Annotated in this window: 54 protein-coding genes and 1 riboswitch (2 of these 55 only partly in view); of the genes, 15 read left to right on the top strand and 39 right to left on the bottom strand. The window is 48.2% G+C overall.

Features of this window, described 5'->3' with window-relative positions:
- Positions 1-602: the 5' portion of an AraC family transcriptional regulator gene (locus EQP46_RS01365; protein ID WP_129491933.1), read on the bottom strand. Its footprint begins 268 nt before the window's first position; only the first 602 of its 870 coding nucleotides appear in the window; the start codon lies at positions 600-602; its stop codon lies off the left edge, out of view.
- Between the two features lie 110 nt (positions 603-712).
- On the opposite strand from EQP46_RS01365, the gene EQP46_RS01370 reads away from it, so the two are divergent.
- Entirely contained in the window at positions 713-1,867 is a 1,155-nt protein-coding gene (locus EQP46_RS01370) for an aminotransferase-like domain-containing protein (protein ID WP_129491934.1), read from the top strand.
- Positions 1,868-1,957: 90 nt separating this feature from the next.
- Here EQP46_RS01370 and EQP46_RS01375 read toward each other — a convergent pair whose 3' ends face one another.
- From EQP46_RS01375 to EQP46_RS01385, 3 genes are all read right to left on the bottom strand, one after another.
- Positions 1,958-2,371: a GFA family protein gene (locus EQP46_RS01375; RefSeq protein ID WP_129491935.1), complete on the bottom strand. Its 414-nt coding sequence runs from the start codon at positions 2,369-2,371 to the stop codon at positions 1,958-1,960.
- A gap of 196 nt (positions 2,372-2,567) precedes the next feature.
- Entirely contained in the window at positions 2,568-3,113 is a 546-nt protein-coding gene (locus EQP46_RS01380; RefSeq protein WP_129491936.1) for an outer membrane protein, read from the bottom strand.
- 213 nt (positions 3,114-3,326) lie between these two features.
- Complete coding sequence (locus tag EQP46_RS01385; RefSeq protein WP_129491937.1) at positions 3,327-3,752, bottom strand: DUF4156 domain-containing protein; 426 nt, start codon at positions 3,750-3,752, stop codon at positions 3,327-3,329.
- A 265-nt stretch (positions 3,753-4,017) separates the two neighbouring features.
- Between EQP46_RS01385 and opgC the strand changes: the two genes are divergently transcribed.
- On the top strand, positions 4,018-5,589 hold the full coding sequence (gene opgC, locus EQP46_RS01390; RefSeq protein ID WP_129491938.1) for an OpgC domain-containing protein: 1,572 nt from the start codon (positions 4,018-4,020) through the stop codon (positions 5,587-5,589).
- A 191-nt stretch (positions 5,590-5,780) separates the two neighbouring features.
- On the opposite strand, the gene gcvA is transcribed toward opgC, so the two are convergent.
- A complete protein-coding gene (gene gcvA / locus EQP46_RS01395; protein WP_129491939.1) occupies positions 5,781-6,704 on the bottom strand; it encodes a transcriptional regulator GcvA in 924 nt (307 codons plus the stop codon).
- Positions 6,705-6,819: 115 nt separating this feature from the next.
- Here gcvA and EQP46_RS01400 point away from each other — a divergent pair, with 115 nt between their 5' ends.
- On the top strand, positions 6,820-7,107 hold the full coding sequence (locus EQP46_RS01400; protein ID WP_129491940.1) for a hypothetical protein: 288 nt from the start codon (positions 6,820-6,822) through the stop codon (positions 7,105-7,107).
- A 281-nt stretch (positions 7,108-7,388) separates the two neighbouring features.
- Here the strand turns inward: EQP46_RS01400 and EQP46_RS01405 are convergent, their stop codons facing one another.
- From EQP46_RS01405 to EQP46_RS01470, 14 genes are all read right to left on the bottom strand, one after another.
- Positions 7,389-8,351 carry a P-loop NTPase family protein gene (locus EQP46_RS01405; protein ID WP_129491941.1) on the bottom strand — a complete coding sequence of 321 codons (963 nt, stop codon included), beginning with the start codon at positions 8,349-8,351 and terminating at the stop codon, positions 7,389-7,391.
- A gap of 331 nt (positions 8,352-8,682) precedes the next feature.
- Positions 8,683-10,056, bottom strand: a complete 1,374-nt coding sequence (locus EQP46_RS24380) for a helix-turn-helix domain-containing protein (protein ID WP_240671587.1) — start codon at positions 10,054-10,056, stop codon at positions 8,683-8,685.
- Between the two features lie 220 nt (positions 10,057-10,276).
- A complete protein-coding gene (gene guaD / locus EQP46_RS01415; RefSeq protein WP_167482741.1) occupies positions 10,277-11,644 on the bottom strand; it encodes a guanine deaminase in 1,368 nt (455 codons plus the stop codon).
- Positions 11,645-11,786: 142 nt separating this feature from the next.
- Positions 11,787-13,106, bottom strand: coding sequence for a solute carrier family 23 protein (locus EQP46_RS01420; protein ID WP_129491943.1), 1,320 nt, complete (start codon positions 13,104-13,106; stop codon positions 11,787-11,789).
- 260 nt (positions 13,107-13,366) lie between these two features.
- The gene (gene atzF / locus EQP46_RS01425; protein ID WP_129491944.1) at positions 13,367-15,115 is read right to left on the bottom strand and encodes an allophanate hydrolase; all 1,749 of its coding nucleotides are present in this window, start codon (positions 15,113-15,115) and stop codon (positions 13,367-13,369) included.
- The gene (gene uca / locus EQP46_RS01430) at positions 15,115-18,759 is read right to left on the bottom strand and encodes an urea carboxylase (RefSeq protein ID WP_129491945.1); all 3,645 of its coding nucleotides are present in this window, start codon (positions 18,757-18,759) and stop codon (positions 15,115-15,117) included. The genes atzF and uca overlap by 1 nt, the downstream gene beginning before the upstream one ends.
- Before the next feature lie 144 nt (positions 18,760-18,903).
- The gene (locus EQP46_RS01435) at positions 18,904-19,548 is read right to left on the bottom strand and encodes an urea amidolyase associated protein UAAP2 (RefSeq protein ID WP_129491946.1); all 645 of its coding nucleotides are present in this window, start codon (positions 19,546-19,548) and stop codon (positions 18,904-18,906) included.
- An 11-nt stretch (positions 19,549-19,559) separates the two neighbouring features.
- Positions 19,560-20,330: an urea amidolyase associated protein UAAP1 gene (locus EQP46_RS01440; protein WP_129491947.1), complete on the bottom strand. Its 771-nt coding sequence runs from the start codon at positions 20,328-20,330 to the stop codon at positions 19,560-19,562.
- On the bottom strand, positions 20,317-21,162 hold the full coding sequence (locus EQP46_RS01445) for an ABC transporter ATP-binding protein (protein WP_129491948.1): 846 nt from the start codon (positions 21,160-21,162) through the stop codon (positions 20,317-20,319). The genes EQP46_RS01440 and EQP46_RS01445 overlap by 14 nt, the downstream gene beginning before the upstream one ends.
- Positions 21,159-21,986, bottom strand: coding sequence for an ABC transporter permease (locus tag EQP46_RS01450; RefSeq protein ID WP_129491949.1), 828 nt, complete (start codon positions 21,984-21,986; stop codon positions 21,159-21,161). The genes EQP46_RS01445 and EQP46_RS01450 overlap by 4 nt, the downstream gene beginning before the upstream one ends.
- A gap of 9 nt (positions 21,987-21,995) precedes the next feature.
- On the bottom strand, positions 21,996-23,078 hold the full coding sequence (locus EQP46_RS01455; protein ID WP_129491950.1) for a putative urea ABC transporter substrate-binding protein: 1,083 nt from the start codon (positions 23,076-23,078) through the stop codon (positions 21,996-21,998).
- 93 nt (positions 23,079-23,171) lie between these two features.
- Positions 23,172-23,308, bottom strand: a riboswitch (guanidine-I (ykkC/yxkD leader).
- 261 nt (positions 23,309-23,569) lie between these two features.
- On the bottom strand, positions 23,570-24,859 hold the full coding sequence (locus tag EQP46_RS01460) for a TRAP transporter large permease (RefSeq protein ID WP_129491951.1): 1,290 nt from the start codon (positions 24,857-24,859) through the stop codon (positions 23,570-23,572).
- A gap of 9 nt (positions 24,860-24,868) precedes the next feature.
- The gene (locus EQP46_RS01465; protein WP_129491952.1) at positions 24,869-25,396 is read right to left on the bottom strand and encodes a TRAP transporter small permease; all 528 of its coding nucleotides are present in this window, start codon (positions 25,394-25,396) and stop codon (positions 24,869-24,871) included.
- A 90-nt stretch (positions 25,397-25,486) separates the two neighbouring features.
- Positions 25,487-26,650 carry a TRAP transporter substrate-binding protein DctP gene (locus EQP46_RS01470; protein WP_129492172.1) on the bottom strand — a complete coding sequence of 388 codons (1,164 nt, stop codon included), beginning with the start codon at positions 26,648-26,650 and terminating at the stop codon, positions 25,487-25,489.
- Positions 26,651-27,080: 430 nt separating this feature from the next.
- Between EQP46_RS01470 and EQP46_RS01475 the strand changes: the two genes are divergently transcribed.
- Positions 27,081-28,688 carry a GMC family oxidoreductase gene (locus EQP46_RS01475; protein WP_129491953.1) on the top strand — a complete coding sequence of 536 codons (1,608 nt, stop codon included), beginning with the start codon at positions 27,081-27,083 and terminating at the stop codon, positions 28,686-28,688.
- Between the two features lie 100 nt (positions 28,689-28,788).
- Here EQP46_RS01475 and EQP46_RS01480 read toward each other — a convergent pair whose 3' ends face one another.
- The 5 genes from EQP46_RS01480 to EQP46_RS01500 all read right to left on the bottom strand — a co-directional run bounded on the left by EQP46_RS01480 (position 28,789) and on the right by EQP46_RS01500 (position 35,314).
- Entirely contained in the window at positions 28,789-29,556 is a 768-nt protein-coding gene (locus tag EQP46_RS01480) for an IclR family transcriptional regulator (RefSeq protein ID WP_129491954.1), read from the bottom strand.
- A 160-nt stretch (positions 29,557-29,716) separates the two neighbouring features.
- The gene (locus EQP46_RS01485; RefSeq protein ID WP_129491955.1) at positions 29,717-31,123 is read right to left on the bottom strand and encodes an MATE family efflux transporter; all 1,407 of its coding nucleotides are present in this window, start codon (positions 31,121-31,123) and stop codon (positions 29,717-29,719) included.
- Between the two features lie 195 nt (positions 31,124-31,318).
- Positions 31,319-31,603: a hypothetical protein gene (locus EQP46_RS01490; RefSeq protein ID WP_129491956.1), complete on the bottom strand. Its 285-nt coding sequence runs from the start codon at positions 31,601-31,603 to the stop codon at positions 31,319-31,321.
- 241 nt (positions 31,604-31,844) lie between these two features.
- Positions 31,845-34,703 (bottom strand): DUF2339 domain-containing protein, encoded by a 2,859-nt coding sequence (locus tag EQP46_RS01495; protein WP_129491957.1) that lies wholly within the window; start codon positions 34,701-34,703, stop codon positions 31,845-31,847.
- A gap of 176 nt (positions 34,704-34,879) precedes the next feature.
- On the bottom strand, positions 34,880-35,314 hold the full coding sequence (locus tag EQP46_RS01500) for a GNAT family N-acetyltransferase (RefSeq protein ID WP_129491958.1): 435 nt from the start codon (positions 35,312-35,314) through the stop codon (positions 34,880-34,882).
- A 291-nt stretch (positions 35,315-35,605) separates the two neighbouring features.
- Here EQP46_RS01500 and EQP46_RS01505 point away from each other — a divergent pair, with 291 nt between their 5' ends.
- Complete coding sequence (locus tag EQP46_RS01505; RefSeq protein WP_129491959.1) at positions 35,606-36,022, top strand: GNAT family N-acetyltransferase; 417 nt, start codon at positions 35,606-35,608, stop codon at positions 36,020-36,022.
- 53 nt (positions 36,023-36,075) lie between these two features.
- Here EQP46_RS01505 and EQP46_RS01510 read toward each other — a convergent pair whose 3' ends face one another.
- Both EQP46_RS01510 and EQP46_RS01515 read right to left on the bottom strand, forming a co-directional pair.
- A complete protein-coding gene (locus tag EQP46_RS01510) occupies positions 36,076-36,267 on the bottom strand; it encodes a hypothetical protein (RefSeq protein ID WP_129491960.1) in 192 nt (63 codons plus the stop codon).
- Between the two features lie 211 nt (positions 36,268-36,478).
- The gene (locus EQP46_RS01515) at positions 36,479-37,741 is read right to left on the bottom strand and encodes a mechanosensitive ion channel family protein (protein ID WP_129491961.1); all 1,263 of its coding nucleotides are present in this window, start codon (positions 37,739-37,741) and stop codon (positions 36,479-36,481) included.
- Positions 37,742-37,932: 191 nt separating this feature from the next.
- On the opposite strand from EQP46_RS01515, the gene EQP46_RS01520 reads away from it, so the two are divergent.
- The 4 genes from EQP46_RS01520 (at position 37,933) to EQP46_RS01535 (ending at position 41,497) form a co-directional block, all read left to right on the top strand.
- A complete protein-coding gene (locus EQP46_RS01520; protein ID WP_129491962.1) occupies positions 37,933-39,318 on the top strand; it encodes a multicopper oxidase family protein in 1,386 nt (461 codons plus the stop codon).
- 39 nt (positions 39,319-39,357) lie between these two features.
- Positions 39,358-39,846 carry an alpha/beta hydrolase family protein gene (locus EQP46_RS01525; protein ID WP_129491963.1) on the top strand — a complete coding sequence of 163 codons (489 nt, stop codon included), beginning with the start codon at positions 39,358-39,360 and terminating at the stop codon, positions 39,844-39,846.
- Entirely contained in the window at positions 39,843-40,151 is a 309-nt protein-coding gene (locus EQP46_RS01530; protein WP_129491964.1) for a DUF6506 family protein, read from the top strand. The genes EQP46_RS01525 and EQP46_RS01530 overlap by 4 nt, the downstream gene beginning before the upstream one ends.
- A gap of 176 nt (positions 40,152-40,327) precedes the next feature.
- Positions 40,328-41,497 (top strand): DUF5666 domain-containing protein, encoded by a 1,170-nt coding sequence (locus EQP46_RS01535; protein WP_129491965.1) that lies wholly within the window; start codon positions 40,328-40,330, stop codon positions 41,495-41,497.
- A gap of 63 nt (positions 41,498-41,560) precedes the next feature.
- On the opposite strand, the gene EQP46_RS01540 is transcribed toward EQP46_RS01535, so the two are convergent.
- The 6 genes from EQP46_RS01540 to EQP46_RS01565 form a co-directional block, all read right to left on the bottom strand.
- Positions 41,561-42,133, bottom strand: coding sequence for a hypothetical protein (locus EQP46_RS01540; protein WP_129491966.1), 573 nt, complete (start codon positions 42,131-42,133; stop codon positions 41,561-41,563).
- A gap of 11 nt (positions 42,134-42,144) precedes the next feature.
- On the bottom strand, positions 42,145-42,738 hold the full coding sequence (locus tag EQP46_RS01545) for a hypothetical protein (protein ID WP_129491967.1): 594 nt from the start codon (positions 42,736-42,738) through the stop codon (positions 42,145-42,147).
- A 467-nt stretch (positions 42,739-43,205) separates the two neighbouring features.
- Positions 43,206-43,562, bottom strand: coding sequence for a TfoX/Sxy family protein (locus tag EQP46_RS01550; RefSeq protein ID WP_129491968.1), 357 nt, complete (start codon positions 43,560-43,562; stop codon positions 43,206-43,208).
- 35 nt (positions 43,563-43,597) lie between these two features.
- Positions 43,598-44,371 (bottom strand): nuclear transport factor 2 family protein, encoded by a 774-nt coding sequence (locus EQP46_RS01555; RefSeq protein ID WP_129491969.1) that lies wholly within the window; start codon positions 44,369-44,371, stop codon positions 43,598-43,600.
- Positions 44,372-44,456: 85 nt separating this feature from the next.
- Positions 44,457-44,855, bottom strand: a complete 399-nt coding sequence (locus EQP46_RS01560; protein ID WP_129491970.1) for a VOC family protein — start codon at positions 44,853-44,855, stop codon at positions 44,457-44,459.
- A 184-nt stretch (positions 44,856-45,039) separates the two neighbouring features.
- Positions 45,040-45,648, bottom strand: a complete 609-nt coding sequence (locus EQP46_RS01565) for a TetR/AcrR family transcriptional regulator (RefSeq protein ID WP_240671591.1) — start codon at positions 45,646-45,648, stop codon at positions 45,040-45,042.
- A 97-nt stretch (positions 45,649-45,745) separates the two neighbouring features.
- On the opposite strand from EQP46_RS01565, the gene EQP46_RS01570 reads away from it, so the two are divergent.
- Together EQP46_RS01570 and EQP46_RS01575 are read left to right on the top strand one after the other, a co-directional pair.
- Positions 45,746-46,774 (top strand): SDR family oxidoreductase, encoded by a 1,029-nt coding sequence (locus EQP46_RS01570; protein ID WP_129491971.1) that lies wholly within the window; start codon positions 45,746-45,748, stop codon positions 46,772-46,774.
- Between the two features lie 409 nt (positions 46,775-47,183).
- The gene (locus EQP46_RS01575) at positions 47,184-47,888 is read left to right on the top strand and encodes a calcium-binding protein (protein WP_129491972.1); all 705 of its coding nucleotides are present in this window, start codon (positions 47,184-47,186) and stop codon (positions 47,886-47,888) included.
- Positions 47,889-47,998: 110 nt separating this feature from the next.
- Here the strand turns inward: EQP46_RS01575 and EQP46_RS01580 are convergent, their stop codons facing one another.
- The 7 genes from EQP46_RS01580 to EQP46_RS01610 all read right to left on the bottom strand — a co-directional run bounded on the left by EQP46_RS01580 (position 47,999) and on the right by EQP46_RS01610 (position 54,414).
- The gene (locus EQP46_RS01580; RefSeq protein ID WP_129491973.1) at positions 47,999-48,706 is read right to left on the bottom strand and encodes a class I SAM-dependent methyltransferase; all 708 of its coding nucleotides are present in this window, start codon (positions 48,704-48,706) and stop codon (positions 47,999-48,001) included.
- A gap of 201 nt (positions 48,707-48,907) precedes the next feature.
- Positions 48,908-49,783 carry an AraC family transcriptional regulator gene (locus tag EQP46_RS01585; protein WP_129491974.1) on the bottom strand — a complete coding sequence of 292 codons (876 nt, stop codon included), beginning with the start codon at positions 49,781-49,783 and terminating at the stop codon, positions 48,908-48,910.
- A gap of 115 nt (positions 49,784-49,898) precedes the next feature.
- Positions 49,899-50,117, bottom strand: coding sequence for a hypothetical protein (locus EQP46_RS01590; RefSeq protein WP_129491975.1), 219 nt, complete (start codon positions 50,115-50,117; stop codon positions 49,899-49,901).
- Complete coding sequence (locus EQP46_RS01595) at positions 50,114-51,370, bottom strand: FMN-binding protein (protein WP_129491976.1); 1,257 nt, start codon at positions 51,368-51,370, stop codon at positions 50,114-50,116. The genes EQP46_RS01590 and EQP46_RS01595 overlap by 4 nt, the downstream gene beginning before the upstream one ends.
- A gap of 94 nt (positions 51,371-51,464) precedes the next feature.
- Positions 51,465-51,776, bottom strand: a complete 312-nt coding sequence (locus EQP46_RS01600; protein WP_129491977.1) for a hypothetical protein — start codon at positions 51,774-51,776, stop codon at positions 51,465-51,467.
- On the bottom strand, positions 51,776-53,290 hold the full coding sequence (locus EQP46_RS01605; RefSeq protein ID WP_129491978.1) for a 4Fe-4S dicluster domain-containing protein: 1,515 nt from the start codon (positions 53,288-53,290) through the stop codon (positions 51,776-51,778). Before EQP46_RS01605 ends, EQP46_RS01600 begins: the two co-directional genes overlap by 1 nt.
- A gap of 14 nt (positions 53,291-53,304) precedes the next feature.
- Positions 53,305-54,414 (bottom strand): tetratricopeptide repeat protein, encoded by a 1,110-nt coding sequence (locus EQP46_RS01610; RefSeq protein WP_129491979.1) that lies wholly within the window; start codon positions 54,412-54,414, stop codon positions 53,305-53,307.
- Between the two features lie 475 nt (positions 54,415-54,889).
- On the opposite strand from EQP46_RS01610, the gene EQP46_RS24520 reads away from it, so the two are divergent.
- The 4 genes from EQP46_RS24520 to EQP46_RS01630 all read left to right on the top strand — a co-directional run.
- Complete coding sequence (locus EQP46_RS24520; protein WP_017015440.1) at positions 54,890-55,018, top strand: hypothetical protein; 129 nt, start codon at positions 54,890-54,892, stop codon at positions 55,016-55,018.
- Positions 55,019-55,113: 95 nt separating this feature from the next.
- A complete protein-coding gene (locus EQP46_RS01620) occupies positions 55,114-55,884 on the top strand; it encodes a hypothetical protein (RefSeq protein WP_129491980.1) in 771 nt (256 codons plus the stop codon).
- Positions 55,874-57,226, top strand: coding sequence for a JmjC domain-containing protein (locus EQP46_RS24590; protein WP_129491981.1), 1,353 nt, complete (start codon positions 55,874-55,876; stop codon positions 57,224-57,226). The genes EQP46_RS01620 and EQP46_RS24590 overlap by 11 nt, the downstream gene beginning before the upstream one ends.
- 8 nt (positions 57,227-57,234) lie before the next feature.
- Positions 57,235-57,671, top strand: partial view of a LysE family translocator gene (locus EQP46_RS01630; protein WP_129491982.1) — the 5' portion only. It continues 244 nt past the right edge of the window; 437 of the gene's 681 nt are visible here — the first part of the coding sequence; the start codon lies at positions 57,235-57,237; the stop codon falls past the right edge of the window.

Genomic DNA, 57,671 nt, shown 5'->3' on the forward strand with positions numbered 1-57,671 from the left:
ACGTAGCGACATTTGTCCAACTCGACCCACGCAGGGTTTGAGTGATGCAACCCGAATTGCGTTTCAAACGGACGCCCTTCTGCATTTGCCCATGCTTTTAAAATCAGCCACGCGTTAGAGATTGAACGGCTGTAACCCACGTGGCGCACATACGCTGCTAAACGTTCAGGCACCTCAACCACCTTAGGGTCTGGAATGCCGCGAGAAGCAACGCGCCTGTAGCCTTCAGCCACTTCAGGATCTTTAAGATACGGCTTCTCCGCCACTAGCAAATCATGCTTACGCCACTCCCCAGGGCTGCTGTGAAACGTCGCTTTAAACGCACGACTAAAAGATGACACAGAGCTGAATCCACAAGAGTTTGCGATGTCCAATACCGAGGCACGCGTATCAAACATCAATTGATTGGCCGCATATTCCATTCTTGTTCGTCGGATATATTGGTGAATAGATTCGCCCACCACGCTTTTAAAAATACGGTGGAAATGCTGCTCTGAGTAAGCTGCTACCTTGGCTAACTCCTTGGCAGACAGCTCTTTACTGATGTCCTTGTGAATGTGAAACAAAACATCATTGATACGGGAAATGTGTTGTTGGCTCATTGTTTAAAAAGCATAAATGGACATATTCAACAGCATAAATGGACATTCCAAATTCGGCAATCCCATGTATTATTTTTTGATTACGTTTATTTGGTTGTTTAGGTAGTGCCATGGAAATCGCTAAGTCGCTTCAACAGATCCCGTCGTCATACATTCGTGAAATACTCGCTGCGGCCTCTGACAAGAATGTCATCTCCTTGGCTGGCGGACTTCCAGACGAAAAAACCTTCCCGATTGACTTAATGAAACCCATGCTTGAAAGCCTCTCGGATATGACGGAAGTCTTTCAATATGGCGCAACGGCAGGTTACGGCCCGCTGCTCGAATTCCTCGGCGAATACTACCAATTGCCAGAAAGCCACATAGCGATGATTTGTACGGGCTCGCAACAAGGCCTAGACCTGATCGCACGCGCCTACATTGACCCGAGCGACACGGTGGTGATGGAAGCGCCAAGTTACTTAGGAGCGATGCAAGTGTTTGGCTTGGTTCAAGCGAACATCGTCACCGTGCCTCAAACAGAATGTGGCCCAGATCTCGACGCCCTTGAAGTGGTCTTCTTCGAGCAATCGCCAAAGATGTTTTATGCCGTGCCCGATTTTCACAACCCGACAGGCGTATGTTGGTCACTGGAAACACGTCAACGCGTGGCAGAACTGTGTATCAAATACAACGTGGCATTGATTGAAGACGCACCTTACCGCGAACTGCGCTTTTCAGGAGATGCGATTCCACTGGCATCGGATTTCTGCCCAGAACACTCCATCGTACTGCGTTCGTTCTCCAAGATTGCATCCCCAGGGCTTCGCATGGGTGCAGTAACGGGTAAACGCGCTTACCTTGAGCCATTGATCAAAGTGAAGCAAGGCGCAGATTTGCATTCCAGCGTGCCAATGCAAGCACTGCTGTTGGGCTTGTTACAACACGACAACTTCGAACTGCACATTGATAAGATTCGCGCTCTCTACAAAACACGTTACCAAAAACTGTTTGCAGAGTTACAACGCCAATTGCCAGAGACCTGTGAATTGAAAGCGGTTGACGGTGGTATGTTTGTTTGGCTGTCTTTGCCAGAGTGCGACACCTTTGCGCTGGCGAAAACCTTGCTCGCTAACGGTGTCGCGGTCGTGCCTAGCCCTGTGTTCTACCCTGCACATGACAAAGCGAAGGCCGCATTGAGACTTAACTTCACCAACGCCACGCCAGACGAACTTGAAGAAGCCGTTAAGCGTCTCGCCAAGGTGCTTCAAGAACAGGTTGGTTAATCCGCAGCTACTTGTTGCCAAATAGATAAAGAAAATGCCGCTTGCTCTAATGAGCAAAGCGGCATTTTTTATGCGATTAGATTGTTGACGCTAAGGCTGTTTATCAAACACCTTCACGTCATCAGGCACCGCAAACCATTTCTGCTTTTCTGATACCCAAATATGCGCCGTTGGGGTCAGAATGGTTTCATCTTCCACATTCACGGGCTTGAGCTTCAATTTCACGACGGACAAGTCTTCAGGGTTGAAGTGGTAAATACGATTACCGCAGCCTGTGCAAAATTTCGCGGCACTGCGATTCCCACTGTCAGCAGGACGGCTCCACTCTTTCATCTCACCGCTAAATTCAATCGCCTCAGCATCCACCATCGCCGTCACGCTATATGGCGCCGTGGAAAGCTTTTGGCATTCAGTGCAATGACAAGCAATCACCATGTTCGGTGCTGCATGAAGCTTGTATGTTACCTGACCGCATTGGCATGCGCCTTCAATCGGAAATTCCATAATGACCTCATAACAATTTGATTACATTCAGACCATATCAACATAATTCTATGCATCTTGATACCGTAAGTTCTCAATGCCATTCCAATTAATCACTGTCATGAGGGGAACATTTCGTCAGCGAATACGCGCGTTTTCTAAAAGGGTGTCGTGCAAAAAGGCAACAATACGAAAACGACAAGGCGCATGGGACCGCTTAAAATCTTGCACCGAACATCAGATCAATCGATGCCGATTCGTTTCTATGACGTTGAACATTACCAATGCGGTTGATACCCAATCGGCTTACCAGCTTTTCACCCGACTCAAGGTTATAAAAATGCTGAACACCCGCGCCATAAGTATAAGAAAGGCTGTTTCCCGTGCCGCGCAGTTGCTCACCCGCGTAGGTATAACGATCCGTTTCCCATTTTTGTCCCAAGCCTGTTCGCGCAAATAAACGGAAGTTGTGGTCAAAATTGCGGTAAGCCGTTGGCGCTAGGTGAACGTGCGTTGAGTTGGAACTGACTAAGTTATTTCCCACAGGGTATCGACCAGACACATGAGACAACTCACCTTCAACTGCCAACCACTTAACGCTGGTCTCATAGCCGTAAATGATCTTTCCCCCATCGTAATGATGGTGAAGATCGCCAAATCCCGCATCATGTGAGACTTGCGTGTATCCCGCCGCCGCATAGTGCTGCGCATTCACGGCAAGAGGTAAGACAGTCAAGGCTGTTGCTAGAACGTATTTATGCATAGTGCAATTACTCTAAATTAAGAATGTAGTGCCACTTTCGGGCGAGAGAATGCTATGCACGTTGGAAGTAAGATGAAACGATTCAAATGTAACAAAACAATAAAACATTGTTTTATTGAGGCAGTGAATACGTTGAAAACCAGTATTTAAGTACAAAAAAAGCACAACCTCAAACAGTGCAGAGATTGTGCTTTTTCATTTAAACATGACGATTTATTGTGCGATTGTTTCTGCTTTCTCTTCAGACACAACAGCCGCTTCCATCGACACGTCTACGGTGTCTTCCACCACGTCAACGTCAGGTTGAGCGGGCTGGCACGCGTAGGCGTTTGCAAACATGGTCACTGACGAGTTGAAATCAAAAGGTTGGTACAAATACAAGGTATCGCCACCCAGTGCCGCCGCTTTCTTACGCATTTGGTTGAGTGTGCCCCAAACCATGTCTTTATCTGCGTGTAGCCAGTAATCATAGAAGTGGCCTTCAGAGCCGATAACCGTACCTTTGTGCTCACAGCCTTTCAGCGCATCCACGTCATCCCAAATCACTTTAACTTGCTCAGACTCGGCCGTTGGGAACGTCACACAGCCTGTTAGAAGTGTTGCGATAGAGACCGCTACACCAATCATTAACGCTTTCATCAATGATGATTCTCGAAGTAAATAAGGCCGCGAAGTTTATCCTCAGTCGATGTAAAGACAAACACTTTTCGTGCACTTCCCTGCCTATTTTTTACCATTGATACGCCTTTCATTTTTTGTCTTATTCACGCGATGCATCAGACGTCATTTGTCCTTTGGGTAAATCACGAATATTCAATGCACTGCGCCTAAAAAAGCACAAACAGTCAGATCTGCGTTGTGAACATCTCGCACAATGATTCAAAGACTTTTAAGGGAGAAAGTGATGAAACGGATACCCGCGTTAGACAGCATACGAGGGCTATTGCTCTTGTTGATGACAATCAACCATTTGTTTTGGATCAGTGGCGGTCGTTCGCCCGTTCAATACTTCACATCAGAACCTCTGGGGCCTTTTGGCCCAGCGGAAGGGTTTGTGTTTATTTCCGCCCTATTAGCAGGCGCGATTTATAGTCGAGATGCCTTGTCGAATGCTGACGTGCGCGCTAAAGCATTCCATCGCGCATTCACGCTCTATCGCTATCATATTGTGTGTTTAATTGCCGTTTTTACTTGGTTTCTCGTCAGTCAATACGCCTTCCCTGAGCACCAAAACCTTTTGGCACAAAACTTCCCGAATTTGCTCACTGCCCCGCTGGAAACGCTGCTGTTCAGTGCAGCTTTAATCAACAAACCCCACTACTTTGACATATTGCCGCTATATATCGTTTTCATGTTGCTACTGCCGCTGCTCATTGCCATGTATCGAAAAGGGCTATTCTGGCTCGTACTCGGTGTCAGTCTGCTGCTTTGGTCTACGAGTGGCGCGATCTCTGAAAGCCAACTTAACGCGGTTATGGGTAGCGGCGTATTCGACGGCTTCACCTTGCACGCAGGGTACTTTGACCCGTTTGCGTGGCAACTGTTGTTTGTTGTTGGCTCCGCCATCGGGTTCCAGCTTCAGCACGGCAACCTGATTCGTTGGCACCATCCTATGCTTACCTTTTTATGCATTGCGGGTATCGGCATCCTGTTTGCCGCTCACCATGGTGCGTTTTTAAGCATGGGCATCCACCGTGGCATTATCTACGGCCTTGCTGATAAATCTGAATTAGGCTGGTTGCGTTTACTAACGCTGTCCATGTGGGTTTATCTGATTGCGCTGCTCATCAGTAAATTCCCCAACGCGCTCACGTTCCGTCCTCTGAGCTACATTGGCCGCCATTCTTTGCATGTTTTTGCTTGGCAAACTGCGATGATTTACTTTGCCGCGCCACTGCTCGCAGAGATCCGTTTCGAGCCTTTCTATCTGGCGGTAATGCTCGGCTTTGTAACCAGCCTTTGGGTGCCTGCTTGGATCCGTGAGTTCACCAAAGGCCGCTCTTCTACCCAATATTGGGGAGCAGCCATCACCGCCGGTATTGGCGGGCTTCTCGCACTGAATGTCTCTATGGCTAACACTGCGGATAATGATACGTTGATGGTCGGGAACGAAAAATTCCCCCTCACCATCAAATTGAAAGACGTTCGTGAACCTCAAGACCCGGTAGTTTTAATGGTGTACAGCGAATTCGATGACCTTACCGCTGTACCGTCTGTTCATTGGCAGAAGTACACGCCAGAAGAAGCGAATGAAGGGATAACGCTCGATGAGTTAGCAGCGGGCAAGTATGTGGTGTTTGCCTTCCAAGACCGGAATAAAGATGGACTTATCACCTTGGCAGACAATCAAATTCCGATTGAAGGATTTGGTTATTCCAATAACCCATCACTACAAGGGCCCCCATCCAAAGAGCAAGTGACTTTCACCCACAACAAAGCAGCGATGCTGACCATCCATTTCAACAATTGGTATTAATGTGAGAGAAGAATCGAGCTACGAATGCGTGTCAAAGCACAATACGTGGCGTAGCTCGATGTTGAATGGAAGCGGCTCATAACCAGCGCTCGAACCCAAAAGACTCACGCATTAAACGGGTAATATATTGGTTTTATTAACGTGCCTGTCCCCGCTTTTCAAAATCACTAGATAAAACCTAGCAAGGCAGCTTATTCGCTGCCTTGTTGCTCTTTCAGTTCACTTTCAATCCATCGTTTAAATGCTTGGACTTTCTTCAACCGAAGATGAGACTCAGGACAAACCAAGTAGTAGCTGAACGCTGCTCTTTGGCTGGCTGACTCGCCAAACGGACAAACTAAGCGTCCCGCCTCAATGTCTTTGTTAACCATCGCCTTGATTGTCAGCGCGATCCCTTGCCCTTCTATGGCCGCTTGGATCGCAAGAAACTCCGTCGAAAATTGATAACCCGCATCAGGGTCAATGTCTGTAATGCCAGCAGCCCTGAGCCACATTCCCCAGCATGGCGCACTGGCATGCCCCGTTTGCCACACTGACCGCAACAACATGTGATGCCTTAAGTCGTCGGCAGTTTGAAGCGGCTTTCCTCCCACTAAAAGTGAGGGGCTGCAAACTGGAATCACCTCTTCTGGGATCATTTCTTGCGAAAAAACTCCGGTATAGTTGCCTGCTCCGTAACGCAAAGCCACATCGACCCCCTCGGTTCTAAAATTCACCAAAGATTCACAGGCATCCACGCGCAATCGGTATTGAGGATACGCCTGATAAAAACTGCCTAAGCGAGGTAATAACCACTTGGCGGCAAACGTGGGCGACGCACTCACTACCAGTTCATTGCTTTGCTGTCGCCGGCGCAGTTGCCGAATACCTTCTTCCAGCTTAGAAAAGCCTTCTTCCATAAACGGGTAGAGTTGCTCTCCCGCTTCCGTGAGTGCTAGCGAACGCACTTTGCGTTCAAAAAGCTGAACGTCCAAATAACTCTCTAAAGATTTGATTTGCTGACTTACGGCCGCAGGCGTGACATGAAGCTCTTCTGCGGCTTCTTTAATGCTCGTAAGTCTGGCAACACTTTCAAATGCCCTCAGCGCATTCAGAGGAGGTAACTGTTCTTCCATGATTAAGTTTTTCTAACTCTGATTAAGGATTACTCGTTTGTAGTCATTGTTAGGTTAAACCATCATCAACTTCAAGGTAAGGAAATCTTATTCATGGTAATTGGAGGGTTTAACAATGAAACTGCCAAACGAAAAACACTCGCTCTTGGTTCAGCCGTTTGATCGAAGTGCATCAGCTTCACTCGCAATCAGCGACATCATGCTTCGCTTCGTTAACGCGGTGTCTGAGAAAATACGTGCCTACCGTATTCGTCAGGCACGAAACCGTTTCTATAGAGACATCTCAGATTACCCTGCATATATACTTGAAGATATTGGATTAAACCCAGAAGAAGTCGCTATCGCGAAAGCGCACCAAGAGAAACTTGGGGTTGATACCGTCGCAGAGATAGAGAGGAGATAGTGGAATGTCAGGCGATTGTTCACGTTGCACGATTTTGGCACGATCTTGGCGATCTTGGGACAAGGGGCGATCTTGGGACAATCTTGGGACAGGCATATATACAACTCATCCCACGCGAACAACAATTAGAAAGCATTCACACAGCCAAACTCGTTGTTAGTCAGTGCGAATCCATCGCATTTCTGTATAGGAATAGTAAATGACGGAATTTTAGTGAATTACGCGCAGCAAAAATCTCAAGCTAGCGCCTGAGTCATCGTTTGTTATAAGTGAGGCTTGTTTTATTGGCTCGGTATCCGGAAGCCGGAGAGTCGTTTCCGATGCAAGTGAGGTAGTGCAGCTTTTATTGCGGTATCAGTGCCGACAATGCCGCCTTGTTCAATCCGTGTGCATGTTTCCAGCCAACTCTTAGCGTCAAATCCAAGTCTTTCTAGCAGTGATGGTAAGGCATTAGCAATATGACCATGCTTATCATCTCGTACTTGTCTTCCTGTCCAATCAACCAATGCAAGATAATCCATCAATCGAAAAGGAATACCATCTGGCATGCTCTCGCGCGGGTTTCCAGCAAAGGGAAACAGCCCTGCTGGAGATGTTTGATTACTTTCTATCGCATCAATGCGCGCTTTCACGCTCGTATAATCCGACGTTTCTGGCGCTTCGGCAATGGCTGCACGTACTGGGTTCAAATCGACATAAGCCATGGCTGCAGCGACGGCTTTCTCATCCAGTAATGCTTGGCTTTTAAAGCGCCCTTCCCAGAAATGTCCGGTACAGTTGTCCTCACGATTGGCTTCTGAGGCAATGTGCTGATTAATTAATCGCATAAACCAACTGATTGAAACAAGACGTTTTCGCCACTCTTCAATCATCTCATAACACCGATCAGTTTCAGCCTCTGACAGTTCATCTCCCTGCATAAATCGCTGAACCAACGCGGGTCCATGATGAAAAGCGAGCCAGCGCTCAACCACTTCAATATCTGACAGCGTTTTTGCCTTTTCAGCATTGATATGCAAAACCACATGATAATGATTACTCATAATGGCGTATGCACATACATCGATACAAAACGCGCCTGCTAACGCGAGCAGGCGCTTTTCAATCCAAGATCGACGATGTTCGTAACTTTGTTGGGCTTGATCATCGTAGCCACAGAGAAATGACCGACGAACACAGCGAGAAACGCAGTGGTAATAAGGTGTGGCTTCAATGCTGATAAGTGATGAGCGGGCTTTTGTCATTGAGATTCAAAATGGATAGCAACTGAACAATATAAAAAGCATATCGTTATGAGACCATCCATTCATCTTTGTCTCACACCTTTGAGTCCAAAAGCACTAACGCATGAAACTGATAAGATTATGGTTTTCTTAAAGTGCCTTCTTAAAGTGCCTGTCCCCGCTTTTGCCAAAAATTTTCTTACGCTACCGCCCTTCGCATATCAGCACACAACACGCCATTACTGTCTAAGTTATTCGGCGGAAATGTACCACGAAGTGCATAAAGCAATACTTGATTTTGATCTCATGAGAGACCAAGTGATTAATGTTCAGGCAGTTAGTCGTGAAGGCTCTACCGCTGCCGCGATCGAATGGGCGTTAACAATTCAAAAGACACGGAGTGAACATCACCTGTGTCCGTCACCTTTACATCTCGGATGATTTCTGGCCCGGCGGAATAATAGAATTCGGAATGGCGATTTAAGTAGTGATAAAAACGTTCAATGTCGCTGTCGATATCTGAGAAGTTTTCCCCTTTCCAAGTAGAGGTAAGGTAGCAACCTTCAATGCTCATTGAATGGCACTCGGGTTGAAGTTCTGCCTGTTGGAGGCTTTTCTCTAAACCCGCAAAGAACACATCAAATTGTGCGTCGTAATGCGCCGAAGGGTCGCCAAACACCATCATGCCCTCTTCGTTATTTGCGATGAGGTGTGTCCATGACGGGAATGCGTCGAACACTGACGCGATGCGCCGCGTGCCTGCATGCTTTTCTTTTGGTAGCGAATGCCGCGAGACGGGAATGTCGATCAGGTTTAATGAGATGACGCTGACGGGAAAGGCATCAACATGCGTGAGCGTCTGTTTGGAGGCATCAAAGGGCTCGACGGCAAAGCTAAATGTTAATCCTGTGTCACTTGTTCCCCAGCAATAGGGCAAAGGGCCAAAGCGTAAGTGATGCTCTTCTTTTAATCGGATACCGAGATGAAAATACACCGCTTCGATGTATTCCGTTGAAGGTACGTCAATGGAGCCAATGTGACGTTCTGGCACAATCGCTTCAAACAAGGTGTCAGGAATAACAAAGTCGTCATCCACCTGAAAACCTATCGCCAAAGGAAACAACCCGCTGGCATATTGGTTGTGTTCTGAGAACTCGAGTATTCGGCATCGCGTGAAATCTAACGCTCCTTGGTTCGCATCCAGGTTCACCTGCTGCCGTAAGTGGGTAAAACCCGCTTCAACCCGCTCATCAATCACGGTCGCATCTCGGTCAATCGAATCGATGCGAATGGCGGAACACGCCCAACGGGAAGCAGGCTGGGTGTCGAATCGAATGTCGGACTGATTCAGCAGGCTTAATCGTTCTAGCGCCGTTTTATCCATCTCTGCCAGTGACAATCGCTTTGCCCATACGGGTTGCTGTCGGATGTTTTTTGGGGCAACCATCGCAAACCGTTTGAATGCACGGGCAAAGGCTTCTTGAGATTCAAAACCAAACTCAATGGCGATGTCGAGAATGCGATGGTCTGTGGTCGCAATTTTTTCGGCGGCGAGACTGAGCAAACGGTGGCGTTGATATTGACTAAGGCTCATCCCGGTTGCGCGCTTGAATTGACGTTGTAAGTGCCAGCGTGAATAGCCGCTGCGCGCTGCAATCTGCTCGACACGCAAAGTCTCTGGCAGCGAATCCTCAATCAGAGCGATCACCGATAAAATCGTGTTCATGTTGCGTCCATCATCCATTGCGATGCAGCAAATCTACCCCAAGTCATTATATTTAATGCGGTTATCCGCGTTCGACATACGTTTTCTGCGAAAAGGTTCTCGTGAATGGCTCTTGTGAATTGCTCTTGTAAACGTAGGGCTTGCTGCACAAAACTCGACTTATAAAAAAGCCCGCTGAATAAGCGGGCTGTCTTTCCATATCAATGCGGTGACAAAAGCCTTAGCGCACTTGTTTGCCTTGCACCCAAACTTTGCTGATGTTGTCTGTTTGAGAGAGTGAAATGATCTTCTCAAGGATATCCCGCGGCGAATCCATATCAGGCCAAACGCGCAGGTTACCGCGTTCACTGTCTGGCGAAACCACAATGGCGTCGAAGTGATACTCTGGCGCAAACACACCAACTTTCTCATTCAATACCTGACCACCGCCATTGGTTGCCATCCAGAAAGATTCCAAGTAGCTGATACGTGAGCCTGATACGCCACGTTTGTCAGCGGGTAGATGACAATCCACACCGTCTTCACGCACACGAGAATGCGTTACCGCATCAAAACACGCGCGGAAGATTGATGGAGACGGAGCGCCCGCGATGTCACTGCCTAAACCCACACGTACATTTGCGTCTAGTAGTTCGCGGGTTTGCATGGCGGCGTTGGCAAAATACATGTTCGACAACGGACAGTGACCTATACCTGCGCCGAACTGGTTCAACATCGCGATGTCTTTTTCGTCGATAAAGATCGAATGTGCTAACACCGATTTGTTGTTCAACAACCCTGCTTCTGCATAAATCGCAATGTCGCTCATGCCATAACGTTCAATGCTGTAATCACGCGCCCAGTCGCTCTCTGAACAGTGGGTTTGCATGTGCAGGTCATATTTCTGAACCAATTTGCCCAAGCCTTTGAGCATAGGATCAGTGCAACTCGGTACAAAACGTGGCGTAATCACCGGCTTCACCAGCCCGCCTTCATTGCCCGCCAAGCCGCGCACGTTATTCACGAACAGTTCTGTTTCGAAAAGCGCTTGTTCAACACTGCTTTCGCGGTAGAAATCAGGACACTGTTCTTGGTTGTCCATATTGACCTTGCCGACGAACGCGCGCTGACCCAATTCCAAACACGATTGGGCGAGCACTTCCGTGGATTCACGGTGAATCGAGGCGAAGTAAACCGCACTGGTTGTGCCGTTTGCCAACAAAGTGCGGCTCACGTCTTGGTAAATGTTTGTAGCGAAGGCGTTGTCGGCATAACGGTTTTCAAGTGGGAACGTGTAATTCTGAAGCCAATCGAACAGTGGCAGATCCAGCCCCTTTCCTGCTTGCGGCCATTGCGGTGCATGACAATGCAAATCCACCAACCCTGGCATCAAGTATTGGCCTTTTGGTAGCACCTCTAATTTACCCGACTCACGCAGTGCCACCACCATGTCTGCATGGCGTGGATCATCCGCTTTCGCTGTGTCGGCGATATCACCTTGGTGATTCACCAAGATCAGAAAATCGACATTGAATTCAAAGTCGCCTTTAACAGGACAATGGAAAGTATCAGCCAACAAGGCAAAGCGCAGCGTAGTGAAATCAATCATCATTCTTTCTTCAATAAAGTGTGTTAATGAATGCGCTATCCAAGGAGAACCTCGCTCACTTGAATAGCCAAGGGCTCACCGAAGCAAGCCCTAAAATTAGGTGTGTATTACAAGCAGATTCAAACCAATAAGTTATAGTGCGCTACTTTCCTGCTTCTTCAGCGTTTTCCAATTCGGATGGGTTGCTCGGTAAAACGAAGTTCAAGATCACTGCAGCGAGCGCGCCAATGGCAATGCCCGAGTTCACCATGTAGCCCGCCATTTCTGGTAAGGCATACACCAACTCACGTGGCATCAATACCGCGCCCAATGACAACATGATCGGCAACCCTACGACCAGCATGTTGCGCTCGTTCAATTGAATGTGTTGGATAACGCGGAAACCGTTCATCGCAATCACCACACAAATAACAGAGAAGATGCCAGAAATCACGGCATGAGGGACAGACGCAATTAAGCTGGTCAGCTTCGGCACCAAGCCGAGGATAAGAAGGATCACACCACCAGCAATAATGGCACGACGCGAAGAGACACCTGTGACGGCAATAATGCCCGCGTTGGTTGAGTAGCCTGTGACTGGGCTACCACCAAGCAATGAACACACAAAGTTACCCGCGGCTTCGCCCGTTGCCCCACGGTTCAGGCGTTCGTCGTCGAGTTCAACGCCTGTCACTGCACTGATTGCACACCATGTCCCTGTGGTTTCTACCAACACAATCATGGCGATGAATAGCATGGTCAGGATAGCCATTGGCTCGAATGTCAATTCACCAAACGGCAGCAACGATGGCAGTTGTAACCATGATGATGCGCCGACGGCAGAGAAATCTGCCATGCCATAAAATGCAGCGACTAAGGTGCCGATCACAATCGCGCCAATCACCGATGCTAAGCGCAGCCAGTGAAGTGATTTAAAGAAGCACCCTAGCAGGATAAACGATGACAACGACACCATGCTGGTTAACGCGATCACGATGTTTTCAGTTGGGCGCTCACCAGAGTAGATCCCATTGAATGCCACTGGCAACAGGGAAATTCCGACCACGATGATGACCGTTCCGCCCACAATCGGTGGGACAAAACGTTTCACCAATTTGCTGAACAGGTTGGCAGGCTTGCCCAGCAGCGCAACGAATATTGCCACCGGGATCATCGCGCCATACACCGCGCCCATGCCCATGGTTTTGCCAATCGCCGCGATTGCGCCGATGGGAATGTAGGAAGGCCCCTGCATCACGGGCATTTTCAGTAGTAAGCCAGACTGAATAATGGTCGCGATACCCGCCACAATGAAGGTCATTTGAATCAAAGAGGAGGTGTCTGAAACGGAAAGAGATAAAAGACCGGCGAGAATAATAGGCACGATGTAGAGATCCATCGCCAGCACATGTTGTGCCCCAAGGGAAAAAGAGGTCGGAATGGAGATCTTTTCGTCGATATGCGCAAGCGTTGTATTTTTCATGATTCGCTAGAAAGAAATGGACAGAAGATGATGACAACCGGACGATATTCATCCGCACATGCTCTGATGAATAAGGCGTCATACACCCACACTACTCATCCTGAGCCTGCCAGTAATTCCAACTACGAAACCGCTTTATAACAAGATGTTAACCGCGCACCAGCTGAAAAGTGCGCGCATAATACAGTAAATAAGTAGCAAGGCAAACGTTTGCGTAAAAATCACGTTACCCTTCTACCCTTACCGACTGTTTAGCCTACTTATTGCGCTGACAAGTACCCTCTCCAGCCCCCAAATTCGGAGATGTCTTTTGCACCCTCAGCACCTGCTTGTTCGCAGATAAAGCCAGTAACCCAGGAGCCATCATCCAGCTCGACCTTTCCTAGGCCAAGCGGATTGGGAATACCCAAAAGAAAATCACCGATGCGCTGAGTGGGCACTTCCCACAGTTCCATTTCGATACTTTCTCCCTCGCCGCTCTGACGCACCATGCCCGGACGCTTTGGCCCCTCACCTGCCAATGCATAGAATCGATAGGCTTTCGCACTTTTTCGTTGACTCACGAGCGTTGCACCTCGTTCGAGCAGTTGGTGATTAAGAGGAAGCCCTTCCATGTGCGCCCCACACACGGCGAGCGTGATGGTGTTTGGCGCCGTATCCGGCACAATGAATGGCGATTGTTCCACGTAAGCGCTGGCAAGCCCCATCAATTTGTGTTCTGTGCCTTTGTCAGAAAACAACGTAACACCGAACGGAAGCCGCGCGACGCCGCTGTCGGCAGGAAAAGCAATGGCTGCGTAGTCCAATAAGTTCATAAAGTTGGTGTAGTAACCCAAGTTCGTGTTGAGAGCGATGGGATCTGATTTCATTTCCTCAATGGTATACGTTGTTCCCACTGTCGGTGTAAGAATGGCATCCACCGAGCAAATGATGGCGTCACATTTCTTTTTCAGGGCGCGAAGCTCATATTGCGCAGTAAACGCATCGACTGCCGTTAAGTGTCTCGCACCACCCAGAATTGCCTGAATTTCAGGGACGCAGGATGTTTCATGGTCATCAAAGAAGGATTGAATCGCGGCATATCGCTCTGCAACCCAAGGGCCGTGATACAAGAGTTTGGCGGCTTCAAGAAACGGCGCGAAATCCACTTCAATTAATTCCGCCCCCAATGCTTCAACCTGCGCTTTACTTTTTTCGAATCGATTGGCGAAATCTTCGTTACCAAAGAAAGCAAGCTGCGCGTTTGCTGGCACCCCGATGCGCGGCTTTTCACCCAAGTAGGTGTTCGCTTCACTCGATGAGAAATCACGGGCGTAGGCATCAGAAGGATCGTATTGACCCGCAATAGGCAGAAGCGTTTCTATGTCATCAACAGAGTGAGCAAAAATGGTCACGCAGTCTAGCGTTCGACAAGCAGGCACCACGCCTTGGCAGCTCAAGCGCCCTATGCTCGCTTTCATGCCAACCAATTGGTTAAGCGCGGCAGGCACACGCCCGGATCCCGCGGTATCTGTACCTAGCGAAAACAGCACTTGGTTTGTCGCCACAGACACCGCGCTTCCGGAGCTTGAACCTCCCGAAATAAACCGCGGATCGATGCTGTTTTTGCACGCGCCCCAAGGGCTTCGCGTACCCACTAACCCCGTCGCAAATTGGTCTAAGTTTGTTTTTCCTAGCGGCACTGCGCCCGCATCAATCAAGGCCTTCACCACAAAGGCAGAGTCACCCGGAGAATAAGCAAACTCTTTGCTGCCCGCCGTGGTAGAAAGTCCCATGAGGTCGATATTGTCTTTAATGGCAAAAGGCACACCGAACAGAGGCTTTTGGGTGATATCAGACTGCGCAAGGGCACGCACATAGCCGTCTAATTGCGCTTCGCTGATAAGGCTTATCCAACAGTTGTGGCTATCAAACTTTGCTTTGTTCCACTGCTGACGGAGAAACACATCCGGTGTGGTTTCCCCCCTCTTATACGCCGCCAGAAGCTCGCGAATTGAGTTAAATTCCATTAAATAGTCTCCATAATTAACAAGGTTTGCCCTGCTCGCACTTGCTCACCTTCTGATTTCGCAAAGTCCACCACGCGCCCAGCTTGTGTCGCCGCAATTTCGATTTCCATTTTCATGGATTCAACAATCAGCAAAGGCTGTCCCACTTCCACCACGTCTCCGGGCTTCGCCAAGAACTGCCACACGTTGCCTGCCAATTGGCTATTCACGGCAAATTGCCCGTCTTCCAATGCGTCTTCATTCGATTCGACAGCATCGGCTAATTCCGCGACAAAGTTCGCTTGTCCACTCTCTTCCCAGCGTTGGCGTTCCTCGTTGAATGCGCCTTGTTGTTGGGTCTTAAAGGCAGAAATCGAGGCATGTTCCTGCGTCAGCATGGCTTCGTAGTCGGCGATACCAAACTGTGTTTCTTCAATGCGAAGATCGAATTTACCTTTAGGGAAATCGCGGCGAATTTTCGTGAGTTCGTCATGGGAAACGGGATAGAAGCGGATTTGGTCGAAAAAGCGCAGCAGCCAAGGTTTATCGAAGGCTTTTCCTTTGCCATAGCGATTCCACATCTGCAGGGTTCGCCCCATAAGCTGGTAACCGCCCGGCCCTTCCATGCCATAGACACACATATACGCGCCACCGATGCCGACAGCATTTTCAGGTGTCCACGTTCTTGCGGGGTTGTACTTGGTGGTCACTAAGCGATGGCGAGGATCGATAGGCGTGGCGACAGGAGCACCAAGGTAGACATCCCCCAAGCCCATCACGAGATAGCTGGCATCAAAAACGATGTCCTTCACCGCATCGATGCTTTCCAGCCCATTAATTCGTCGTATAAATTCGATGTTATTTGGACTCCAAGGCGCATCCTTTCGCACCACCTCGTCGTACTTTCTCATCGCCAGTTGGATCGAAGGATCATCCCAAGACAGCGGCAAATGCACGATACGAGACGGCACGGTTAAGTCCGCAATATCACCAATTGCAGCTTCTGCATTTTCAAGCAACTCAAGCATGTCAGCACAAGGCGTAAGAAGGTTGTTGTAGTGCACTTGTAGCGAGCGAATGCCCGGCGTGAGCTCCTTGATTGACGGAATCGCGAGGTTTTCCAGTGTGGTCATCAAAGCATGAACGCGAAATCGTAACTTCACATCCAACACTTGCTCGCCATATTCCACCAACAGGAAATCTTCACCGCTTGGGCGATACACCACTTTCTCGCCGTAAACATCGGCACTGATTTCTTTAATAACTGCGGAGGTAATCTCGTCCTTTTCAAGGTGCAACTCGTCGTTTCGAAGATGTTTAATGGCTTTCTGCTGGTGATATTCAGCCGCTTCTGCATCCGCCATGCTCACAGGCTTAAAACGGATTTTATCCCCGGCTTTCAACTGCCCCATTTTCCACAAATCGGCTTTAATCACCGTCGCAGGACAAACAAAACCGCCAAGGCTTGGGCCATCGGGTCCTAAGATCACTGGCATGTCACCAGTAAAATCCACCGTGCCGACGGCATAGGCATTGTCATGAATGTTTGAAGGATGAAGCCCCGCTTCGCCGCCGTCTTTACGCGCCCAAGTGGGTTTCGGGCCTATGAGTCGAACACCCGTGCGGCTTGAGTTGAAATGCACTTCCCATTCAGCATCAAAGAAATCCTCAATGTCTTGGTCCGTGAAAAAATCAGGCGCGCCGTGGGGACCATAAATCACGCGAAGGGTTTGGGTGGCAGCAAAGTCCAACGGCGCAATGGCCTTTCCAATGGACTCTTGTGCATCGCGCTCTGATTTTGGTGATGGCGCTTCAATGTGCAGCACGTCACCAGCTATTAATGCTCGTCCGCCATGTCCGCCAAACTTACCCAGCGTGAAGGTTGAACGGCTTCCTAAATATGTCGGGCATTGAATGCCCTCTTTCACCAACAAATAGGCGCGCGCACCTTCACCAGACACAGCCCCAAGCGCCAGCACATCGCCTTTGTTCACAGCAATGACCGTCCACATTGGCACGTCGTTACCGTTCAGCGTTGCGCTGATTTTTGCCCCTGTAATGGCAATGGTGGTGCTTTGATTAAAACTGAGCGTTGGCCCATTGGCGATGATTTCTAGCCCTGCGCTTTGTTCTATATTTCTCAGCAGTTGATTACCCAACCGGAAGCTTTGGCTGTCCATTGGCCCTGACGGTGGAATGCCGACATGCCAATACCCGCTGCGACCGGGATAATCTTGCACCGTGGTTTGCGTGCCACTTGCCAATACATCAATGGTTGCGGGCTGGTAATCAAATGTAGAAAGGCTTGATGTCAGCACATCGCCGCGATGAACGAAGGGTTCTGCGGATAACTGTGTGAGATACGCCAAGTTGGTTTCAATGCCATACAGTTCTGTGTGGCTTAATAGGTGCGTCATCTGCGATAGCGCTTCGTCTCGGTTATCAGCGTGCACCATCAACTTCGCGATCATAGGGTCAAAGAACGGGCTTACCTCGCAACCCGCTTCTACCCACGTGTCCACCCGAACGGCATTGCCATTATCAAGCTCACTGATGCCATGACCAGACACCCCTTCAGGGAAAGCCAAATGCGTGATCAAGCCCGTTGAAGGCTGAAACTGTCGATTCGGATCTTCCGCATACAAGCGAAACTGAATCGCATGCCCAGAAGGTGTGGCCGTTGATGCCGCGTTCCAACTCGCTTGATACGTACCCATACCAATTTCGACCATCAGTTTTACGATATCGACACCAAAGATAAGCTCAGTCACACCGTGCTCAACTTGCAGGCGCGTGTTGACCTCTAAGAAGTAGAATTGCTGGGTCGATTGATCGAGGATGAATTCCACCGTGCCAGCGTTTCGATAGTTCACAGACGCGGCCAAGCGAATGGCGGTGTCACGCAACGCGGCGCGGGTATCGTCCGAGAGGTTTGGCGCTGGCGTTTCTTCCATCACCTTTTGGTTTCGCCGTTGCGCCGAACAATCTCGTTCACCTAGCGCCAACACGCTGCCTTCGCCATCACCAATGATTTGCACTTCGATGTGACGTGCAGAGGTGATGAACTTCTCCATAAACACCCCGCTGTGGCTGAAGTTGGCTTCGCCCAGTCGTTTGACAGCCTCGAACGCATCGACCAACTGTGCTGCATTCTCACACAATCGCATGCCAATGCCGCCGCCGCCCGCGGTGCTTTTCAGCATCACGGGGAATCCCATGCTGTCTGCGGCTGCAACAGCATCTTCAATGCCGGAAAGCAGCCCTGTTCCGGGCAATAAAGGAACATTTGCCGATTCCGCGAGTTCACGTGCGGTGTGCTTGAGTCCGAACTGATTAATTTGTTCTGTTGTCGGGCCAAGAAATGCGATGCCAGCGGCTTCACACGCTGCGACAAAATCGGGGTTTTCGCTTAGAAATCCGTAGCCAGGATGAATGGCTTGAGCGCCAGAGGAACGCGCAATACCGATGATTTTTTGAATATTTAGGTAAGTATCAGAGGCACTGCCTTCGCCCAAGCTAAAAGCTTCCGACGCATTGAGTGTATGCAGGCTGCCTGCATCGTCTTCGTGGTAAACCGCCACGCTCGCGATGCCCATTTCATCCAGTGTTCGGATAATGCGGGTTGCGATAGCGCCACGGTTAGCAATCAATATTTTTGTGAACATAATGCTGTCTTCGTGTCATCGGGTCGTCCCGAATAAAGACGGAGGATGTGCGACATCAAAAATCTTCGTTCTTGGCGATGTTGCTCAGGGTCGTCCCTTTCCTCTTCAGAAACTGTGTTTACGCTGTGCTTTGTTTAACGCACCTTACGCCGCATCCCAAATCGCGATTTCAATCGGCGTTGGGTTGTAGGCATTGCAGGGATTGTTTAACTGCGGGCAATTAGAGACCAAAACAATCACGTTCATGTTGGCTTCAAGCTCAACATATTTGCCCGGCGCGCTGATGCCATCAGCAAAAGTCAACCCGCCTTCATCCGTCACAGGAACGTTCATGAAGAAGTTGATGTTGTGGCCGATGTCGCGCTTAGAAAGCCCAAACTCAGGGCGTTCTGAAACGGCGAGCAACCATGAATCTCTGCACGCGTGCATGCAGCGTTTCTCTGGGGCGTAACGCACCGTGTTGCTCTCTGTCGAGCAGGCACCACCGAGGGTGTCATGGCGGCCACAGGTATCCGCAACAATGCTAAGCATCGGCTGGTTTAAGTTCGACAGCAGCACAGATCCTGCCGTCAAATAGGCATTGCCCTGTTCACGCAACGTATCCATCGCGCTGTATCGCTCTTCGGGGTTATCCGCATTAAAGAACAAAGTATCTGCGGCTTGATTGCCTTCGAGGTCGGTGATCCGCACACGTTCGCCTTTTTTGACGACGTAAATGTAGTAATCCCCCGCCGCAACAATGTCTCTTTGCTTGGCGGTGTCGATGGAAAGTTCACTGTTTCTAATCATGACTGTCCTCCTTAACGCAGCGATGAGTCGCTGCTTTCAACGACGGATAGAACGGCTCTTCCCGCCGACGTGGGTTGATATTGACGGGTATTGATAAAGCCACGTCGGTTTTCATCACAGTGGTTTAAGCAAGGATCGTTTGCTTTCATAGGCTCCGATTTGAACATATCAATGTCCACCGGATTGCGCGGGTAGGCTTCGGCATCGTTCATGGGATGAGGGCACGTAGAAAACACCACTGTGGTGTCCATTTCAAAACGCAGTTCAATCACATCGCCCGCGTTGCTGTTGCCTCGAATAAAGCTCAATGCACCTTCATCCGTGGTGTGCACTTTTGAAAACAGATTGAGCGGCGCAGACATATCACGAAGGCCTAAGCCATATTTGGCCATTTCAACCAAGATGGCGTCATGGCCGTTTTGCAGCCAATCGTTTCGGTCGCGTTGATAATCTCGCTTGCCCCATTTCTTTGTGACGTGTGAAGCGGTGCTCAACCCGCCAACGCTGTCGATCCAGCCGGTATCGTCACGCACGATCGAGCAAAAAATCCGCCCCATGTCGGAGTACACACAGTTATTCGCCGTGAGCTTAAAGGTGTGCTGACACTTAAGCGTGTCTGGCAGATTAATGCGCTCTAGCAGGTTGCGCGGATTGAACATCAAGACACTGACATTCGCGCCACCGGACACGTCTCGAAACCGCAGACTAAACCCCGCAGGCACATCAATTGACCCATGCTGCCCGCCCGAATATCTGTGGTTAAACAGATCATGCAATTCCATAAAATCCCTCCTCTTTTTTGATTTTCTCTTGCTGTTCCTCTTGATGCTGCTTGGCTTGCAACGTCGCAAACACTGAATCATGCCCCGGTGCATTCAAACCAATATCAAACGTCACTTGTGACCCATAACGTTCTGGTTCTTGCGGATCGGTTCGAGGCTTATCAAACACCCACAAGCGCGAGCCCAATTTGAAGCCTTCATGCAGGTCGTGCGTGATCATGAAAATGGTGAGTTTCTGCTCGATCCAAATTTCATTGATCAGTTCATGCATGTCTTTTCGAATGCCCGGGTCCAATGCGCCAAACGGCTCATCAAGCAGCAAAATGCGCGGCTTTTTCATCAAGGCTTGTGCAATCGCGAGGCGCTGCTGCATACCGCCCGACATTTCAGCGGGATAACGGTTTGCGGCGTGTGATAAGCCCAAGCGTTCCAATTGCGCTTTGGCTTTGTCTTCCAGTGCTTTTCTGTCGCTTCCCCATACCTTTCCCCAAAGGCGTGACATCTCAAACTCATCAGCGATCATCACGTTTTCAAGGGCGGTTAAATGAGGAAAAACAGAGTACTTTTGGAAAACGATGCCGCGCTCAGGCCCCGGTTCTGAACTCAATGGTTTGCCATCAAGAAGCAGTTCACCGCGTGAAGGCGACTGGGTGCCGAGAAGCATGTTCAAGAAGGTTGATTTACCGCAACCTGACGTTCCCAAAATACTGATGAATTCGCCGGGCATCACCTTGATGCTGAGGCGCTCCAACACCACGTGGTCGCCGTATTCCTTCCACAGGTTTTTCGCTTCGATAATGGGCGTTTCTGGAGACTGACTCGATTCATTCATGATTTAGCTCCCTGCATCGCGTGAAACCATGGGTAGCGAGACGCGGAGATCTTCTGCAATGCCCAATCCATTAAAAAGGCCAAGATCGTAATCCACACCACGTAAGGCAGAATCACGTCCATGGCGAGATAGCGTCGAATTAAAAAAATGCGATACCCCAAGCCTTCAGTTGACGCGATCGCTTCTGCCGCAATAAGGAAAAGCCACGCGCTGCCCAACGTTAAGCGCACCGCTTCAATCAAACGCGGCATCACTTGTGGCAACACAACACGCACCAACAGCGTCCATGAGTTTGCCCCTAAGGTTTGTGCTTTTATGATTTGCTCTTCCGGCAGGCTTTCTGTGCGAAGTTGGAGATCGCGAATCATCATGGGTGTGATACCGATAATGATCAGCATGACTTTGGACAATTCCCCCAAGCCCAATGCAATGAAAAGAATGGGGAGGATCGCCATCGGCGGAATCAGCGAGAGCGCACGAACTACGGGTGATAACGGCGCACGAACGTAGGGAATCATCCCGTTTGCAACGCCGATCATCAGCGCCAACAACGCACTGATGCCGACCCCAAGGCAGAGCCTCTCTAGGCTCGCGAGCGTATCAACCCACAGAAGGTACTCCCCTGTGCGTCGACTCGGCTCGAAAGCCATCCTGTCAATGCCATCGGCAATGCTCGAAAAGGACGGAAGCAGCTTGTCATTTGGGTTCACTGCCAAGCGCGCATCTGATGCCACCATGTAGGCGGCAATCAGTAACACAAAGGGCAAACACGCTAACGCGATTCGCCCAAATTTGGACGGTGTTCGGTTGATAATTCGGGTCATCAGATCACCTTACAATTCGCCATCCGCCGCCATTTGCATAAACGACGCGTCAAATCTCAGCGTGATGTTGCTTTCATCACCGTAAACACCGGCTGGCGTTTCAATGCCAATAAAGCCTGCATCCGGTGCGCCTTCGCCAAGCAGTCCGTGTTTAAAGGAAAACTCCGCCACTTTCGCCATGGTGTCTTTTAGTGTTGCTGACTCCGTGAAGGCCACCGCTTCTGAAGGCTGGTAGAACATTTTGGTAGAGGCTAATTGGTCTTTGTAACCGGCCAGATCTGTGCCTGCCGACGCCGCCATGAAGTTCAATGCTTTCAGCCCCACTTCATCGTCTTGCAGCATTTGCCCCATGATCTCATACCATGCGCCCGTGAGTGCTTTACCCAGTTCAGGGAACTGCGACAGGATTTCGCTGTTCACGACCAATAAATCGATGATTTCGCCGGGGATTTGGGAAGAGTCAAACACCACATTGCTGTTCGGCATTTTGTTGATTTCTGCAAGCAGCGGGTTCCATGTGGTCACCGCCGTGACATCGTCAGTGACGAACGCTGACACCATGTCAGCATCTGCAGTATTCACCACGGTCACATCACGTTCAGTCATGTCAACGGTTTCTAAACCACGAGCAAGGAGGTAATGAGAGACACTCAATTCGACAAGGTTAACGCGTTGCCCTTTGATGTCCGCTAACGCACTGGCGTTTTTCAGCACCACACCGTCGTTACCGTTAGAAAAGTCACCCACGATAAGCGCGGTAGAATCGACACCACTGGCTGCAGGAATGGTCAGTGCGTCCATGTTTGTCATCACGACGGCGTCAAACGAGCCTGCTGTGTATTGGTTGATGGATTCGATGTAGTCATTGACTTGAACAACGTCGATTTCAATGCCGTATTTGTCCGCCCATTTATCAATGATGCCCGCGTTGTTGCCATAATCCCATGGCACCCAACCGACATAGATTGACCAAGCAAGACGAAAAGAAGGTTTCTCTGCCGCCCAGGTAGGCGCTGAAACGACAGAGAAACAAACAACAGCAAGGAGTAAACGTTTTGTTATATTACGGAGTGATGATGAGAATATTTTCATAGCTACCTCTACCTTGAGATTCACGCTATGCACCAATGTCATTGTGGGCATAAGCTTCGGATTTAAGACGCGGCCAAAGAGATATCAGTAAGACTCTCCCGGGCTTTTGTCCCTCCGTGTGACCTCTCACGAGGTTGATAACTCTCGGACCAGCCGCGAAATGCAAATTTGAAGTGTCATCCTTAACTCAACAAATTTAGGCAAACGCCGGAACCCTAGTTATCCATTGTCAAATTGTCTGTAGGTGTGGCGAGAATCCGCCACTTACCGATACATCTTTGGCACGCTACTGGATTACTTGCAGCAAACTCCTTGCCAGTTTTTCATGATGCTGATTTTATTGATAAATACACCAATAAAGAGATATTTCTCGCAATGTTTGCGCAATGGAGGTGCATGATTTGCACTGAAATGAAGAGATGAAGCAGATCTAAAAACGGCGCTGTCATACAGCGCCGTTTGTATTTTAATGATGCCAACAATGAGCCTGTTTACCCCACCGCTGAGAACTGCACCAGATACGTGGAGAGTGGCGGCCAGAAGGCAATGATCATCCACGCGACCATGAGTGCAAACAGATACGGCAGTACATACTTCACAATGGTGAAATACGGTATTCCCGTTATTCCGCTGGCAACGTACAGGTTCAAACCATAAGGCGGCGTGATAAAGCCAATCGCATCACCGACCAAGAAGATCACCGCAAAGTGGATAGGATCGACCCCTACGCTGTAAGCAATCGGCGCAAGGATGGGCGCAAGAATGATGGTATTTGGCAGGCTTTCTAACACCGTTCCCGCCAACAGCACCAGCATCATGCAGGCGATGAGCACAAAGGTAGGATCACCGATGGCAGACATCCAGCCACGCACAACTTCCCCTGCCCCTAACAGGGAAAGCAATTGCTGCATCACAACAGACACCGCAATCAAAGGCGCTAACATGCCCGTGATTTGCCCAGAGCGCAGTAAGATGTTTGGCAATTCACGGAGCTTGATTTGGCGGGTGATAAGTACACCGGCTATCAAACAAAACCCAACCGTTACGCCTGCAGCTTCTGTAGGAGAAAACGCGCCAGAGTATATTCCGTATATCACGATACCGATGGCGATTAAGCCAAGATAGGCTTTCAAACCGGTTTTCAGGATACGTTTTGGCTCTAACTTGATGAGGTTTCCCCATCCGTTTTTCTTACAAACGATGTAACACGCCAGCTGCATGGCGATCACCATGAGTAAGCCTGGCAACATGCCACCAACGAACAGGTCACTGATAGAGAGATCGAGCAAAAAGCCGTAAACGATAAAGATGATGCTCGGCGGAATGATGATCCCCACCGTGCCCCCTGCCGCAGCGGTGGCAGCAGCGAAACGTTCATCGTAATTGTTCTTTGCCATTTCAGGCTGCATGATGGAACCGATCGTCGCTGTTGTACCCGCATTCGAACCAGAAATGGCCGCGAACATGCCACATGCACCGATGGTCGCCATGCCCAAGCCGCCTCTCACCCATCCCAATATGGAATACGCGAAATCCGACATGCGTTTGGCAATGCCCGCTGCATTGATCAAATCCCCCGTCATGATGAACAACGGGAGTGCTAGTAAGCCGAAGAAATTTAAGCCTTCAAATAAGGTCACGCCAATGTTGGCGAGGGTAAAATCGATGACGAGGCTGCAACCCACAACCCAAAAGCCAATCACAAGAAAAATGGGTACGCCGACAATAAAAAGCAGTGTTACCCCGAGAGATATCAGCGTGATAAGTGTGCCGTCTTCCATATTCTGCTCCTAATCCAGTAATGACGCTTGAAGCACAAACGGCTCTTTACGCTGATATTGCTTAATGTCTTTGGCCAAATTTTGCAGCACGCGGATCACGATCAACACCCATGCAAGCGGTGTGGCAAGATAGAACCACCACTCCATCACATCATCGGTTCCCCCGACTATCGCGAAGTTGTCATAAGCGATATACGTTTGGTTGGTCGCGTGATAAATCACGATGCCCGCGAAGGCGATCCAAAGCACGGCATCTAACACCAAGCAATAGAATTGAAGACGATACGAGAGTCGCGCACGGATCTCAGTTAACGCCAAATGTGTGCGCTTTTTGATGTTGTACGAAGCGCCAAACCACGTCACCCAGAGGAAAAGTAGGACGGGGACGGTCGTGCTCCATGGCACTTGTTGGTTGAACAAAAACCGCCGAACAACCTCTACGAAAATAATGCCAGCCATACTTGAATAGGTGATCAAGATGATGACCTTTTCCGTGTTTTCATCTAACCATTTGAGCAAGGTTTGTAGCGGTTTCATGCTGACCTCACAGATCGTTGAGTAAAGACACGCACAGGTCTGTTTGCAGATGTGTTTTCACATCAGCAAACAGACGCTGCGCGACCATTTTTAGCTCGTCCACCAGCGTTGCGGTGGCACATTGACAGCGGAAGTATCGCGAGGGATCTCTCGTGCAATGTCGTAGATTTCTTGGTAGGTATCATGACCACCCGACCACTTGTTCAAGCGATCGCGCCATTGCTGCCAAGGTTCAGGGTTAAACTCTGGCGAACACATTTCCTCGGCTTTACGCAACTCAGCGTCAGACAATGTGGCAACACGGGTGTTGTTTTCTGCGAAAATGGTGTCCGGTCGTGGTGGGTTTGTTGCGCCGACAATGTCGGTAAGCGCCGCTTCATTCATGCCTTGCGTAAAGATTTGCGCGACATAGGCAGATTCCATCACGTCGTCTTGGAGATCAGATCCCAGCTTATCGAACACTGGCAAGCTCATTGCCGTATGCTCAGTACCCGAGAAGAATTTGAGATCAACACACTGAGAAACAACAGGTGACATACCGGCATAAGCCACCGCACCCATCCACGTTTCAGCGCCGTCGATCAAGCCCTGCTTCAGGCCATCTAAGGTTTCTTCCCACGCAATCGGCACAGGGTTCAGGTTCATCAGTTGCATGGCAATTCGCCCCAACTGTGTGCCCGTGACACGGTTTTTCGTTCCCGCCAATTGATCGATAGAGGTGACGAGTGGCTTGTCTTGCCACTTAAGCCCTAGCTGAATGCCGCGCAGTTCACAGTGGGTAAACAAAAATTGCAGTTTATGACGCTGACGCAGTGGCTCTCTAAACAGGGCTTCGCTTTTCTTGCTGTAGAAAAAGTGAAACTGCGATGCGCGGGATGGGAACATGTAGGCGTAATCCAACACATTAAGATACGGCGCGCCCCCTGCGGAGTTTTGTGTTGATGCCGAATACATGTCGACAATGCCTTGCTGCGTCTTTTTCACACAGTTGGTTTGACCACAGATTTGGTTACTACCAATAAACTCAACGCGGATCGCGCCGTTTGTCCGTTGTTCAAGGTCTCTGGCGAAAAAAAGCTGTGCCGATTTTTGAATATCGAGGTTTTTCTCGTTAAAACCTGATGCCCCAAACTTGAGTTGGAACTTAGGCGGTGCTGAATAACGTTCCTTTTGCGTATTTTCGGCGGCTCTCGCCAGCGTGGATACGGTGGCTCCTGCTCCCAATGTCCCCGCGGCGATCAGGGTCGATGTCATCCCAAAATGGGCGGACACCTTCATAAAATCCCTTCTCGTGAGTATCTCCCGATTTTTGCTCATGCTCGCACTCCTTTGTGTTGGCTTTCGCTCAAACGTTTACGCTGGCATGCCGACATTTGCGATTTCAAACAGGGCGCTATGTGTTCACTCACTGCACTCTGAAATCCAAGCAATCCAACGTTCAGTCGATAAAATTGTTCCTTTTTCCTACTCACTCCCCCGCCATCAAAATGTTAATGATTGGTTAATTTTCGAACCAGAACATTCCATTTATGGCATAGAAAAACCAAAATTCAAGCCTTGACTATAAAAATCGAGATCATTAGTCTCATATTTCAATGTTTGAGATTTTGTGATTTCAGATGGTATTGAGCAAATTCCGCCTGCTTTTTACGGCATGGATAGACAGTGAGGGAGAGTGAAAAAGATGGGACTATCTTCAAATCATTACGATTTTATTGTTGTGGGTGCGGGCTCTGCGGGGTGTGTGCTTGCCAATCGTTTGTCCGAAAATCCTTCCATTCGCGTGTTATTGATCGAAGCAGGCGGCAAGGACAACAATCCCTGGTTGCATATTCCCGTCGGGTATTTCAAGACGATGCATAACCCAAAAACAGATTGGTGTTATGTCACTGAGCCTGATCCCGGTATTAATTCACGCCAACTTCAATGGCCACGAGGGAAAGTGCTCGGCGGATCAAGTGCGCTCAATGGTTTGTTGTATGTGCGCGGACAAGCGGAAGATTACGACCACTGGGCAGCATTGGGGAATCAAGGCTGGTCGTACAAAGAAATCCTGCCCTACTTCAAAAAATCAGAAGACCAAGAACGCGGATCAGATGATTTTCACGGGGTAGACGGCCCGCAAAAAGTCAGTGATTTACGCCTACGTCGCCCTATCGCAGACCATTTTATCAACGCTGCGATCAAGCTAGGTATCCCTTACAACCCTGATTGCAACGGTGAGGTTCAAGAGGGCGTTGGGTACTTCCAGCAAACGGCGCATAAAGGGTTTCGTTGGAGTACAGCAAAGTCTTTCTTACGCCCCGCTAAACATCGAGAAAACCTCGATATTCTCACCCAACACCATGTGTCGAAAGTGCTGTTTGATAACGACACTGCCATCGGTGTGGAAGTGCTCAAAGACAACAAAAAACAGAAGATCATGGCACATCGCGAAGTGATTTTAAGCGCGGGTGCCATTGGTTCGCCGCAGTTGCTTCAACTCTCAGGGATTGGCCCTGCTTCTCTGCTCAATGAGCTCAATATCCCTGTTTTACATGACCTGCCGGGCGTGGGTGAAAACTTGCAAGATCACCTGCAAGTAAGATTGGTGTTTAAAACCAGTGAACGTACGCTTAATGATGAATTAAACAGCCTTGTAAAACGCGCCATGGTGGGACTGCAATATCTCTTTACGCGCACTGGCCCTCTGACATTGGCCGCAAGCCAAGTGACTATTTTCACCCAATCTTCTTCCCATTTGACGCGGCCAGATATTCAATTTCATATGCAACCCCTTAGTGCCGATAAGCCCGGAGATGGCGTGCACCCTTTTTCTGCGTTTACTTCGTCCGTGTGTCAACTTCGCCCTTACAGCCGAGGAAACGTGAAAATCACGTCAACAGATCCACTCGCTCACCCCTCGATACAGCCTTGTTATCTTTCTGATGAACGCGACCAAGCCGTGATCATCAATGCCATAAAAGTGGCACGAAATATCGCGAATACACCGCCCCTTTCGGAGCACATACTCAGCGAATATGTACCGGGAGAAAAATACCAAACCGACGAAGAATTACTGGTGGCGGCGAGAGAGTACAGCCAAACCATTTACCACCCCACGAGCACGTGCAAAATGGGCATTGATGACATGTCGGTCGTGAACCCAAGACTGCAGGTTTATGGCGTGAAGAATTTACGTGTTGTGGATGCGTCGATCATGCCAGTGATTGCCTCAGGCAACACCAATGCACCCACCATTATGATCGCCGAAAAAGCATCAGAAATGATTTTGGAAGATAACCCTGTGTAATCTGAAGATTCGGACGCCTCTCACTCGCGGGAGGGAAACGGACTAAGCGTGCAATCGGCGATGCGAGCAAAAGAAATTGACCCAACATCGCCGTCGCCGTTTACTCGTCGATGATTCCAAACTCAGCCACTGCCAACCGCTGCGCAGCACGGCGCATGAGTGGCAAGTACTGCCTTAGTTCCTCTGTCGTTTTGCGGGCAGAAGGGGCATGCACGGCCACCGTAAATGCAACTCGGTTATCGTTGTTGATCACAGGCACAGCCAAGGCGACCATGTCATCAAGAAACTCACCAGTGTCCATGCCGACACCATCTTCGGCGATCTTCGCTAAATGGGTTTCCAATTGATCGATATCCGTGATGGTTTGTGCAGTTTCACGGGTGAGGTTCATGCTTTTGAGCAGACGTTTACGCGCTGACGCTTTCATGTCCGCAAGGAACAACTTGCCCGATGCGGTGCAATGCAACGGATAGTGCGCACCGACAGGCAAGTGAATGCGATACGGCCAGTTGGTCTCGACACGTTCTAAATACAGAATTTCATACCCATCCAGAATAGTCAGGTTACAGGTTTCCCCTATCTCATCTGAAAGCTCTTTAAGAATGGTGTAACGGTGCGCATTGATGGAGGAGTTCTTTAACGTGTCTCGAGCAAGACTGCGTAATCGTGGGCCGGCGGTAAAACGTTTCCCATCAAGCTCCCGTTGCAATAGCCCTTCCTCTTCAAGCTGCTGAGCGATGCGATGCACGGTTTGTTTTGGTAAATCTAGCTCTTCAGCCAGATAAACACTGGAGAGCGGTTTGTCGGCCTTCACTATTTTTTCTAGGATATGAAAGCCACGAATAAGCGTTGATTGTGTTTCCTTCATTCTACCCTTCCGTTTGTCGTTTGTTCTTTGTAGGAACGTGGAAAATGAAACATCAAAGTATCTTGATTTTATTAAGTACGAATCAAAACCGCCAACCAAATTCCATTTATTGAGACATTGAGTCCTGAATAGTCTTAATATTTATGTTTCGAAGCGGACATTACGCATCAATCAAGTTCTTCATCCACTTTCGAGAGCGGAGGCGATAGGTACAAGATCCCCATTTAAACACGGCTTCAAGGAAGAACATGGCAAATACCCATTGCGGTGGGAAGCCCAACCAAATCGCCCCAATGGCCGCGAGTGGTATGCCAAAGAACCATTGCGTGAACATGTCTTGATACAGGCAGAACTTCACGTCACCGCCCGCTCTGAGCACACCCACCACGAGCACGGTAGGCAATGATCTCAGCATATTGCCCACGCAGAGAATGCCAAAAAAGGTCTCGGTCAGCGCACGGGTTTCGCCTTCCAACGCAGTGAACAAATTTAGAATGGGAACACTGAATGTATATAAAACAATGGATGTCGTCATGGTCACGACAATCGCCACCACCACCAAGGTAATGGCTTGGTAATACACGGCATCAAACCGCTTAGCACCAAGTTGATTGCCAACGAGCACCCCCGACGCATTGGCGATGCCCACCAATAAACTTAATGAAATGGATTCAATCGGTGTCATCACAGACAGTGCAACCAAGCCCGCTTCTCCGGTTTGGCCCATGATTGCGGTATATGCGAACAACCCGCCCGCCCAAGCCAAGAAATTGAACGTGGTCGGCATCGAAAGAGAGAGGAAATGTCGAACACGGTCTTTGGTCATCACACTGACAACATCTGACATCTTGAAGGACAAGAGATGCGCTTTGAATCGCAGGTAAATACATAGTGCTAACGCTTCAATAATGCTCGCGGTAAGCGTACCAATAGCAGCACCTTGAATCCCCAAAGCAGGAAATCCCCAGTGACCAAAGATCAGTATCCAGTTAAACAGCACATTCAACACAATACCTAGCGCGCTGAACACAGTGCTCACCATGGGTTCATGCACCGATCGTAAACCTGCCGCCACGCTGCTGATGTATGCCAAGGACAACATACTGAAAGAAGTGATCATCAAGTAATCACTGCCCTGTGCGATAACCTGCTTCGAATCACTGGCCAGCATCATGATGTACTCAGGGAAAAGGGTAAACGTCGTGATAATTAAAAGTGCTGCAACAAGCGCGGTAGCCCAAGCCAACGCCACACTTTCGCGTACGCCCTTTTTGTTTCCCGCTCCCCAGTATTGCGCGGTAAGCAAAGCACCACCGGTGGTCACCCCGCCAATCAGAATCGTCACCACAAACAATGCACGGCTTGAAACACCGATGGCTGCAATGTCCGTTTCACTCAATTGTCCCATCATCATCACATCCACCAGCCCTTTACTGGCAAACAAAATACTTTGAAGCGTAATGGGTAGCGCTATGGTGAAGAGCTTTCGGAGGAAATCCCCCTTAGAATGCTGATAAATTTGAGAAAGTACCGTCAAGCGACCCCCGACATTAGAACAATTAGTCATCCAATATTGCGCAGACGTTCAATACACAGCGCACAGTTGTCCCTGCCAAACAAAGAGGTTTGCTGGCGAATAAATGCGTTTTAGATAGGAACGATATCAGACGAGTGATGGTCGCCCGTCTTGTATGAATGTGTTACGAGCACCACGCGGTATGTGAGACGACCAAACTCCGCGCGTAAAAGGAGAAAGGCATCGTTACTTCACTCGGAGTATGCAGTGCTCGGCATTCCCGACAGTAAAATTAATAGATTGAGAGAGCTTGAGTTGGTTGAGTTCATCGATCATGTACTCAGAGTAGTTTTGGCGTCTCATCCATTGCATGGGTTCAGAAAAGCTGTCTTCGCTGACAACAAAGGCTTCATTTTTTAACGTGCTTTCTCGCACATTTACAATCCACATTCTCTCTCTAAACTCGCTGGATTGTTTCAATTTTCCAGCCAATTTCTGATTCATGGATCGGAAGAAGTGTCTTACCGTCATGCGTCTCTCCTAAGAATGAACTTACTCATGATGCTCAATGCCATGCAACATTTATCTTGGCATTTTCATCAACACTTCTACAGAATAAATACCCTGCATTTTGTTTCAAACAGTAAATTTTGGAGACGAGATATGGACACATCAATGGCGACATTTCGACCGCTCAATCTCATCAATAGACGCTATGGAAGCCCCATGGTTGGTCACATTTCGTACACAGCGTTTGCGACTGCTCTATACATTAGGTTGTCGGCTTTTCAGAGACCGATTTGTTTAATTTTTGGAAAAGCCAGCCCAACCCAATCAACGAGGCCCCTAAACCAAGGAAACTGATCGCGCGCCAGAAACCGTCCAAAGAACTGACATCCCACAAGAACACTTTCACCGCGACGAGCGCAAGTAACACAAGACCCACACGCTGTGCATGCAATGCTTGACGTGTAACGCCGACCCACGTCAGAGAGCCACCCACCACGAGACCCGCAACTGAATAACTGAACAGCTCCGCCATACTGGTGGAATTGAAGATAGTCATGGACGATGGTTGCCAGAAATGGCGTATCGACATGCCCAACCAAATCCCTGCCAAGGCGAGCCCTGCCCCTGCGTAAATGCGCACAGGGATCCGTAACGCACTCAAGCGGTAAAAATACGCACCAAACAACACAGCAGCAGGCATTAACCAACCCAACGTCAGCATGTTAAATACTGGCCATTCACTGGCTGATACGTGATCATGAATCAATGGTGATTCCAGCGTGTTGAGTAGCACTTCAAACGCGACGAACGCCATTAACAGTAAGTAGCCATACCCGCGATACACCAGCGAGAGCTTATCGGCAAATTGGCTGCGATAGCCATAAACCAAGGCCATCACGAGTGCTTGGTTGGCGTACACAATGGAAGACGTAAAATCGATGTCGGTGACATACCCGTAACTGCCTGTCAGCCAATAGTTGGTTTGGGTGAACAAGGCCACAAGAAACACATGCAAGAATGCCCCTTCAAACCAGCTAGCAATGTCTGATTGTGTATTGCGCAGTACGACCCTTGCGTATGCCAACAGCGCTAACGACGGCAAGTAGCTGAGAAGCACCCAGCTCCAATCGCCCCCATCTTGTGGCTGCCAATCTGGAATGAATGGCAAGAGTGTAAGGCGCACCACCAGCAAGCTCATTGCGACTTTTATGGCCCAATAGGCAGGACGGAAAAGGCCATATTGCGCTTGTAACGCCATCACCGCCACTTGCGCGGAAATCGCAAACGTCAATGTCGCATCATCAAACCAAACGAACGACAGCGCCAAGACCATGCCATGAACACAGGCTGACACATCAGCCGTTAACGCGGATAGTCTCAGGCCGATTTGCACATACAGACCTGCGACCAAAGCGGTGAACATGCTCCAGAAGACCAATTGTTCTGGCATATACACATCCACATACCCCAGCGTGAGTACAGTCATGGCAGGTGCAAGAACAATCAATAGAATGCGCGATGGAAGAGAACGATCACCGCCTAAATACTGAGCTGCTGTGCGTAAGGCAACCAGCACGGTACTGACCCCTAGGCACATCAAAATCTCTCGAGCAGACAACCACCATTCAAACACCTTCATGCCAAAAGACAGCATCAACAATGACACCGCGACGACCACAGACACACCTTGAAAGACCCTTGGTGCAATGCCTTTTCTAAGTGCTGGAAGCCACAGCGTAACGATGAGAAATCCATAGAGATAAAGCATCTCAATGCCAGACATGGCATCAAATTGCTCTGTTGACCAAAACAGCAACAACACCATCGCTATCGACATGACAACAGGATGATGGGTTAGTGCGGTTTGGCCATGGCGATAACGGACATCAAGCAACCAACCCAAACGCGGCACGGCAAACAACACATAAAGCGTGAAGGTCAGGAAGACGGACAGCCACACAAACAGCTGTGTTTGCGGCACGGCTTCAATCAATATCACCATCCAAAGCACATGCGGCACAGCAATACTGAGGGCTAACCACGCATGCTTTACGCGTTGCATCAATACGGTTCCCGCCAGCGTAATCGCCGCGATATAGCCGCCCAGTAGGAAGTAATTCGGATCGGTACCGCCAATCCAAAACGGCGCGGAATAACCCCCAACCAGCCCTAGCACGGCCATTAAAGGGCCTTGACGTAATGATAAAGCAAGGCTCGAAAACGCTGCGGTGGCGAGGATCACTAAGGAGGTGGTGGGGGCGAGCATTTGATAAACGACAAATGCGAAGATCACGGTGCAATAGATGCCCGTTAACCCAGTGCCTGTAATGGCAGCAGGCACATAAGAAAAACCTGACGACCGCTTACTTCGGGTTGCGTCTTTCTGCTCTCTGCGGTGAAACCATTCCCCCAAGGCGACAGTCAATGCGGAAAGCGCAAAGGCGATAGCGACACGCATAATGGGTGAAAACTCGATGCGGCTACCGATGACTTGAACCAAGTATCCACCGCCGATGAGCATCGCAATCGCACCCACCCAGACCAGCCAGTTCTCTTTAAAACTCGAGACCAGTTTTCTCAGCCCACGGTCAAAGACAGTATCAAGATCATCATTGGTACGTGTGGGTGTTCGACCGTGTGAACTTTTAGCAGCATCAGAAGCGGGAGAATGAGTTTCAGATTGTGCAGAAGGTGTAGCGACGGATGGCTGAACCACAGGCGTTGCATTGATTGTCGCGCTTTTAACGGCGAGATAATGGGAAGGCGTCGTATGTCTTACTGGCGTGGTCGTTGATGAATCAACTTGCTCGTCGTTTAACGATTCATCGGTCGCCTTATCACTCCTTTCCGCGATAGCAGATTCAGGGTTGGTGGCACTCGAAGGCTGTAAATTTGAATGAGAAGCGCTTGTTTGCGTTGCGCTTGGGCGGACGGTTGCTGATTGATGCTCTCTTGGTTGAGAAGCGCTGACAGGCGCATACCCAGATTCAGATAAAGTAGCATCGTGTAGCGCCGCTTTAAGATCTGACAGTTCCTTTTCCAGTCTAAACGTACGGTTTGACGCCTTTATCGCGACAAATATGGCAACGGCTGCCAAGACAAACGAAACAAACGTTAACAACGACCTTCTCCCTAAAGCACCTTCCCTTGCAAACAGGCGATATGCTATCGCAAAAGGAGGCGGCATTTCCGAAACAGCAGAAGGCTTTTTCTATCAGTATCAATAAGTTTACAAACCTGAGGGACATTCCGCAGTTTTCTGCAAACTTTCCAGCCACACCGTCATTGTGATACGCCTTAAGCGCGCCCTACCTGCTTGCTCATTCGAAAATACGGAATCTCACCTTTATAGAACCGCTCGCCTTCCGCTTGCATGCCAAACCTATGATAGAGACCCATGGCCGTTTCTCTCGCGTCACACCAAAAGGTGCTGACGCCTTCCTGTTTCATGTCAGCCAGTATTCTTTTCAACATGGCCGAACCAATTCCCTTCCCTTGATGCGCGTTTGAGGTGGCGAACTTTCTCAGGCGTGCTGTCCTCTCGTGAGCGTGGTTGGGTTCAGAAGAAAAATGTATCGACGCCACACAAACGATCTCGCCTTCTAGAAATGCGCCGTAGTGCAAAGCGTCTTCATCGCCTTCCACTTTCGAAAATGCAGGCGGTTCATTCGGCCAAAGCACGTGATGGCGTAAAGGAAGTGTTTCTTGCCAACGGATTGGTTTGATTTCCATGTCTGATTTACCCCAGCAATCCCTCATAGTGTGATCAATATGGCTGAAATATGTAATGGAAACAACACCATATTGACCATGCCGTCAATACGTCTTTTCCCAAACAGTCGTTCACCGCAAAAATATGAACATACACACTTATGGCGCATGTTATTTCGCTGGATTTCAGAAAGTTAGGTGATAATCTCGCTGCATCAAACACGCTGTCGGGCGTACCCTACAACTGGTGCCGATACCACCAAATGCCCGACAGCACCCCTCTCCAAATTGCCCAATCTTATCGAGGCCACCATGGACGTTAAGTTTTTCGAAGACAACGCTGATCGCTCTCATGTACTTGATGTACTCACTCAGCTTCGCCCACACTTTTCGCAAGACGCACTCGCCGCACAAATCACAAGACAACAGAAAAGTGGCTATCAACTCGCCTACGTGAAGTCAGACAACATTGTACTGGCAGTTGTGGGTTTTGAAATGCGTGAAAATCTTGCCTGGGGCAAGCATATTTATATCGATGATTTGGTGACAAACGAAAACCATCGCTCGCAAGGGGTGGGAAAAGCATTGATGGAATGGTTGAAAAACCACGCAGCAGAACACGACTGCAAACAAATTCACGTTGATTCAGAAATCCAACGCTTCAAAGCACACATTTTCTATCAGCGAGAAGATTTTAAAACCATCGCGCACCATTTTGTGTTTGCGTGAGAAGCGGGAAAAGCAAGAGAGCTTGATGAGTTTGCGAGGTAGCGGCGAGACGCTTAAACAAACTCATCAATGCTGCGAAGATGACGACGATCTGCCGATGCTCGGCGATCATAACCCGCATATTTACGGCGTTGCTTGCGTCGTTCAGACGGACGGCGTCGCTCCATGACGTAAACGCCATCGATGACTTTTGTCTCCAATACTGCATCTGCGTTGTCATTCGGACGATAACGTTTCAGCTTCATGGTCTGCCCTTCGATTCTCCAATATTTCTACATTCAATTCGTGCATCAACCACCACCAAAAAACCATGATGGTTTTTGGGGTTCTTCTGCCATTACGTATTAGAACGGCAGCATCAGAGAATATTTACAGCCTCTTTGCGCTTTTCGCCACGTTCAACACGATTAATGCGCAAAACTCTCATTTATGTGACAGTTTGTGGTTAAGAAACCCTCAGTGACCCAAACCAATCTTACTCGCATCACTGCCTCCAAACGCCTGAAAGGGGCGCAAGCCAAATAGCGGCATGATGGAGTAAATGTGGTCAAAAATATCTGCTTGCACCCCTTCGTAAAACACCCAATCTGTGCTGTTCGTAAACGCATAAATTTGTAGAGGCAGCCCCTCAGCCGTCGGCGCCAGTTGGCGAACCATAAACAGCATGTAAGGATGAATGTCTTTGTGGGAACGAAGGTATGTCGTCAAATAGGCGCGAAAAACACCGATATTGGTCATGTGGCGAGTGTTAGCAACGTGCGGAATGTCATCGATGTTTTCGTTAAATTCATTGATCTCTTTGGTTCGCTCGAAAAGGTATTCCCGAAGAATGCGGATCTCTTTCAGCGATTCAATCTCTGCATCTTCCATAAAGCGAATCGAGGTTTGATCGATGTTTATCGCGCGCATGATCCGACGCCCACCCGAGTCAGACATGCCCTGCCAATTGATGAACGCGTTTTGCACCAAGGCATAAGCCGGCAACATCGACACAGTATTGTCAAAGTTACGCACCTTAACGGTTGTGAGCGAGATTTCTTCTACCGAGCCATTCGCGCCAAAGTCATCCATCTCAATCCAGTCGTTCAAACTCACCATGCGGTTTGCTGACAGCTGGATCCCTGCCACAAACCCTAAAATAGTGTCCTTGAACACCAACATCACCAAACCCGTGGCCACACCTAAACCACTCAAGAAGATGATGGGCGATTCATCAGCCAATATGGAGATAGACACCACTATCCCAACAAAAAACAGGAACAGTTTAATTAACTGCACAAAGCTCTTTATGGGCATTCTTCGCGTGATGCCTTTGGCTGTGGCGATGTCATTGAGTGCATCTAGCAGCGCAAAAATCGTCCAAATGAACATCACTAACACCATCACACTTAAAATACGGTCAACGACAGTTGCCACCAGCGGATGCTGACTAATGATGGGGGGAACGAGGAGCTCTAAAATCATGAGCGGCACGAGGAGCGCGATTTTCTCCAGCACCTCATGCTTTGCTAAGTTTGAGCCCCAAATTTCGTTGGTTCGGCTCAGCACAATGTTCACAGAACGCACGATCACGCGATGCACAACCAAATAGCTGATGAGCGCAACGCCAATTGCAGCGACGATAAAAATCAATGTCGGCTCATTGCCATAGGGATCACTGTTTAAACCCATTGCAGCCAGTTTTTCAGCCACATACTCTCGAACAGAATGATCTAGCATTATTGCGCTCCCTCACGGCATACCCCACAAAGCCTACTAGGCTTCACCGCGACGCAATGAGGCAATATTGATACAGTGACGCACCCTCTCTAATATCGTAAATAGTTCTCATTTGTTTTAATGCTTCAACAAAATCAATCGCCTTTCTGTGATAGCGTGGGAAACAGATTAAGGACATAAGGAAAATGAGCATGGATTTTCGCCGTCGTAGGCTATTGCAAGCCGGTGCCGCGGTTTCTTCTTACTTTGCGCTGCCGACACTTTCGATCGCGAACGCACGCAAAAATGACAAAGAAGGTTGGATTTATGAACTGACGGCGGAAGAAACAACGGCAGAAGTCGTAGAGGGTTTCCAAACCGATGTTCTGGGGTTTGATGGCCAAATCCCTGCGCCAACGCTACGTTGCCGACAGAGCGAGCCTGTCACCATCATTTTCACTAACAAGCTCAAAGAACCCACCACTATCCATTGGCATGGCCTGCGCATTCCCTTCGAGATGGACGGTGTGCCGTTTCTCAGCCAGCCCCCCATCATGCCGGGTGAAACCTTTGTGTATAGTTTTACCCCGCCAGATGCGGGCACTTTTTGGTATCACCCTCACGTTAATAGCGTGGTGCAACTGGGCAAAGGATTGGTAGGCGCAATCATCGTGGAAGAAGCCGAGCCTGTGGTGTTCGAAGAAGAACATACGCTCATTCTCAAACACTGGCACCTCGACCAGCAAGGCCAATGGAAACAACTTATGATCCCGCGTTATAGCGCGAGAATGGGTACGCCCGGTGAATGGGGAACCGTTAACGGCAAGCACGAACCTGTCTATTCATTGAAAGAAAATGCCACAACCCGATTGCGCATTGCCAACGTGGATAACACGCTTACGTATCCCATCGCCGTAAAAGGTGCAGAAGCCTGGGTGGTGGCCATTGATGGTAATCCAATCAAAACACCTTACCCTCTTGAGCAACATAAAATCAGCCCGGGAATGCGCGTAGATCTTGCCTTACACGCGCCAAAGCAAGGCGAAAAAGTCTACGTGCAATACATGAAAGGCCGCTTTCCCTTCCCACTGTGCACGTTTGAATCTGTCGCTTCCGAGATTTCCTCCCCTGCACCACTGCCAGCTCTGCCCTTGAATCCTTTGCCTGATCTAGATTTAAAGAACGCGACAGAAATTGATTTCGTGTTTGAGTGGGAAGGTGCGATTTCGCCGACCAAGAAAAACGGCAAGGTCGATACCAAGTTTTGGCTGATGAACAAACGCGCATGGGAAGGCATGAGCAAAGCGTCCATTCCCGCGCCACTTGCGACGTTGGAGCTAGGAAAGACGTACATTTTCGATTTGAAAAACGTCACGCAATATCACCACCCTATCCACCTTCACGGCCATACCTTTACCGTGTTGGAACTCGACAGCAAAAAACTGGATGAGCCGTTCCATACTGATACTGTGTTACTGGGAAAGAATGGCAGCGCGAAAGCGGCATTTGTTGCGGACAATCCTGGAAAGTGGATGTATCACTGCCACGTGATTGAACACATGAAAACCGGACTTATGGGGTACATAGACGTTGTCTAACGCAATGGCACAGATAGCGAAACGCATAGAGAGTTTGATGTGAAAAACGTCGGCATTTTACTCTGTCTGATTTTTGCCGCCATGCTCGGTGCCTTCTGGCTGTTAGGCTCCAAGCTTTCATCGCCAGCAAATCAAACGGTGCATCTCCCAGCGGATGCGCCAACGGCGGAAAACGTCACGATTGAAACCATCAGCGCGTGGTATTTTCCTGTAGAGGCCCGTAAAGCCTGCGTGTTGCTTTTACACGGGAATCGCGGTTCAAAGCGTGACATGGTAGAACGCGCCAAGGCTGTAAAGCACCTCAATGCGCCAGTGCTCTTCATACAAGGTGACAAGGACAAAAGAACTTTCTTATACGAAGCCCTTATGCTTTTTGACAATGCGCCCGAACCGAAATACCTCAATGTGATGGAAGGTGCTGCACATGTCGATTTACATAGTTTCAATACCGATCAATACGAAACCACTGTGCTGTCATTTCTTGCTGAGCACCTCGACCCGCCCCCGCAAAAAAGGAGTTCGCTGTGATTAAAAAGTACGGTTTTATCGTAAAAGGTGAAAACTACACGCCAGATACCCACCACAGCACATTGGATTCGGGCTTTTTCTTTACCAAGGTTGTGGGCGTTTCAACAGATGAAGAAGCCATTGCCGCAGTGCGTGATTTTGTCGAATCTGGCATAGAGGTGATCGAACTGTGTGGCGGGTTTGGAAAAGAAAGTGCAGAACGCCTGATCGCAACGATAAACACACATGTGCCGATTGGCTATGTCATCTTTAACGATACAGAACAACAAAAGCTGACATCGTTTCTCTCATCCCCCTCTGCTTAACCTCTAACCCATTGTCATTTGGTGAAAAAACACCCTAACCCACCAGATAATTAGTCATGCCTTAAGAGCAATATCCAAATTGACAAAACGCTGACAAAAGTGATGAATCTTCGGGGATTTCGTTGTGATAGATTCCCGCCGCTCATTAAGCAGCATCACTTTTTAAGGCTTATAAAATGAAACGATATGCTTTTCTTTCAATGGTAACTTTTGCCTTGTTTGGCTGTGGTGGCAGCGATGGCGGAAGTGATTCATCAGCACAAGCTGCGCCTTCTGCGATTGAAGGAACCATTGATAGCGTGTCTAAAACGACAGTGACCGTCAATGGCTACGAATACCAAGCGACGTCTGCCTCTTTTCAGGGCCAAACGTTTGCTCAAGACATGCTGACACTCGAACCCAACATGATGGTAAAAGTCAGTAATCAATCTCGCGCAACCAACGGCAGTGTGGAGCTTGAACCAACCTTTATTGGTCAAATTGAAAACATTAACCGTTTAAACAGTACCTTCTCGGTTGCTGGCGTTAGCCTCAAGTTCCCACGTCTTTCGACTCACATCGTCAACGGCGACTGGGTAATGGTTTCGTCGATGCCAACCGCTAACGCGGGTTACAAAGTGTTGTCTGTGGTGAAATTTGCACAAGACCCGAGCATTGGTGGAACAATTGTTGAAGGCTATGTTTCTTCGATAGCTGAAAATTCGTCATTCAAAATCGGAAAATCACTGACAGTTTGGTTTGACCCTCGCATCGTTTCAGGTGAGAAAAGCCTAGAAAACGGAATGTGGGTAGAAGTGTTGGGTCAATACAATGAGTTTGAAGGGTCGATAACTGCAGAAAATATCACTATCGAAACCTACGATGACTTCCCAAATGACGGCGAGATCGAAGGTATCGTGACTTGGGTTGCTAACGATAAACGCGAATTCGAACTGAACTATCGTGGTCGTATTGCTGTACGCTCAACCACTGAGTTTGATGATGGCAACAAAAACAACCTTGTAGCAGGTGCGTTGGTCGAAGTAGAGATCGGCAAACAAGGCAACGCGGTGTACGCCAAAGAAATCGAATTTGAAGACGATTTTGATTTTGATTTTGATTTTGATTTTGATATCGATTGGGATCAATTCGAGTTTGAAGAACAAGGCTTCGTTACTGACATTGATAGCGACACCCTTTCGTTTACCATCAATGGCAAAGCCATCGTGACTGATGCTAATACCGAATACGAAGACCGCATTGATTTCGATAATTTAAGCGGTGAATGTGTCGAAGTTGAAGGCATCATCATCGACGGTAAACACATCGCTCGCGAGATCTCACTAGAAGATGACTGCGACGATTAATTTACCTTACGTATCTGCGTAGATAAAAATAACCCGCCTTTATGGCGGGTTATTTGTTTCAACTTACTGATTTTCTACTTCTTTCGTTAACGCAGAAAGCAATATAGGGTCATTGAGGAAGTTTCTAAGAAGTTTCTTAACCGCCTCTTGGTAGCCTAGCTGCGAATTTGTAATAGCAATCGCTCCCATGAAGGAGGAATCCCACTCGTGATGAATAGAATGTATCCTATCATAGATTTTCTCACCTTGAGCGTTAACCTCGAAATTGGCAGAGAGATCTGCAGTTCCAATATTAATACCTGATGCGTCTACATCATTTTCCAATAGAACAGCGCTCACGACCACATCACTGTTTTCGTTCCAAAGAGATGCGATTTTCAATTCTTCTTCCAGCCCTTTTCTCAGATACTCGGAGAACGAATTTTTATAGGGTGAGACCAAATTTGAAGCTCTTAGACTGATTTTATTCAAAGAAGGCTTTACCATCGTAAAATGGCCAGTTTTCATATCTACATTTTCTGCTCCTCTAATATCATTACCGGCAAGAAGACCAGCCTGATACGGTGGCGCCATTACAGAACAGCCAGAAACTGAAGCAACAATAAAAAGTAGGGTAAAAAATCGTTTAATATTCATTTAACTCTCCATTACTGCTTAAATTGAGGAGATGCTGCAATTTCCATCAGCATTTTCTTGTACGCATCTTCTGTCGCTCGACGGGCAGATAAAGAAAAATCATGTTTGAATTCATCAAATTCTGCATTCCCAACCGATTTAACCGTTTTACTCCATACATTTGCACCAGAAGCATCAACAGCGGTACAGGTTAGCTCGTAGGTAAAACTGGTCGGTGGCCATGTAAATGGACTGCTTGAAGAAGAATCCGTTTTCATATCAGTCTTAAATATATAACTGATACCATTGTCAGCGATATAAGCTTTATCATTGATATCTTTTAGTGAATACACTTTTTTAAACACTTTCGATAGCATGACATTTAGTGCAACTTCAGTATCAGCATAAGGCTTGTATGATACCTTGTCGCCGCCACCTCCAGGGGTTGTGACCTTCTTATTTTTGTCTTCGCTAGAAATATAATACGCGACATTTTTATCTACTTTTTCGCCAACATCTACGGAATTCATACTTGTCACTGGGGGTGTAATATTTATCGCGTGAGAACACCCTCCTAGAAACGAGAAAATCACGAGAGTGCCAACTAATTTCAAGTATCCTTTCATGATACTTACTCCTTCATTTGAATAGTTACCTTTTATATTTTTATTATTAGCAACACCAAAATTGGAAACCTTCCTAAAAAAGGATTCCCAACCCAATAGCAGGTGATGCTAAACAGTAACTCACCTCACGGTATGAATGAGCATTCATAACAATAAAAGTGTCATTACCAACTTTTAAGCTAACCCTTTGAAGCGTCATAAAATGATTCGTTTATGGGACATGTAAAGAATACAGCCAGCATAGATCAAATAATTGAATAAAACCCTCGCACATTAAGTGCACCTAGGGAGGGGCGTATTAATCACACCAATCACAAAAGGTAGCGATAAGTATTATTCAAAGATAGAAACATCATCATCCAACACAAATTTTTCAATCACAAAAGAGACTGATCTTTTTTATTTTGGAATGTCTTAAATAATAACCCGCCTCTATGGCGGGTTATTTGTTTATAGCGGTTGATACCCTAACAATCTGACTTTCGTTTTTTGGGTACTTTTGGCGGGAGCGAAAGGACAAAGGTGGCGCAGGTTTCTACCCACACTTGCAATTCGTGATCTTCTCCGGTGCCTTCAGGGGCGACATACACCATGCCTTTTAGGGCTTTACCCGTAAAATCCATTTCACTGGCAAAGGGCTTTTCCAAACAGGCTTGATAATTATCTGGCCCGACACGCCCCATGAAGGTTTCACCGACGATTCCACAGCACATGTGATTATTCAGCATGAAACAGAGCCCGCCGAACATTTTCTTTTCCTCAACGTTCTCTCGGTTTTGAAAACACTCACGTATTCTCTCCGCTAACCCTTCGTCATATGCCATGGGCATCCCCGCTTACCGTCATGAAAGTCACGTGCTTAGAATTTACCGCTGTTCGCCAATTCTTCTGCAGCGGGAACGGGTTCTGAGGCATCCCAATGTTCCGCTATCTTGCCATTTTCCAGACGGAACAAATCCGTTTGGGCGTATTCTTGGCCATCCACCGCAGTGCGGCTTAGCGTTGCCACAAAGTCACCGCAGCCAATCAACAACACGATCTCTTGATACCAAAGTGCACGCTCAGACGATGTCAGCATGCCTACTAGCGCATCACGACCATCAGCGATATCCACGCTGTGTTGGATATAATCCTGAGCGATATACTCGTCAGCTTTACCAAGGTTGCCATTTGGCATCAGCAAATCTTCAATCATCGCACGCACCAGCGCTTTGTTTGTCGCCGTGTCGTCGGTGTCAGTAATCTCCGTTGCACCGTCAACCTGAGTGCGCCCTGATGCAGTTTCACCCACGTATTCTGCAATCACATCCCAATGCTCAATGATCTTGTCTTTCTCGTCGGTATCAAAGAAATCCATCGTCACCCATTGTGACTCGCCGTGATTCAGACTTTGATAAACATGCACAAACGCGTACTGCCCATCTTCAAATCCACGAACAACCTCAATGTGTCGAATGGGATTTCGTTCAAGGAAAGGTTCAAAGAATTCGATAAAACCCGCGGTACCATCTTTCACACCTGTTGAGTGCTGGGTATAGCGATCACCGGTATATTTTTCAACGGCCTGACGCGCATGACCGTCCCTGATCCCTTCCATGTAGAGCGCTTTTGCATTTTCGAGTTTCTGGTTCATTCAACACATCCTGAGGTTTTATTGTCTGTAGATGTTTACATAGCGCTAAGCACCAGCGTGTCCGCCCCTAAAAGGGCATAGACAACTACGGCGCAGGTTTGTGAAATTCAATCACGTTGCCGTCAGGATCTCGTATAAAGAAGAATTCTGTACCATCAGGTAAATTGATGGTTTCAGTGATTGGAATATTGTGGTCGGCCAGCGTGTTTTTCACACCTTCTACATCGGTAATTTCTAATGCAAAGTGGGTAAACCCAGTGTGTTTGACTGGCATATCCGAAAGGATATTTTTTTCAGACGCATCGTCAGACGCATTGAGAATGAAGTTGATGTTAATTCCAGCGGGGTGCTCCATCACAGCGACGGGCTCAGGTCCAATAGGCCCGACGATAAAAACAAACCCCAGCTTTTCATAAAACTCACGCGTGATACCCAGATCACGAACGCGCAGCCCTGCATGGTTTATGCGTGTTATTTCTTTCATGTTATCTCCGCACTTCTTTCACAATGAATGCCCCTGCTACAACTCGCGAAGCAGGCATCATTATCTATTAGCGATCGCTAACTTTCTGTTTAGTCTGTGAGAGTAAACCGTTAAAAAGGGAAATAAACAAAAACGCACCGAAACGGTGTGCTTGAAAAAGAGAAATGATGTCTACTCAGTGTGTTCAACGAAACACTGACAACGAGGTCTCCAAAATACGTTTTACATTGGTGCTATCTTCCCCTCTTGCTAGTTGTGCAAGAGCGCTCGTCAATTGCGCATCAATATACTCAGCGGCAAACGCAGGTGACATTTCAGAACGGAAACTTCCGTTATCTTTACAACCTTGAATCCACCTTTCATACATTCCCAGAATCTCTTTATGGGATTTCACTATCTGTGACTGGGTCTCTTGCCCTAGCGACATCCTAGATTCACGCATCTTTACCATCAAACACCCTTTAGGAACCTGTTGTTCAGATGGATCTTCCGCAATGAACGTCACCAATTCATCCAATACCTGATGAAATGGGCGTTCACTTTGAAGTATTTCCAACAGTGGTATGAGCACGCCCTGTAGATAGGCAAGGAGCACCGCTGTCATCAAGCCATCTTCGTTACCAAACTCACGGTATAAACCAGGTTTAGACACATTGGCTTGCCGACAGATTTCGTTTATCGACACATCACGCGTGCCGCTTTGCCAATAAGCAAGCATCGCAATCTCAAGGATATGATTCCTATTTAACGTTTTTGGTCGGCCTCTCGGCGCTTTAACTGAATCTAGACTCATTAATAAGTACCAACTGGTATTTAATGTTGACATGACGTTTTTGATTACTTAATGTACCGCATGGTACTTAAATAAACAATCAATGAGGAAGCGTAACATGTCGCACAACACAAGAGAGAGAGTTTTAGTCACGGGGATATCAGGTTTTATCGGATTGCATTGCGCCAAAGAACTTTTAAATCAGGGGTTTGAGGTACGTGGGTCAATTCGTGACATGAAGAAAGCTGACGAAGTGCTGATTACACTTGCGGCAGCCTCCGTTGATACTCGACACCTTACGTTTGTGCAACTCGACCTCACATCAGACAAAGGCTGGAACGAGGCTGCTGAAGGGTGTGATTACATCATGCATATTGCGTCGCCCTTCACCATCGCGAACCCAAAAACAGAAGAAGAAATGATCACACCCGCCGTTGAAGGATCCCTACGCGCGCTGCGTGCAGGTGAACACGCGGGCGTAAAACGCATCGTTTTGACGAGTTCAATCGTGGCAATGATGGGCAGCATGAAAACAGGCACATTCGGCCCAGGTGACTGGACGGACGCTAACTCAAGTCAAATCAGTACCTACACAAAAAGCAAAACCCTTGCAGAACGCGCGGCGTGGGAATTCATAAACAACCTACCTGATTCCAATACAATGGAATTTGTCACCGTGAACCCAGGGGGGGTTTTTGGTCCTCCATTGGGCACAAACATCACGGGTCAAACAATGGCCATTGTTGATCAAATGTTGAACGGCAAGCTCCCTCTTGTACCAAATATCGCTTTTCCAATGGTGGATGTTCGTGATCTCGCCGTGCTCCATGTTCAAGCCATGCTCACCCCCAAGGCTAACGGCAAGCGCATTTTAGCGGCAGGCTCAGCGCCAAGTAGTTTTGCGGAAATGGCGCAAATATTAAAAGACGAAGGTTATAAAGGACCGAGCACGCGCATCGCGCCAAATTTCTTCCTTCGGTTTATGTCATTGTTCGATCGAGAAGCAAAGGGCATGTTGGGAATGCTAGGCATGAACTTAAGTGCAGATAATGCAGCAACGCGTTCGCTGTTTGATTGGACGCCTCGTTCAGTAAAACAATCCATCCAAGATACCGCTAAAACCGTATCGTTAATTCAAAGCGAATAAACACCGTATTCTCTTCGATGTTAGCGCACTAACAAGGCGGAGCATTTGCCAACAAGCAGGTGCGCTCGCCTTTTAATGTGCATGCATTTAGAGATGATCACGTCAGCTGCATAGAGACAATACATCGTCTGTGTAAGTATCTCAATCCAGCACCACTACCTCGTTATCTCCCCCAACTTTAACGTATTTTGCCTGTCTAGATTAAAGCCACATGACCATCATTTTAGACATGGTTAATTTTTGACAACAATTTTACCGCACATTTGAGAAGACATAATAAACATACTGTTATTAAGTGTATTAGTGTCAGCATACCAATTGTATTGTCCATTTTTTCTGTCATATTCTGTCTGCCTTTGGAGCTGTAGGGTGCGAAAAACATCAATTCTGTGAACTAAAGGAAAATCAAATGACGATAAAACATGGAACATCTTGCGACGACACCATCATCAGTGATTGCAACGTAGATTGGCTGTATGGAAAAGGTGGTGATGACTATATTGTTGCATATGGCAATGAATGCCTCATTGATGGTGGTTCTGGTAACGATAAGATTATCGGAAGCAATGATGGTGATCTGATCAAAGGTGGTAACGGTTGTGACTACATAGACGGTGGTTGTGGCGACGACAAACTTTATGGCGGCAATGATAATGACATCATCAAAGGCGGCCAAGGTAACGATCACCTCTATGGCGGCTGGGGTAATGACAAGCTTTACGGCGGTAACGGCAATGACAAACTTTATGGCGAATGCGGCGATGACATTTTAGTTGGCGGTTGTGGTAAGGATAAGCTCGACGGTGGATGGGGCAACGACGTATTGCATGGCGGTCAAGGCAATGACGTACTCACCGGCGGCCTAGGCAAAGATGTTTTCTTCTTCGATAAGAATGATGGCTGCGACGTCATCACTGACTTCAATGGTTGGTGCGGTGATAAGATCCAAATTGACGACTCCCTTGCAACTTCTATGAGCCAAATTTCGGTCAGCCAATCATGGGGATGTGTCACGCTAGATTTCTGCGATGGTACCTCTATTCAGCTCCAAAACCAGTGGGGCCATTTTAACACGTGTAACATCGATTTCGTTACGGGTTGCGAGCTCGTTTAATCACACTATGCGAGGGCTGTAATCCATCGCTTTCATGAATAAAGGAGCGCCAACTGCGCTCCTTTTTCGTGTATTCATTGCCCGTTTTCATAGCAATTAACAGGCTTTTTTCAACAGCGGTATGTCGAATAGTAGATGTCGGCATTAACCGTATGCAGTAATCCAATCGCATCTAACTTCTTCACTAAAGGTTCAAAAGGCGAGTCGCTCTTAAACATTGTCGTGAAAACATCATAGCGTTTTGTTGATGAAAGAAGGACATGAGCCAGTTGCTCAGAATCCATTTCTAACCCCAGGGTGTCTTTAACCACTTTTTCTTCTTCTAACTCGGGGCTGCCGCTGAAATTGATCGCGTGATCATACGCGCTGGTTTTTACATCAACTTGGCTTCCCAGCAAAAGTAAGGTTTCTTCAAGACATACGTCAAAATCATACGCGATGATACGAGCCTTCGGCGCACAAACACGAACTAGCTCGCCCACCAGCGTCTCCGTTTTTGCATAAGATAAAGAACCGGCGAACGTCACCACATCAACCGTATTATCCGCCAACGGAATGGCTTCTCCTGACCCCAATTGATACGTGATACCCTGTGCTTCAACCGCCTGTGCAATCATGGCTTCACTAGGATCAATACCCAACACAGATGTGCAATATGGCGCCAATGCAATGCTAGAAACGCCAGTACCGCAACCAATATCCAGACCGACATCTACCTTGTCTGATTGCTTGAAGATCCGTGCCAAAATCATAGCATGAAGCGGTGGTCTGTAAGTTGCGTAATGTTTTGAAATTGCAAAATTATATTCGTCGCTCACACTCAATCCTCATCCTTGTTTCTGAGCCAATACTCAGTCTTCAACATTCGATTCAGGTGGAATTTTCACACGAGAATCCACTGACCGCTTTGATCTAGACCTTTGCTTTGGCTTAGATAATCACGCCAAACGCAATCTAATTCAGGAAGCAAGAATCATGCACAGGTTCATGGGAATCAGTCCTTCCTAAAGATCCATCCATCACTTCTGCCTCAATCCCATTCGGCACAGTTGGCGAAAATCTTTCGGGCTCACCTCTGTGTGGCGCTTGAAGAACTTGGTCATGTTTGTGGCTTCATTGAAACCAAGCTGAGCGGCGATATCTGCGATGGAATATTGGCTGAACGCCAGTAAACGTTTTGCTTCAAGGAGCACGCGTCCGTCTACGAGTTCTTTAACGCTCTCCCCTGCATGAGATTTGGCGAGTTTGTCGAGTTGCTTGATACTTTTGCCAAGCGCCAAAGCGATGTCCGATGAGGAGGGTCTGTCGTTGAAGTGGCGATCAACATACTGCTTTAAGCGATAAAACTCGCTACTACTGACCGTCGGCGGCGCGGCTTCATATTGTGCCTTAAAAGCAGGCACAACCGATTTCAACATGATGCAACGCAGTAAACTACGGATGATTTCAACGTTGAATTCAGAGGTTGACGTAAATGCTTCCGCTAGGGTGTTGAACAAGCTATCGATATCATCGCTTGCGTTAGGCAGGCAGTTGATATGGCTTAACGCTGCAATCATCACATCAAAATACGGGTCGTTGGATGCAGATGAGAGAAAGGTGCAATTGAACGGCAATACGTACCCGTCAACGCTGCGATCTTTCGCAAAGCTGTGGATTTGGTTTCTGCCAAGGGTGAGCAGTGTGCCCGCACGAATCACGTACCTTTGATGATCGATATAATGAACGCCCTCTCCTTCAGTAATGTATATCAATGCACTGAAGTTCAAACGGTGTGGACGAGACACATCGTGGATCCCTCGAGAGTCATACAAAGAAGAAATACGAAGGATATGGAGCTCGGCTAAAGCCAATTCTGAACGCATACGTTCAACGGGAATGCATTTTTCGCTCATGTTTAACCCAAAAATGGCGCTTAGAGGGAAAGTCTTTCACTCCCCCCTAAGTGCCAGTACTATTTTAAGAATTCTGTGTTCTTATCACTTAAGCTTGTACAGACACTTGCAGGTATCAGTACTTTTCTTGTTCCATCTCTTGCGCCATTTTTTTGAAATCAATGTGCGGTGTCGGCGCTTCCATCACTGGCGCTTTCTCAATGGTGCGAGTGATGACATGTAAGATCTGATGTTGACGCTGATCTTGGGTTAATTCCATGAGGCTGAACAGCAATTGCAGCAAAATCAGCACCGTCGCGAGACAAAAGAACACCAATGACAAATGTTTTCTCATTCCTCAGTCTCCTTTCTTCCAGTCTGACGAGTTCGGCGCGTATCCCCTGCTCGTTCACTCACACTTGAAGCCCGCTTTTTCTTCGCAGATTGGGTTCTCACTTGTTTGAACCAGTTTTTATTGAATACCACGAAATCGGTCATCGCATTGATTGGACAAAGGCTTTGACACCAAGGACGACGAACCACTAAAGAGGTGAGTAAAATCAGTATCGTCAGTACAAACAAATACATGCCGCCGATCATACCGAAAGCGATACCAAACGGCTCATACACAAACCCAGCTGGATTGCGAAAATATGCCCCAAGACAAAGCGTCGCTAGCAAGATCACGCGCGGTAACCAGACAAAGAATTGATGTCGAACAGGTGACGATTTGGCATTTCCCACCTTTGCCAAGCATTGCTGAACGGCCCCGAAAGGACACAAGCTCTGGCAATACACATTGCGGTTGTAATAGACAATGTAACCAAGGCTCAAGGCTAACAAAATGAACGGCGTATAGTTCGCGACACCTGTGAGCCATGAGCCAAAAATGAGCCCGCCCATGGTCGATGCGGAATACAACGACGCGGAGTAAAAACCAAAAACCAAGGTCGATGCGAACAAGATCGCGCCGTTCATTTTCGCTTTATGCGGCGAACGCGTTTTGTTCACCCAAACCGCCACACCAAAGAACAAAACGGCCGCCAGATCCAACCATTTCAGGTATTCCCAAAGAGCAGGTGTATCAGATAATTGGTAATTAAATTCAATCGCTCGCACCGGATCTGCCGCCTGGTTTAACGCATGGGTATAGGCAGCAGAGGTAAGCGTCGCACCTGAAACAGCATCTATGGACAAGGTGCGTACAATGTTCTGTTCGAGCAGCCCGTCAGGCAGCTTTTCATCCACCACTTTGTCGAAGTAAGACGCGGTTTCTTTGGACGACAATAAGGCGATCGTTTCAACTTGGCCATCAGACAGGAACACACCACCCACCGTCAACTCACCACCGTAACCAACACCCGCACCGATACCAATCCATTTCAACGGTTCAGCATCACGTTGTCCGTCAGGCACAACTTTGAACAAACGCGGTGAAACCTCAACAGCCTGTTCACCGCTTGCGAGCACCTGTTTAAAAAACTGAGATTGCGAATTGTCAGTGCGCAATCCGCCTAAAGACCATGCGGCAATCAACAGGATCACAGAGACAATGCTGAACACCTTCTCAACGGTTTTATTTCGATTCGTGGATTTCTGTTTTGTCATCGTTATTGCAAACCGAATGCGTGCTCCCGCTATTCATGGCGAAAGCACGCCTAAAGGCTCGCTCCTTTTATTCAATAGACATGGACAATGAAAACTACTGCTTAGCTTTTGGCTTCAACACAATTAGCACCCTAAGGATCACTGCGCCCGCAATGATCAATGCTGTGCCAACAAAACCAAGGAAGTACCAACCCGCTAGGCCTTCGTTTTCACCAAGTAAGGTGAATGCACCCGCGATAGTCAGTACGAGAGATGCCCACCAGCCGCCAACGATTGACCATTTCCACCCATTCATGCCAAGCGCATATTGCTTCGCCCACTGATTCGCACCCGCAAACACCAACACTTGCAATGCACCAAACGCCATCCAAAACAGTGGATCAAGTACCGTAGATTGAGGAAACATTAAAATCCCTCCCAGTTGCCGTCATATTCCCAAGTTTTCTCTACCTTGAGGTAGTTCTCACTGCGCATCCATTCTGGCGGTTGGTGATAGCCAGCAAAGCGGCCGCCATTCCAATCACCGTGATACGCTTCTGCTTCTGGGTAGTAGAAGAAGTTGTGCTGCATCGCGAGCAAGGTTTTACGGGTCAGTCCCGTTGGGTCGCGAGGGTCTGCTTCTTTCACCAGCGCATGAATCCAGTTGTTCTTGCGGGTATAAGGGCACACGGCGATACAGACACGGCAACCCATCGCGGTTTCTGTTGGGCCTTGTCGCCACATAGTCCAGCAGCTGTCTTGGTTGAATTCAAACTTGCGGTAACCACGCACAATCGCATCGGGTTTATCCGCCTTGCTGATCGACCCACTTGGGCAAGAATCCGCACAGATTTTGCACTCTTCACAGAAGTGCTTCACCTTCGTATCGATAGGTTTGTCAGCTTCGAGATCCAATTCAGTGATCACGGCTGCCAGACGAATGTTTGGCCCCAGTTCCGGCGTTAACAAGATGCCGTTACGCGCGGCTTCACCCATGCCCGCTTGAATCGCCAAGGGCGGAACAACCACTTCATAATCTGAACCCGGCCACTGTGGACGCGCTGCGTAGCCCAGTTCGCCAAGGAACGCGGCCATCAAGCCCGATGCATTCTTCGCTCGGAAATAGCCGTCGTATGACGTGGAGTAACCTATCGCTGCATACATAGGATCCCAGTTCATTGGGGTGCCGAAAATGATCACGTTCTTCCAGTGCTTCGGAATGCTCTCGTCCCAGTCAGGCATGCCACGCATGGTGTTTTTAAACACGAAATTCGGGTCAAGCTTGGTGATACCCACCACGCTCATGCCGAACTTAAACGCCATCTTCTTGATCAGATCAGACGCATGTTTCGGGGATTTGAATTCTTGCTTTTGACGCTTCACCCATTGGAAGTCCACCTCATCCGGGTGACCTTGTGGTTTTGGTGGGAAATCACTGTATACACCGCGCATGTAGGCGGCGGAATATGCCCAACCTAATGCAAAACGGGAACGGTGCTTTTCGAAGTTCGCCGCATGTTCTGCTTTTTCTTCGAACGATGCGTACATGTCAGCCCAACGCTCAGGGTAGCGAGAATAGTATTCACGCACGCGCTCGTTAGGAATTTCACGCCAATCTTTGGTAGGGATCCAGCCCGCCTTCATATCGGCGCTTAACACGCGCGTCCGGTGGAACAGAAAGTCACTCCACTCAGGGCGAATAAGTTCCCCCGCCACTTCCATGGTCGGTGCAACGTCTACGCGGAAGGGTTCGCGGTTAAAGAACATGTCTTTACCCGCTTCCGTTCGGCCATAGCCCACATTGGCATCCGGATCGCGACCCAAAACAAAACCTGCGCCTGCTGCTGCGCCAACCGTTACAGTTGCTGCAGCCACGCCGCCAAGTTTGAGGAAGTCACGGCGCGAATTGCTTTCAACGCGTTGATGAGATTGCGTTTTCACAGTAGCTCCAGTATTTACGATAAGTCGATGAGATCGAGGCTCAATTTTTTGTTGATGGTATTGAGTTGTTCTCGATAGGTGATTTTGTAGCGCGCAGCCAACTTGTTGAGCTGCACCATCACGGCTTGCGCATCTGCCCACTGTTCGTTGTGGTAGTAGCAAAGGAATAAGTGTTCAAGCGACCATTCATCATGCGGCTCAAACACCAAAAGCTGTTTCAAATCGGCTTCTAAATCGCCAAAGTGACCAAGTTCTGCTTTGACATGCGCACGAATGTTCAGCACATCAAAGCTGTTCGGATTGTGGGAAAGGTAATGATCCAACGCCTCAAGCGCCTCTTCACAGCGACCGTTTTGATGCGCCGAAATGCCTGCAAGTCGCACCAACTCCATCGACGTAACGTTGTGCTCAAACGCACGATTAATCCACGCTTCCGCGTTAGCTTTATCGCCAAGCGCGAGGTAACTGCTGATGGCAGTGATGTAGGTTGAAACAAGCGAGGTGCACTTAGAGAATGCACGCTCTGCAAATTCAGCCGCCTGCGCAAAATCACCGTCTTGGTAGTACACACCAGCAAGGTTTTGATAGCCGCCCACGAATTCAGGCCCTACCTCAATGCTGTATTTGAAGCATTCGATGGCCAGCTCTGTGTGGCCTTGGTAGAGGAAGTTAAAACCGAGGTGACAATGGGTCATCGGGTTTGCATCGTTTAATGCAATGGCCTCTTCGAATGTGGCTTTCGCTAAGTCATAGTCGCCCAATTGCTGATACACCAAACCACATTTGGATTTGAAATCGTCTTCTGCTAGCAATGGCTTGTGTTCATTGATGGTCGCCATCGCCAATTGGCAAAGCTGCGCGGCCATCAAGGTTTCGAATAAAAAAGACAGTTGAGCCGACGTCAGTTTTACCGTCGGAATGATGTCACTGAACACCAACGTAAAGGCTTCATTTTCTAACCAGTCCTTTTGCTTGGTGCTTGGCTGTTTCCCCTTTTCTAAAAACTGGGCGCTGATGAACATCAGCTTGTCATTCAATTGTTCAAGAAAAAGGCGTTCTGCTGGAAGCGTATCGACTTGGGTATTGATATAGCGATATAGCTCGAGCCACTTAGTACTGATCATTGGTATATCCACGCATGAGGGTCAGCGTGAATGTCCATTATTAACAAAGTGGTCAAAAGGTAGAAAAACCCCTAAAAAAGGTAAAAACTCGCCCTTTGAACGGAAAGATGATTTTGATCAACGGAATTGAGAACAGGAAGCGCGTTAGCGAGCTAGACGCAAATGGAGGAAATGTTAGCTAGTTTGTTAATAATAAAAGGAATGTTATGCGCTTTACGCATATACAGCACGTCACCCCCTAAATCGACACTTCTTCTACAGGCCACGTATTACAAGGGCTTCAGCGTCTAATAAATTTTCTATGCCATAATTTTTTGCCTGATTTTGCAGACAAAAAGGTCTGAAGTAAGATCACAATATTCGTCTGTCTAAATTGTTATTAACAACAAACTCAGCAAAGTTCTTTACCACTTGGTCAAGTAACGCGCATCTGCGCATTCCTCAAAGCTCTATATCCATCAATAAGGAAAGAACGATGAAGATAAATACTCAGGTCAATGTGAAGCAACCAAGTGCGTTCACCATTCGCAACCACTCTTTCAACAAAGCCGCACCGAGTGCTTTCACCATTAGAAACCACTCTTTCAGCAAAGAGAAAAAGTAAGTCTCTACTACTTAATTGACTGACTCAGGCAGCAGGGCCCGCTGCCTTTTTTCGTGTTGATCCTGCCGACTGATTGACAAGAAAGGGAAACGATTATGGCTCGTTCATCTAACCTTGCATCTAATGTTCTCGGTGAACTCAAGCATGTTCAGGCGAGACAATACCCGCTCTACAACGCGATCCTAAAGCACGCATTTGATACCCATCAGCCTGTTTTCGCCAAATCAATTTTCGCAAAGCGTTATGCGGAACTTTCAGACGATGGCGAATGGTTCGCGAATCAGCTTGTCGCCAATTCTTGCCTTGAAGGGTATGGCGCACAACAAATCTGGAACTTTTCCAACCAACTCGATAATGACGAATACGCCCGCCGCGTAAGACAACATGCGCTGGATGAATCGCGGCATTCCACCATGTTTATTTCAATGCTTAATTTGGTGTACCCCGGTCTCGATTTGGATCAGGACACTTTATCCAAAATTGAAGACATGCAGCCAAAATTCACACCGACGCAGCACCCTGACATCGCCAAAGTCCCTGAGGAGGAACGACTCTTTGAATTGGCGTCCATCAATGAACTGGTGCAAGTGCATATAACAGAAATTCGGGCATTGGTACTGCAATATATGGTACGAGATGCATTACTGAAACACGCCCCCGAAGAAAGCCACGCTAGACTGAAGAAATTCTCTGATTCCCTCATCCGAGATGAAGCCAAACACATCAATTATTCCGCTGAGATTTTTGAAGATTACGCGTCGCGTGGAAACAATAAGGATTTCTTCTACCAGATGTTCGAAGACCGCCTTTGTGATTTCAATGAATTAACTAAAATCGAACTAGAAAGAGAAGACATTGAACTTTAAGTGCACCCATTCTAATGTTCTTGGTATCCCGTTGGTGGAGGTGTTTTATCAGCAATATTTCGATAAACACCCTTACGTGTTCCGCACCGCCAATCCTTTGCTAATAAGCACCTTAATTAACGGGTTCTCGCTGGATCATCTTATTCAAACCTATCTGCACGAGTGGGGAGATATCCGCATTGCCAAAAAAGACAATGCCGACCCCACTCTGTCGCAACAACCGCCGTCTGATGCCATGCTGCTTGATGCTTTCAAAGGCGGCTACACCATCGTGCTGAACGATTTACAGCAAAAGCTACCTGCGGTTGCCAATATTTGCCGATTGCTCAGCCAACAATTTTTGTGCCCCACCAACTGCAATGCCTATTGGACGCCTGCACAGGGTGAAGCATTAGATCTGCACTACGACGATCAAGATGTGTACATCGTCCAACTTGAAGGCAGCAAACATTGGATGGTGGAGTCACGCAGCGCCTATCGCCCCTATGAAGGGGAAACCTATCGTCCGAGTACGTTGCTAACAGAATGTGACCACTTAACCGATTGCATCTTAGAGCCGGGAAACGTGCTTTATATTCCTCGTGGGACAGGCCACAAAGCCGTCGCATTGGACGACAATTCACTTCACTTTACGTTCTCCACCCTCAATCTGCGTAACCGTGACTTGTTCGTTACCTTTTCTGAAACACTCCACCCCTACACCGAACAGTTGCGACAAGCCGTCAATTGCCACGACACCGAGTTTAGCGAGCATATCTCTAAGGTAATCGCCAACTCGCTAGAAAACATCGCCCAAGCGTTTCGTGATGATCCTAGCCTTGCAGAATCCCTGTTTGAACAACATGTCATCCCTTTCATCCAAGAGCAGCCGCCTGCGCCCATTAGCCTTGAACAGTCACTGAGAAACTCGCCCGATGAGGTGTCTTACACCACGCGCCTTGAAGTTGGCAGAAATCAGTTTTTGATGCTGGACACCGAAAACCTGCGCGTTTTCTTCGCCAGTGGCAGCATAGACATCGACCCCGAGCATCAATGGGTGTTGGCATTACTGAATCGAATGGATTCTTTCTCGCTGGCAGAGCTAGAAGAAGAGGTAGAAGCGGACGGATACATTTTCGATGTAGAAGCCATTCACGCATTGATGGACCATCAACTTGTCATCATCAAGAAGGAAAAAGACATGATTCATGAATGTTCAGTATGTGGTTATCAATACGATGATTCAGATCATGCCCTGCCTTTCACCGATTTACCTGACGATTGGGTATGCCCAGAATGTATGGTCGATAAAGGTCATTTCGCGATTGCCGAGGACAAAATGACACATTTAAAGCAAGGATAAACACACACATGGATGGGTCTAACAGTTTACTTTTCGCCATGGTCGTCGGCTTAATGGTGGTTTCCCCTGGTCCAAACGGCTTGCTGATCATCAAGAATGTGCCAAGCTTTGGGCGCATTTCTGGCTATTACAATGTCGCGGGCATCGCCACCGCTTTTTACGTGCATGGCACACTTACCGTCTTTGGTTTGTCCCTGCTTATTATGCAATCGCCCCTCTTGTACGGCTGGATCAAAATTGCAGGTGGAAGTTATTTGATTTTTCTTGGCGTGAAATGCCTGAAGAAACTTTTCGAAAAACAAACTGCGAGCGCAGAAAATAACGAAACGGATTCCATTCAACGGCCTGAACACACACCCATTTCTCACCCTTCTTTTTCGCTCAAACAGAAAGCAACCTGGTATATAGAAGGCCTTGTCACCAATGCCTTTAACCCAAAAGTTTC

Origin of the sequence: Enterovibrio baiacu (assembly GCF_004120195.1) — a bacterium.
Taxonomy (GTDB): domain Bacteria; phylum Pseudomonadota; class Gammaproteobacteria; order Enterobacterales; family Vibrionaceae; genus Enterovibrio; species Enterovibrio baiacui.

Bases quoted from the DNA above. Each gene is read 5' to 3' on its own strand.
- EQP46_RS01475 (WP_129491953.1), top strand. From the start codon at position 27,081: ATGGGACTATCTTCAAATCATTACGATTTTATTGTTGTGGGTGCGGGC.
- EQP46_RS01450 (WP_129491949.1), bottom strand. From the start codon at position 21,986: ATGACCCGAATTATCAACCGAACACCGTCCAAATTTGGGCGAATCGCG.
- EQP46_RS01470 (WP_129492172.1), bottom strand. From the start codon at position 26,650: ATGACATCGACCCTGATCGCCGCGGGGACATTGGGAGCAGGAGCCACC.
- EQP46_RS01515 (WP_129491961.1), bottom strand. From the start codon at position 37,741: ATGCTAGATCATTCTGTTCGAGAGTATGTGGCTGAAAAACTGGCTGCA.
- EQP46_RS01405 (WP_129491941.1), bottom strand. From the start codon at position 8,351: ATGACAAAAGCCCGCTCATCACTTATCAGCATTGAAGCCACACCTTAT.
- EQP46_RS01445 (WP_129491948.1), bottom strand. From the start codon at position 21,162: ATGAATGAATCGAGTCAGTCTCCAGAAACGCCCATTATCGAAGCGAAA.
- EQP46_RS01620 (WP_129491980.1), top strand. From the start codon at position 55,114: ATGGCTCGTTCATCTAACCTTGCATCTAATGTTCTCGGTGAACTCAAG.
- EQP46_RS01600 (WP_129491977.1), bottom strand. From the start codon at position 51,776: ATGTTTCCTCAATCTACGGTACTTGATCCACTGTTTTGGATGGCGTTT.
- EQP46_RS24380 (WP_240671587.1), bottom strand. From the start codon at position 10,056: ATGAACACGATTTTATCGGTGATCGCTCTGATTGAGGATTCGCTGCCA.
- EQP46_RS01440 (WP_129491947.1), bottom strand. From the start codon at position 20,330: ATGGAATTGCATGATCTGTTTAACCACAGATATTCGGGCGGGCAGCAT.
- EQP46_RS01555 (WP_129491969.1), bottom strand. From the start codon at position 44,371: ATGAACCAGAAACTCGAAAATGCAAAAGCGCTCTACATGGAAGGGATC.
- EQP46_RS01540 (WP_129491966.1), bottom strand. From the start codon at position 42,133: ATGAATATTAAACGATTTTTTACCCTACTTTTTATTGTTGCTTCAGTT.
- EQP46_RS01585 (WP_129491974.1), bottom strand. From the start codon at position 49,783: ATGAGCGAAAAATGCATTCCCGTTGAACGTATGCGTTCAGAATTGGCT.
- EQP46_RS01565 (WP_240671591.1), bottom strand. From the start codon at position 45,648: ATGAGTCTAGATTCAGTTAAAGCGCCGAGAGGCCGACCAAAAACGTTA.
- EQP46_RS01610 (WP_129491979.1), bottom strand. From the start codon at position 54,414: ATGATCAGTACTAAGTGGCTCGAGCTATATCGCTATATCAATACCCAA.
- EQP46_RS01480 (WP_129491954.1), bottom strand. From the start codon at position 29,556: ATGAAGGAAACACAATCAACGCTTATTCGTGGCTTTCATATCCTAGAA.
- EQP46_RS01590 (WP_129491975.1), bottom strand. From the start codon at position 50,117: ATGAGAAAACATTTGTCATTGGTGTTCTTTTGTCTCGCGACGGTGCTG.
- EQP46_RS01375 (WP_129491935.1), bottom strand. From the start codon at position 2,371: ATGGAATTTCCGATTGAAGGCGCATGCCAATGCGGTCAGGTAACATAC.
- EQP46_RS01420 (WP_129491943.1), bottom strand. From the start codon at position 13,106: ATGAAAAATACAACGCTTGCGCATATCGACGAAAAGATCTCCATTCCG.
- EQP46_RS01510 (WP_129491960.1), bottom strand. From the start codon at position 36,267: ATGAAGCTGAAACGTTATCGTCCGAATGACAACGCAGATGCAGTATTG.
- guaD (WP_167482741.1), bottom strand. From the start codon at position 11,644: ATGATTGATTTCACTACGCTGCGCTTTGCCTTGTTGGCTGATACTTTC.
- opgC (WP_129491938.1), top strand. From the start codon at position 4,018: ATGAAACGGATACCCGCGTTAGACAGCATACGAGGGCTATTGCTCTTG.
- EQP46_RS01545 (WP_129491967.1), bottom strand. From the start codon at position 42,738: ATGAAAGGATACTTGAAATTAGTTGGCACTCTCGTGATTTTCTCGTTT.
- EQP46_RS01520 (WP_129491962.1), top strand. From the start codon at position 37,933: ATGGATTTTCGCCGTCGTAGGCTATTGCAAGCCGGTGCCGCGGTTTCT.
- EQP46_RS24520 (WP_017015440.1), top strand. From the start codon at position 54,890: ATGAAGATAAATACTCAGGTCAATGTGAAGCAACCAAGTGCGTTCACC.
- EQP46_RS01385 (WP_129491937.1), bottom strand. From the start codon at position 3,752: ATGAAAGCGTTAATGATTGGTGTAGCGGTCTCTATCGCAACACTTCTA.
- EQP46_RS01575 (WP_129491972.1), top strand. From the start codon at position 47,184: ATGACGATAAAACATGGAACATCTTGCGACGACACCATCATCAGTGAT.
- EQP46_RS01380 (WP_129491936.1), bottom strand. From the start codon at position 3,113: ATGCATAAATACGTTCTAGCAACAGCCTTGACTGTCTTACCTCTTGCC.
- EQP46_RS01535 (WP_129491965.1), top strand. From the start codon at position 40,328: ATGAAACGATATGCTTTTCTTTCAATGGTAACTTTTGCCTTGTTTGGC.
- EQP46_RS01500 (WP_129491958.1), bottom strand. From the start codon at position 35,314: ATGGAAATCAAACCAATCCGTTGGCAAGAAACACTTCCTTTACGCCAT.
- atzF (WP_129491944.1), bottom strand. From the start codon at position 15,115: ATGGAATTTAACTCAATTCGCGAGCTTCTGGCGGCGTATAAGAGGGGG.
- EQP46_RS01455 (WP_129491950.1), bottom strand. From the start codon at position 23,078: ATGAAAATATTCTCATCATCACTCCGTAATATAACAAAACGTTTACTC.
- EQP46_RS01435 (WP_129491946.1), bottom strand. From the start codon at position 19,548: ATGATTAGAAACAGTGAACTTTCCATCGACACCGCCAAGCAAAGAGAC.
- EQP46_RS01485 (WP_129491955.1), bottom strand. From the start codon at position 31,123: ATGACTAATTGTTCTAATGTCGGGGGTCGCTTGACGGTACTTTCTCAA.
- EQP46_RS01465 (WP_129491952.1), bottom strand. From the start codon at position 25,396: ATGAAACCGCTACAAACCTTGCTCAAATGGTTAGATGAAAACACGGAA.
- uca (WP_129491945.1), bottom strand. From the start codon at position 18,759: ATGTTCACAAAAATATTGATTGCTAACCGTGGCGCTATCGCAACCCGC.
- EQP46_RS01570 (WP_129491971.1), top strand. From the start codon at position 45,746: ATGTCGCACAACACAAGAGAGAGAGTTTTAGTCACGGGGATATCAGGT.
- EQP46_RS01460 (WP_129491951.1), bottom strand. From the start codon at position 24,859: ATGGAAGACGGCACACTTATCACGCTGATATCTCTCGGGGTAACACTG.
- EQP46_RS01370 (WP_129491934.1), top strand. From the start codon at position 713: ATGGAAATCGCTAAGTCGCTTCAACAGATCCCGTCGTCATACATTCGT.
- EQP46_RS01505 (WP_129491959.1), top strand. From the start codon at position 35,606: ATGGACGTTAAGTTTTTCGAAGACAACGCTGATCGCTCTCATGTACTT.
- EQP46_RS01550 (WP_129491968.1), bottom strand. From the start codon at position 43,562: ATGGCATATGACGAAGGGTTAGCGGAGAGAATACGTGAGTGTTTTCAA.
- EQP46_RS01490 (WP_129491956.1), bottom strand. From the start codon at position 31,603: ATGACGGTAAGACACTTCTTCCGATCCATGAATCAGAAATTGGCTGGA.
- gcvA (WP_129491939.1), bottom strand. From the start codon at position 6,704: ATGGAAGAACAGTTACCTCCTCTGAATGCGCTGAGGGCATTTGAAAGT.
- EQP46_RS01400 (WP_129491940.1), top strand. From the start codon at position 6,820: ATGAAACTGCCAAACGAAAAACACTCGCTCTTGGTTCAGCCGTTTGAT.
- EQP46_RS01560 (WP_129491970.1), bottom strand. From the start codon at position 44,855: ATGAAAGAAATAACACGCATAAACCATGCAGGGCTGCGCGTTCGTGAT.
- EQP46_RS01595 (WP_129491976.1), bottom strand. From the start codon at position 51,370: ATGACAAAACAGAAATCCACGAATCGAAATAAAACCGTTGAGAAGGTG.